Source organism: Nitrincola nitratireducens, from assembly GCF_000585235.1.
In the GTDB taxonomy this organism is placed as follows: Bacteria; Pseudomonadota; Gammaproteobacteria; order Pseudomonadales; family Balneatricaceae; genus Nitrincola; species Nitrincola alkalisediminis.
Map to the genome: position 1 here is coordinate 57,672 of NZ_AONB01000002.1, position 56,243 is coordinate 113,914.

Genomic DNA, 56,243 nt, shown 5'->3' on the forward strand with positions numbered 1-56,243 from the left:
TCAGGCATAAAAACGGTACCAAATGCAGCTGCCATCTTGTGTATCCTCACTATAGGGGTATTCAAAAAATTAAGTTGTCGGAGTGTGTGACAAGGTCATGATTGTAATCATCCCGGCAAGGAAAAGGAATTACCTCTTGAATCTCAAATTAAAAATAGATAATGATTGTCTTAATAAGGTGCGCATGATTGTTTTAAAAAGAAGGGGACGAAATCTGCGGGTCGAGCACTCGCCAGTGGAGTAACGTGCTAGTATGCGTCAATAAGGGGTTCAAAATGAGGATTTTAGTATGAAGGGGTTAGCGTGGCAGTAGTCCGTATTATTAATGATGGAAAGCCCGGACACGTTAACCAATCCATGGGCTTAGTGAAAGCCATGCAGCGGTTGAGACCCGATCTTCAGTACGAAGTGATATCACCTTTGTCATTTCGAGAGAGTCTGCAAGCTGGAGTATTCAAGTCATATCGGCACGCTGATATACATCAAGAGCGCCCCTGTTTACTGATTGGGGCCGGCCATAAAACACATTTAACATTGTTGGCGCTTAAAGCTATTTTAATGTTCCGGCACTTGTTTTAATGACCCCCTCATTGCCTTTGTCTTGGTTTGATCTTTGCCTTATTCCGGAACACGACTCCCCTCCGAACAAGCCCAATATCCTTGTTACGCAAGGAGCACTCAACCTGATGCAGCCCAATACCAAGTCCGCTGCCACCGGGATGCTGTTAATCGGTGGGCCTTCAAAGCAATATGCTTGGGATGAGCGCCAAGTGTTGACGCAAATTCAAACCATCGCCTCCAATGCACGTGTTGAATGGACCTTAACGAGCTCTAGACGAACCCCTCCTTCAACAGAGTTGGCGCTGAAAGCCTTGTTTGGGGATCGCTTCAAATCCTGTCACGAGGTTGCAACGGATTGGTTGCCGTCGTTACTCAGCACTACAGAGAGGTGTTGGGTAACAGAGGACAGTGTCTCCATGGTGTACGAGCCTTGACGGCGGGTTGTGCCGTTGGAACGCTAAGTGTCCCTAAAAAAAGAGAAAACCGCTTAACGCTGGGGCTGCAAAAGTTGGAGGAGAAGGGGATAATAACGTCTTTTGAACAATGGTCGGGGGGCGACTTACCCTTACCGAGTGTACAGTTTAATGAAGCCGAGCGTTGTGCGAACATGATTTTATCAAGAGGATGGATATGAGCCTAATGACACTTGATCAGGTAAAGCTTGGAATAATCGGCCTCGGCTATGTGGGTTTGCCCTTGGCCGTTGAATTTGGAAAATACCGTCAGGTGGTGGGCTTTGATATCAATCAGCATCGTATCAACGAACTGAATCAAGGCGAAGACAGTACCTTAGAAGTCAGTGCGCAAGAGTTAAAGGCGGCAACTCAGTTGACGTTTACAGCCACCGTCTCGGATTTAAAGGCCTGTAATACCTATATCGTGACGGTTCCGACCCCCATTAACGGTCAAAAACAGCCGGATCTAACGCCTTTGATCAGTGCCTCAAAAACACTGGGCCAGGTGGTTAAGCCGGGTGACATCGTGATTTATGAATCCACGGTCTATCCGGGCGCGACGGAAGAAGACTGCATACCTTATATCGAGCAGGTATCGGGATTGGTCTATAACCGTGACTTTTTTGCTGGATACAGTCCTGAGCGTATTAATCCGGGTGATAAAGTCCACCGTGTGACGACCATCAAAAAGGTTACATCAGGCTCTACGCCCGAAGTGGCTGACTTGGTGGATGCGCTCTACCGCGAAATTATTGTGGCTGGAACACATAAAGCCAGCAGCATTCGTATAGCTGAAGCCGCCAAAGTCATCGAAAACACTCAGCGTGATCTGAATATTGCCCTCGTTAATGAACTCGCCATCATCTTTAACAAACTGGGTATCGACACCCTCGAAGTGTTGGAAGCGGCGGGCACCAAGTGGAATTTCATGCCATTTCGTCCAGGATTGGTTGGTGGACATTGCATCGGCATAGACCCCTATTATCTGACCTATAAAGCGCAAGCGGCGGGGTATATTCCCGATGTGATTCTGGCTGGACGTCGGATTAACAGCAATATGGGCGCTTATGTTGCGGATGAGCTTGTCAAAGGAATGCTAAGGAAGCGCATTCATGTGGCGGGCAGTCGTATCTTGATTATGGGACTGACGTTTAAAGAAAACTGCCCTGACTTGCGCAACACTCGAATCACGGATATTGAAATGACCCTGCGGGGGTATGGAGCGAATATCGATATTTACGATCCTTGGGCAGCGGTTGAGGAGTCCGAGGCAGAATACGGTATTAGGCCCATTCAAGAGCCCGAAGCGGGTCAATATGATGCGATTTTAATTGCGGTGGGGCATCAGGTGTTTCGAGAGCTGGGTGCGAGCAAAATTCGTTCGTGGGGTAAACCAGAGCATCTACTCTATGACTTGAAATATATTCTGGCGGCAGATGAAGTCGATATGCGGTTGTAAAAATGAAAGTTGTCCAGATATTGCCAGATCTCCATGGCGGCGGTGTTGAGCGGGGAACGCTGGAAATTGCAGCAGGATTGGTGCAGGCAGGGCATGAGTCCATTGTTATCTCTGCGGGTGGCCGTATGGTCCCACAATTGGAGGCTGAAGGCAGCGTCATGTGATGTGGGAGCTTGGGCGTAAGTCTCTTCTGACGTTGCGCCACGTATTTGCATTGCGGAAATGGTTACTGGCTGAGCGCCCCGATATTCTGCATTTACGTTCCAGACTGCCTGCTTGGGTGGCATGGTTGGCGTGGAAGTCCTTACCTATCTCATCACGACCTAAACTCGTGACCACTGTGCATGGTCTTTATTCTGTGTCAGGCTACAGTGGCATCATGTGTAAAGGTGAGCGTGTGATAGCAGTCTCTAACACGGTTCGAGACTATATTCGTCAGAATTACCCAACAACGGACATGTCCAAAGTGCGACTGGTGTATCGAGGCATCGATCCTGCCGAGTTTCCGGCGGGCTATCAGGCATCTGAGCAGTGGCGAGAAGAATGGCAAAAGGCCTATCCACAACTCATTGGCAAAAAAGTACTGACCCTTCCAGGACGCTTAACGCGTTTAAAAGGGCATCATGACTTTATCCAACTCATTAAGCATCTTTCTGAATCAGGCGTTCCGGTCTGCGGCTTAATTGTCGGAGGGGAAGACCCTAAACGTCAGTCATACGCCACCGAGCTTTATCAGCGGGTCAAAGAGGAAGGGTTCTCGGACAAAATCTTGTTCACGGGGAATCGTTCCGATATCCGAGACATTTATGCGGTTTCGGATGCGGTTTTGTCCTTGTCCACTAAGCCTGAATCCTTTGGACGAACCGTTATCGAAGCGCTAAGTGTCGGCACCCCTGTTGTGGGATATGATCATGGTGGCGTGGGTGAAATGTTGTCTGTTTATTTCCCCGAGGGTTTGTGTCCTATGTCCGATCCTAATGCGCTGAACGAAAGGGTCGTTCAGGTGTTATCCTGTCAGCTGAACTTGGATAAACCCTTGCCATTAAAAGCAGACATGGTGGCGCAGACCTTGGCAGTCTATGACGAGCTATTAATGCTAAGTGATGCGAAGGCCAATGCTCATTAGAACAGGCGTTTACGGAGTGGGTGACAGTGGACTGTAAAGACCTAAGGATTGTTCATGCTCTTTGCTCAGATCGAAGAGGGGGACTGGAGCAGGCGTTTGTTAACTTGACTCACTGTCTGCTGGCACTGGACGCCAATGTCAGTATATGGCTGCCCGATAAGGCTTCGTATGCGGATGGCTTGTCCATATCAACGCAACGTGTCAGGTTTGAGCCTCGTGGCTATTATGATGCTCTGTCTATTCTCAAGGCCCGCTCATGGCTTAAAGCGCATCGCCCGGATCTTATTATTACCCATAACTCAAGGGCAACCACCGTGATGCGCTATGCACGGCTTGGCTTAGGGATTCCACAGCTCGCTTTTTCGCACAGTTATAAACATAAACGCATGAAAGGCGCGACTCAGACGGTTATGCTGACTGAGCATATGAAGACGCATTTTGGTGCTAAAGGTTATGACCCCTCTCGCTTGTTGTGATGCCGAATATGTTGATGTCAATTCCTGATCGACATTTTCAAACTGCTCCAGTCCAAAAAACTGATATTTGCTTGGGGTTTGTTGGGCGCTTTGATCCTGAGAAAGGCATTGCGGATTTGATCCAGGCGATGCATCAGTTGCAGCAGAAAAGCCCTGTATCTCTGACGCTGAAATTAGCTGGGGCAGGTGCCTTGGAGTCAGATCTTAACGCACAGACTCAGCGGCTAGGCTTGGAAAAACAGGTCGTTTTTAGTGGCTGGGTAAGTGACTTGGACGAATGGATGCGTGATGTTGACTTGCTGGTTGTCCCTTCCTTAAATGAAACTTTTGGTATCGCCATCTTAGAAGGTTTTTGCCATGGCAAACCCGTGGTTTCGACACAAGTGCCAGGCCCTCAGTCATTGATTGAGGCCGGTGTGAATGGCTGGCTCGCTGAACCCGGCAACCCCGATGACCTTGCGCGAGTCCTTGATCTGGCTATTCGTCAGCAAGACCAATGGCCACAAATCGCATCATGCGCCTACGATAAAGCAAAGGCGCATCATTATCAGCAGATGCTGCCTCGAATTGCAAAGATCGTTCGGGGAGTGATTGATCGTTAATCTGTGTTATCGCATGCTAATATGCATCAGCGTGCTACTATTGAGTAACTGATTTCCAATTTTCATGGCTTCATTTAGTGATGAGGTTAAGAGATAGGGGAATTCCAGAGGATTTTAAATTCTTGTGAAAATATGAATACATACAAAATATAACTATGAATAAAAAACGCAAGAAAATACAGATCGAGACAATCGATGGTGGCAATAATCGCTTGCTAAAGCCAGCGGGTAGGGTGCTGGCAAACATCCTTCGGGAAAAAGAAACCGCATTTCATGCGGCTTGGGCGCATTATCAAGCGTCAAAGGATGATCCCGAGGCATTGCACACGATGCGTGTCGATCTGCGTCGACTACGGGTGTGGATAAAGCTGACGCGCGGTGAAGTCAAAACCAATACCTCTACTTGTAAACAACTTCAAGCCTTGGCTAAGGCAAGCAATCCCGTGCGTGATCACGAAGTCATGCTGGATTGGTTGTCCTTGGCACAAAAACAGATAGGTGAGATGCCCGCCCTCTATAATCTGCTTGAGTATGGTAAGCAGGCGTACCAGTTGTCCTATGAGTTGAGTTTTTCAACAAAGCAAAGGCTAAAACCTCGGGCCAAACAAAAAGAGACTGTTAACTTAGGGCAATGGCTGGATAAAACGATTGAGCAGCGTATCGAGTCGATTGACCAACATTTGCATGCAGGGATGGAAGACGCGCACCTTGCGCGCATCGAGATTAAATATCTGCGTTATTTGCTTGAACCCTTTACGGGTATCATTAATAAATCGGAAGCACTCGTTGCTTGGTGCAAAGAGGTTCAAGAGTTGCTGGGGAATTTCCACGATATGCAGGTATTCCGCAGCCACCTGCCGGAATTTGCTCACTGGGTTATTGATCGTGAGCTGGCTGAGGTCACCTTATTAACGGGCAAACAATCCAAAGCCATCACTAAGGTCTTCGCCAATGCTCGTGAACCCGTGATCGCCCTGTCAGGCTGGCAAGACCAAAAGCTGCGTCGTCAATGGCATCATTGGTTGGCTGAGCGGGATCGCTATTTAAATAGGTTGCAGGCGCTTCGGAACATGAAAGTCTAGTCGCCAAATATTGGCCAGGTTTGGAACAGTCCTTAAAAAAAGATGCACTCAAGCAGAGCTAGACCTTCCACTTCTCATACCGTTGAAAGATGTTGATCGCTTTCAAAAACTCACCCCTTAGAACATTAGAGATGATCCAGCGCTTAATCCAGGTGAGGTGTTTTAACGAAATATGGGCTTGCTGCGTCCAGCAATCGCGAAAGTGAGCAAGGTCGTCTAGATTTTGTCGGCGCAGCAATACGGATAATGCGGGGTAAAACTGATAGCGAGCGGTATAATTTTTCAGCCTTAGGGTTGCTGATTGATGGGCTTGGGTCTTTTCAAGAGTTGTGAACAATTGATTGGATGCTTCAAAAATCGAGGCCACCTTGGCTTGCGTCAAACTCCCCGTTAATGAAGCGTCATGTTGGCGATAGAAATAGAGTTTGTCACGAATATAAATAATTTTTCCAGCCTTTAGAGCCAGAAGGCTGGTGCAGTAATAATCTTCAGCAAAGCTTAATTCAGGAAACTGAAAATCATCGAAAACGCTACGCCGATAGAGTTTTCCACAGCTGACAATACTAATCTTTTTTGAAAGAATGCCTTTCGCCCCTTCAATGGCCTTGGCTGGCGATGCTTTGACATCCGCATAAATCGACTGAATTGGGTGGTCCTTTGCAACGTAACTTAAACGATGACAAACCCAGTCAGCTTGATGGGCCACGGCTAACTCATAGAGTCTATTGAGCGTATCCGAGTGCAGAAAGTCGTCGCTGTCCATAAAATACACATATTCGCCCTGTGCAACGCCTAAGCCTGATTGCCGAGCGATGGCCGGTCCTGCGTTGGCTTGCGTCAGAATGCGCAGCCTTGGCTCTTTTGTCTTTATCGCATTTAACTGCGCAAGCGAGTCATCGGTTGATCCATCATCAACACAAACAATTTCAAAATCCTGCCAGGTTTGCTCCATTAAACTGAAGAGTGTTTCTTCAATATAGGGGGCAGCATTAAACACAGGGATGATGACGGAAATGGCAGTCAAGGGATCTCCAAAGGGGTATACGCCTTAGCGCATGGTTATTTAGGCAATGACGATTGTTTAGATGCGATTGAGTGGTGATGTTGCTCATAAAGCTTTATCTGGCGTAAAAAACGACTATAGGCGAAATTGACCGCATAGATATAGCCCATCAAGCCGCCACGCCAATAGCCTCGGAAGCAGTAGCCGACAATAAACGAGGCCCAAAAGTCGACAATAATACGGAATTTGGACGGTTTGCGGCCTTTAGTCATCATGTCCGCGGCTTGCGCTTCACTGTACTCGTTCATCTTTTCAATACGGTGATGAAATGAGCGCAGTGAGTCATGGGCAATCCGACCCTTCAGTGTTGCTGTCGTTGTTTGCGCGTTCATAATCACACGATCATGAACAGGGCTGGAGCTGTAGCGACCTTTTGATTGACGATAAAGTCTGACAGGTTTGTAGGGGGTATACTGACTGAGTTTGTCTGTGCAATACAGACGGTCGTGAATCGCCATAAAATAGCCGTCGGCCAAATCCTCAGGAGATTCGAAACACTTCAAAATCTCGTCTCGTAATTCAGGAAGGACGCGCTCGTCAGCATCTAAATTGAAAATCCAATCATTTTTAGATTGGTCTTCCGCAAAGCGTTTTTGTTGCCCATAGCCAGGCCAATCATTGTGTATACAGCGTGCGCCATGCTGTGTTGCCACGTCTGGTGTTCCATCTTGCTGCCCGAGTCGACCACAATCACTTCGTCAACCCAGTCGATCACGCTGTCTATGGTGGCGCCAATACGGTCAGCCTCATTGATGGCGATGATGGTAACACTGATGGGTAAACGCGTATTGTTCATGTGATATCCGGATTTTACTGGGATCTTAAGGGGGCTTTGCTATAATCGCGTTTATTTTCAGGTTATTGCCCTTAGATAGCAAGTCTGACGAACATAGGATCGGTTATGTCACCTATATCAAGCCTACAAATTATTGGCAGCAAGCAATTCGGAGGGGCGGAAAACTTTTTTATCCGTATGCACAACGCCATCCAGGATCGTTCGGATTTGACGTCGATTGCAGTGACGTCTCCTGACAGTGAGCTTGTGTCTGCTTTGCGACCGAGCGTGAGCACGGTTCCTATGCGCAGTGTCTTCGATCCTTTTTCATATTTTGGTTTAAAGCGTTTGATTCGCAATACTCAGCCTGACATCGTACAAACTTGGATGGGGCGCGCAACGCGCTTGGTGAAGCTGCCTCCGTCTAAAGGGCCTGTCCATGTTGCAAGGCTCGGTGGTTTTTATAACCCTAAACAGTATCAACATGCTCATGCATTGGTCGGCAATACGCTGAGTATTTGTGACTATCTTGTGCGCGAAGGTGTGCCCTCGGAGCGGGTGTCGTTCATCAGTAATTTTGTATCGATTCCTGCGCCTACACCAGAGGCTGAGTTGCAAGTGTTGCGGCAAAAACTGGGATTGAATCAAGATGATTTAGTTGTGTTTGCCCTCGGTCGACTGCATGAGAATAAAGGGTTTGATACCCTCATTAAGGCCTTTTCCGATTTGCCAGCGGAGGTCAACGGGCGTGCACTACACTTGCTGATCGCGGGGGATGGGCCTTTATCCGATGAGATTACCCAGCAAGTGGCTGACTCATCGGCGGTTTCAAGAATACAGCTTCTTGGCTGGCAGCGTGAGACCACTCCTTATTTTCACTTGGCCGATCTGTTTGTGTGCCCTTCGCGTCACGAGCCCTTAGGGAATGTGATATTAGAAGCCTGGGCGCATGGATTGCCTGTTGTTTCAACGCGAACACATGGAGCATTAGAGTTAGTTGAACCGGATGTATCTGGGTTTTTGGTCGAAATCGATGACGCGAATGCCATGGGTCAGGCCATTCAACAGGCACTGACTGCTTCTGACACAGACCTTAGCGCGGTGTCTGCAGCGGGTCTTCGAGTGTTAGCAGAGCGCTTCAGCGAGGACGTCATTCTGTCTGAGTATCGTCATTTATACGAGCAGCTTTTACAGAAGGGGCGATAAGCATGTGCGGGATTGTCGGGATTTATACGCCTAATCATTCGGTCGACTCGACCCGAGTGGCGCAGATGCTGACGCGTTTGCAGCATCGAGGGCCGGATGGACACGGCATCTTTGACGATCAAGATGTATGCTTAGGCCATGCTCGGCTTTCCATCATCGACTTAGAGCAAGGGCAGCAGCCGCTCAAAAGCCCTGATCAACGCTATGTGCTGGTTGCCAATGGCGAGATCTACAATCACATAGAGTTGCGAGCGGAGTTGAAGTCGCAAGGTGCTGAGTTCCTGACGGGGTCTGATTGCGAAGTGATTTTACCCTTGGCTGCACGTGCGCCTGGGGCGTTTATTGACCAACTGAACGGAATGTTCGCGTTTGCAGTATTTGATCGAGTTGAACGAAGCCTGCTGTTGGTCAGGGATCGCTTTGGTATTAAGCCCTTGTACTATCTTCAATTGAAGGATGGGATTGCTTTTGCGTCTGAAATCAAGGCGTTACTTCCCTTATTAGACACTGTCAAAATGCAGGCTGCAGGGGTGGAGCGTTTTCTGCAAATTAACTTTAATGCGGGTGTTGATACGGCTTTCGCGTCGATTAAGCGGCTATTGCCAGGTCAAGCACTGCGCGTGGATGCCGAAGGCCGTCAGACCCTGCGAAACTGGTGGTCTTTATCTGAAGCCTTGGCCACGCAAGTAGCCTTTCAAGGCTCTATGGGCGAAGCAGTTGAACAATTTGATCAGTGTTTGCAGCAGTCATTAACCGAGCATTTACGCTCAGATGTGCCAGTGGGGTTGTTCTTATCGGGTGGTGTTGATTCGGGTATTTTGGCAACGCAACTTGGGCGCACAGCCTTGTCATCGGGTCGGCCTAAAGCTTGGAGCTTGGGTTTTCCCTCTACCTCTGTTCATGATGAAGTGCATGCCGCTCAAGCGACGGCGGATGCCTCTGGAATCGAGCTTGCGTTAATTCGCATGGACCCTTCCGACCTGTTTAAACACTGGGTGTATAGCATTTGGGCCATGGATGAGCTGATGGGTGATTTTGCCTCTCTCCCCACCCTAATGCTCGCGGATGCAGCGGCGCATTCGCACAAGGTCGTGTTGATGGGCGAAGGCGGTGATGAGGTGTTTGCAGGCTACGGCCGATATCGCATGCCCTGGCTTCAGAGCGCTTGGCATGCGTTAAAAACGCCAGGTACGGGTGGTTTTAGAACGCGGGGACGTTTTGATAAAGCGTCTTTGAGTGCGTTGTTGTCTCCTTCGGTCCGTGCGGGGATGAAACAGAACTGGCGTGAGCCTTTATCGATGCTTGGCAAGCCGGTAAGGGCTTAGATCCCTTAACTCGACGCCAATATGTTGATATGCAAACCTGGTTGGCCGACGATTTGCTGCTGAAAGCGGATCGTATGCTCATGGTTAAAGGCGTTGAGGGTCGAGTGCCCTTCTTAGATCATCGACTCGTCCTAATGGGCCTATCTTTACCTGCACAGTTAAAAATTCAGCAACGATTAGGCAAACAGGTGCCAAGAGCCTGGTTACAGCAGCACCAAAAAGCCTTCAATGCATCGGGTAAAAAGAAGGGGTTTAGCGTACCCGTGACCGACTGGATTCAAGGCCTTTCTCGTCAGAAGCTGGCATCAGCCTTGTTAAGCAGCGCGATTATCCAAGACGTCTGCCAAGTTCAGGAACTGACATTACGGCTTCAGAGTAGTGCGCCTATTGATAAGTCTTTAGCTGAGGCGCTTGCAGTGCTTTTGCAGTTGGCCGTCTGGTCGAAGTTGTTCTTGGAAGGGGATGGGCTGGCCCCTCCGTATTCCATCGATCCTCTCGATTGGTTGCTAGCAACTTAAGACTTTTTGTACAGGTAGTTTTTGCCCTTTGGATGGCTCTTAAAGCGTCGATGTACCCACATATATTGAGTGGGGTCTTTGCGTATAGCCTTTTCAATTTCAGCATTGATCAGGGTTGCATCCTGGACATCATCGCCAGTTGGGAAAGGGCGAAGGATCGGAAAAATCTCTAACTCATAGCGGTTATCCGGCGTGCGGTGCTGAGCAAGCATCAAAATGGGTGAGCCGTTGAGTTTAACCATGCGCGAGGTTGCCGTGATGGTGGCAGCAGGAACACCAAAAAAAGGAGCAAAAACCGATTGATGCAGTCCAAAGTCTTGATCTGGAGCATACCAGATGATGTGGTTCTTACGGAGGTTGCGAATAACTGTCCGAATGTCGGAGCGTTCGATAGCTGACTTAAAGAAGCGTAAGCGTCCCTGAGTGATCACGTCTTCTAAGAGTGGGTTATTGTTTTTGCGATACATGGCATCGACGGGATAGTAGTAGGAAAAGAGCAGCCCGCCGATGTCGAGTGTCGAAAAGTGCGCGCCTAACAGAATTACCCCTTTCCCTTCCGCCAATGCTTCTTCAAGATGCTCGGTGCCTGTTAGGGTTACTCGGTCTTTAAACCAGGCATCGGGTGCCCACCATGACATAGCGGCTTCGAAAATTCCAATGCCGTTATTAATGAAAATGTCTCGAACGTATTGTTTTTGCTGCTCAGAATTGAGCTCAGGAAAGCAGAGTCTGACATTCACCTCAGTGACATTACGTCGATCACGTGCTAAAAAGTACAATCCTAGACCTACCCATTTTCCCAATATCAGCTGAGTCGAGTAAGGTAAACGGACAAGAAGACGGAGTAGCCCGACCCATAAACGGGTGGGTAAAAGGGCTAAAGAGGAACTCAATGAAGGTTTTTTTTCAGTCACGACGGCCACTTTTCCACTGATTTATCGCAATTTAATCGTATTCTACCCTGATATCCGCCGAAGGTGCAGTTATACTAGGCCGTTTGTGTGATTAACTAACAGAGAAGTCTATGCAAAAAGAGTTAATAAAAGATTCTTCCAATGGTTGGGTAGTCTATCGTCGCTTAATGCAGTACGTGAAAGGGGACTGGCCAATGTTCTCTCTTGCGTTGTTTGGGTTTGTTCTTTATGCCGCCACTCAAACAGCAGCGGCAAAGTGGTTAGAAAATTTTATTAATGCCGTCGAAGCCAATAATTTTTCTGAAAGAGGATGGCTGGCGCTCAGTATTATCCTTATTTTTGCGGTTCGTGGTGCGGGAACGTTATTGGGAAATTATGGCTTTTCCTACGTTGCTCGCTCGTTGGTCAATCGTCTGCGTTGTCAGATGTTTGATCATTTGTTGGTATTACCATGTTCATTTTATCAGCAACACTCGTCAGCCGAACTCTTGTCTCGGTTAACCTATAATGTTGAGCAAGTGACGGGGGCTGCCACCGATGCATTAAAAACCATTGTCAGAGAGGGCTTAACCGTCGTCGGCCTTTTTGGTTACATGCTCTATCTTAACTGGAAGCTCACCTTACTGTTTGTTTTGGTTGCGCCCTTGGTGGGGGCGGTTGTTGCATTGGCATCTAAGCGATTAAGGCGCTTGAGTCATGGAATACAAAGCTCGGTGGGCGATATTTCAACGGCTGCCTCCGAAGCCATCAAAGGCTATCAGGTGGTGCGCATCTTTGGGGGGGCAGACGCAGAGCGTGAACGCTTCGTCAAAGTCTCTGAACGCAATCGTCGTCAGTTTATGAAAATGGTGGTCACACAATCCATTTCCACCCCCATAGTGCAAATGCTGGTGGCTTCGGTTGTGGCGCTGTTAACCTACATCGCCATGTCACCTTCGCTGCTTGAGTCCATGCAAACGGGAGCGTTTATTGCGTTCATTTCTGCGGCGTCTTTTATGGCAAAGCCGATCCGCCAACTCACTGAGGTGAACAGCACGATTCAAAAAGGCCTCGCCGCGGCCGAAAGCTTTTTTTCATTGTTTGATGAAAAGCCAGAGGTTGATCGTGGCACCGTTAAGCTTGCACATGCGAAGGGAAAGGTTGAATTTCGTGATGTTTCTTTCATTTACCCACGCAGTGAAGAGCCTGCCTTAAAGCATATTAGTTTTGTGATTCAGCCAGGTGAGACGGTTGCTCTAGTGGGACGTTCTGGCAGCGGAAAGTCGACCATGGCGAGTTTATTGCCTAGGTTTTTTGATGTTGAACAGGGACAAATCTTGCTCGATGATCGGCCCTTATCAGACTACTGGTTGAGCAGCTTACGCAGCCAGATTGGTTTAGTGAACCAGCATGTGGTGCTCTTTGAAGGCACCATTGCTGAAAATATTGCCTATGGTGCGCTTGCCAATGCTTCAGAAGCCGACATACGTGCGGCAGCCGATGCGGCGATGGTGTCTGAGTTTGCGGATCGTTTACCTGCAGGGCTCAATACGATTATCGGTGAAAATGGATTCCTGTTATCAGGTGGTCAGCGTCAGCGTATCGCCATCGCGAGAGCCATTTTGAAAGATGCACCTTTATTGATTTTAGATGAGGCGACCTCCGCCTTGGATACAGAGTCTGAGCGCTTCATTCAAACGGCGCTAGAGCGCGTGATTCAAGATCGTACCACGTTGATTATTGCACATCGTTTATCCACGATTGAGCGTGCAGACCGTATTCTAGTGATGGAGCATGGACAGGTGGTCGAGCAAGGCTCTCATGCAGAGCTTCTTGCAAAAGGCGGCAGTTATGCTGCGCTCTATAATATGCAGTTTTCAGATATGTGATGCGGGAAAATGAATCAACAGGATAAGTTGCAAGCGTCCACCTCTCTGGGTTTTGCCGTTGCGGGTCTTTGGTTTTTGCATGCGTGTTTATGGACGCTCTTGCCTTGGATGGCATCCTACAGTTTGCCCTTAGACGTGGTCGAGGGCTTATTTTGGGGAAAAGAGTGGCAGTGGGGATACTATAAACATCCTCCTTTACCCGCTTGGTTGGTTCATATTTCTTGGCAGCTATTCGCGGATTTAGGGCCTTTTCTACTTAGTCAGCTCAATATTCTGCTAACGGTCTTTTTTGCTTGGCGCTTGGGGCGGCGCCTCTTAAGTACTCAGCAAGCTTTGCTGGGTACACTCCTGTTAATGGGAGTGTACTATTTCACTTGGCCTACGCTTGAATACAATCACAATGTTGCCCAAATGCCGATTTGGGCGGCGGCTATCTTCTTTTTTCATCGCGGCATTACGCATTGGCGTTATCTAGATTGGTGTGCCCTAGGCCTATGTGTGGGTTTAGGACTGCTAACGAAATATGTCATTGTTGTACTGGTGGCGACCTTGTTTCTTTACATGCTTGTGCAGGCTCCCTTAAGAAAACGGATTGTTTCTGGACAGGTGATTGCAGCGATCTTTGTTCTATTACTGGTGTTCTCGCCTCATCTGTATTGGTTGGTGCAGCATGACTTCCTGCCTTTGACCTATATGCAAGACAGAGCGAACACCACCAGTGCCTTGCAAGCACATGTGATAGGGCCTTTGAAGTTTATTGCGGTTCAACTCCTTGATCATGTCTTTATCCTGTTGTTATTGGCCGTGGCGGGGCTGTTTGGACGTCGTTATTGGTCAGTTAAGCCAGAGCAAGAGACCTTGTGCTTTCTGCTGTGGGTCGGTCTAGGTCCTGCGCTGTTAACCACTCTTGTCGCCATGATGACAGGGACAGGGCTGCGCGACATGTGGGGCACGCCTATGTGGAGTGTGTCAGGTTTATTGGTGGCATTTTTCTTACCCAAAGGCTTCACGTCTGCGCAGACGTCAAGGATTTTAAAAACATTTACAGTGTTTATTTTAGTGTTGCCGCTGCTGAGGCTTTTAGATTTGGCAATTCTTCCGTATTTGAAAAATAAACCCACTCGAATTCTTTGGCCGGATAAAGCGATTGCTGTTGAACTTGAGCGGGCATGGCAGCAAGAAACGTCCTGTCCTTTAACCTTAGTGGTTGGTGACTATTGGTTAGCCGGTTTGGTGTCGTTACGGGTACCAACGCGTCCGTCGGTATTAATTGAAGGCCAGTTCCACTATTCCCCTTGGGTAACCCTTGATGATGTGCGGGAGCGCGGTGCTGTCTTCGTATGGCGCGGGGATGCGACGCAGGCGCCTAGCTATGAGTGGATGTCTGCGTTAGGGGATGTAAAGCGCTCGACAGGGCAGGCTGCTTTGGAGTGGCCCGGTATTCAAGCGCAGCCTTTGTCGCTCAGTTGGATGATGATACTGCCTGAAAAAGGCTGCTATGCGTTGGATGACAAATAAGCGTACGCAAGGGTTTTGAGTTTGTCTAACGCGCCTTGATGTTGCTCGACGTACGCTCGTGCCTGCTGTCCTGCATGCAGTTGCTGATGTTTGTTATCGAGCCAATGCTCGAGCGCCTTGCCCAGTGCGGATTGATCGGGCACCTGTACCAATCCACCTTGATTGGCGAGTTCTTTCGTGATCAGCGCGAAGTTGAAGGTGTGTGGGCCGATAATGACGGGTTTGCCGAGCATGGCTGGCTCAAGTGGGTTGTGTCCGCCTCTTTCCACGAGAGAGCCACCAACAAAAACGATATCGGCTGCACTGCAAAAAGGCATAAGCTCACCTAAGCGATCAATCAGAAACACTTGGGTGCTAGCATCAATAAGTGAGTGTTCACTGAGCCTTCGCCATTTAAGAGCCGTGTGTTCGCAAAGTTCCGCGCAGGCATTAAAGCGCTCAGGATGGCGCGGCGCGATCAATAATAGAAGATCGGGATAGCGCGGGCGAAGCGACTCGAAGGTGCCAAGAAGCTGAGCTTCTTCGTCATCGTGGGTACTGGCCGCCAGTATGACTGGGCGTTCTGTGCCCCAGGCCTGTTTATACTGCGTGGCTTTGTGTGACCACTCTGGGTCAATGTCGACATCAAATTTGATGCTGCCGATAATGCTCATGCGGTCTGGGTGAGCTCCGAGCTTGGCAAAACGCTCGGCATCGTCGTGGTTTTGTACGGCAATATGGGTGATGCGGTCCAGCATAGACTGAGTTAACCCTTTGAATTTGGCATAGCCTTTTGCCGAGCGTTCGGACAAACGAGCATTTGCCAAGATCACAGGGATCATTGATACTTGGCAAGCGTGAAGCAGATTAGGCCATAACTCGGTCTCAACAATCAGGCAAAGCTGTGGTTTAAGTGCTTGAACAAAATGCCGCATGGCCCATGGGAAGTCGTAAGGGCAGTAACGATGGGTCACTTGGTCGCCGAATAATGCTTGGACACGTTCGGCACCTGTTGGTGTCATGGTGGTAATGACAATCGGGGTGGACGGGTGCTCACGTAAACAGTCTTTCACAAAGGTTGCAATGGCTTGAACCTCGCCCACGGACACGGCATGAATCCAAATCGGTGACTGATCGTAAGCCGGAAAGTGAACTTTCCCTAAGCGTTCAGTCCAACGATGGGCATAGGCGGGTGCTTTTCGAGCTCTTAGCCAGAGCTTGAATAGAATGGCAGGTAGCAGCAGATGTAAAATCAAATTGTAAAAAAAGCGTGCCATATGACTTACTGAGTTGCCTGTGATGCGTTATAAAAGAATAGTTTATCATTAACCGCTTACGCTGAATGCAAATTGGGTCTTTTACATGTCAGAGAATACGTCAAACCAGTCAATGCTTACGCCAAGAAGCGGCCAACCAGCACCGTTGATTACCTGTATCCTGCCAGCTTATAACGAAGCCGACAACCTTAAAGAAATGGTTCCGCTGTTATGTGCCACTTTACCTAAGCTATCTGATCGTTTTGAGGTGCTGGTCGTTGATGATGGCAGCCGAGATGCAACCGAAGCAACAGTGTTAAAACTCAGTGAACAGTACCCTGTTTCACTGCTGAGTTTATCCAGAAACTTTGGTAAAGAAGCCGCGATGAGCGCAGGGTTAGACTATGCCGAGGGTGATGTGGTCATCATCATGGACTCAGACATGCAACACCCCGTCGAAATGCTGGAAGTTTTTTATCAACGCTGGCTAGAAGGCTATGACATGATTTACGGCGTACGTGCCGATCGCTCGGATGAAGGAATGGTCAAGCGTAAGTTAACACGTGCGTTTTACCACATGCTGAGTAAAAGTGCCGATGTGGAAATCCAGCCCGATGCAGGGGATTTTCGCATGATGGATGCAAAAGTAGTGAGGGCTCTGCGTTCCTTATCTGAACGTAAACGCATGATGAAGGGCTTATTTGCTTGGGTGGGTTTTCGCAGCATAGGTGTGCCTTTTAAGGTCAATCCGCGCTTTAGCGGTGAAACCAGTTTTGGCATACGCCGTTTATCCTCATTGGCGCTCACGGGGATCACGGCTTTTAGCAGTGCGCCCCTTCGTATTTGGATGTTTATTGGTGCCAGCGTTTCATTGTTGGCAATGAGTTATGCGGTCATTGTGGTGCTTAGCACATTGATTTTGGGTACGGATGTGCCGGGCTGGCCAACATTGGTTGCTGGAATTGGATTTTTGGGTGGTGTACAGCTTTTGTCTGTCGGTGTGTTAGGCGAATACGTTGCACGCATTTTTTCAGAGGTAAAAGGACGGCCCGTGTACTTGATTTCGGATTATCGTCGCCCCGTACATGTTGAATCTCAAGATAAAGCCTCCACAAAGGATGCAAGCTCGGTATGATCATGCAGATATTCCGTTTTGCGGGTGTCGGCGTGAGTGCCTTGATTGTGCACTGGTGCGTTGTCCTCATCCTGGTTCCGCTTGGGTTAGCGCCCTTGTGGGCAAATGTCGTGGGCTTTCTGGTTGCGTTTAATGTGAGCTACTTTGGCCACCGTCATTTTACATTTCAAGCTGCAGGGGTTTCGCATCGCCAAACCTTTGTGCGCTTTGCGGGAGTTGCGTTGGCAAGCTTTTTAGTCAATGAAGCCATGTATGCAGCGTTATTAACGTTCACATCTTTATCCTATGATATTGCTTTACTCATTGTGTTGGGGGTTGTAGCGGTCATGACGTTTGTATTGAGTCGTTTGTGGGCGTTTGCATCATGAAATCAATTGTCCTGTGCGCCGATGACTTTGGTATGTCCGCTGAGGTCAGTGATGGCATTCTTGACCTAGTGGAAAATGCCCGTTTGTCTGCGGTCAGTTGCATGACCTCTTTACCACGTTGGCAATCCGATGCAAAACGCTTAAAGCCCTTTGCATCCTCAGTGGCCGTCGGGTTGCATTTTAATTTAACGGAGTTTGAGCATCGCATCCCCTTGGTGAAGTTGATGAAGCAGTCGATGTTGAATCAGCTGGATTTAGCTTGGGTTAGAGAGCAGTTTGCTGATCAATGTGATCAGTTTGAAAAGGCTTGGGGCGCTCCTCCGGATTTTATCGATGGCCATCAACATGTGCATGTCTTTAGAGGTATTCGCGATGTGGTGTTAGATGAAATTCAGAAACGCTACCCTCAATCCACCCCTTGGGTTCGCCAAGTGAATCCATCCATTTACGGTCATGATGCACGCTTGAAAGCCATTATTTTAGGGGTGATGTCAAAAGGGTTTTCGGCGGCTGCATCTGAGCGAGCTATTCCGCTATCAAAGAATTTTGCGGGCCTTTATTCGCTCTCACCTGATGCGGATTTTCCGTCTTTAATTGAGCAGTGGTTTCAGAATGTTGCGGATGGGTGTGTGATTATGTGTCATCCAGGACGTGCGAAGGCTAATGCGCTAGGGTTGGCACTGACTCGGCAAAAAGAGCTTTCTTATCTTTCTGGATCTGAGTTTGACACGCTAATGTCAAATTTATCAATCCTGCTCGCGACAAAGCCCAGTCTTACACCTGCGACAGATCAAGAGTAAGGATAATCAAAAGCTCTGGTCACGTTTTAGTATTCGTATAGATGCTAATGTAGGTTGTCGTAACGACTTGCTAGGGTCGAGGGATGAGTTTATTAACGGGTGCCGTGATGTATGAAACTTTAAAAGTTCTAAGTCAAGTTTCGGAGTTCAGTTTAGCCTAAAATCAGCACTTTTCACCAACAGATTCTGCTTTATGCCCATGACCTTGAACGAGTTCATTCATTGCAGAAATCGTTGTTTCATTTGGTTGAGGCACACGTAAGTCAAATGGAATACCACCATGATTAATCACGGCTTTTGCAAAAATTTTAATAGCTTGTGATGTACTAAGACCCATTTCGTCACAGATGCTAGTAAAAGCAACTTTGGTATCATGGTCTATGCGAGTACTTAGCATTTCTGTTCTCATAACAGTACCTTTTGTTGCACAATGTATTACATAGTTAAACATTAGTATGATAGCGCATGACAAACGCTTCAAGAGGTGCATTACCTGATCTCTTAAAAACTCGACCTATCGGCTTTTCACAAGCCCTATAAAAATGATGCCGAAGGTCGCCCAGCATACGACCCTGCGAGACTGCTCAAAATTATATTATTTGCTTATTCCAAGGGCATTAGCTCCAGACGTGAGATCCAGTGGTGCTGCGAAACCAATATCATCTTCAAAGCCTTATCTTGCGACACCGTGCCGCATTAAAAGATACCTGTGAAAGTGAAGAATCACTGGAGCGTCATAATCGCAAGACTAAAACCATTCAAACACTGGATGTGGCTGCCAATAAGATCGATGCTTTTTTAAAGCAGAACCAGCCGAGGATGGGCAAAGGCAAGCGCAGCAAAGAAGTGAAGAGCAATATCACTGATCCAGAGTCAGCTAAGATGACGATTGCACTTAACGACCAGCGTGCGCCGACCTGTACTGACTGGATGAACATAGTAGTCTAAGACGGTAAAGCCGATCACATGGCGAAGGGACTGTGTGGGGGGGCAGTAATGGGTCGTTCTACCACGATTGGCTCTACAAGCTTGACAGTCTACAGTAATGTACATGCATTATATTTATGATTTAATTCGCATGGGATCCAAAAAAGGCTGACTCGAACCTCAAAAAACATGGGGTTTCCTTTTATGAAGCGAAATCGGTTTTTTACGATGAGTTCGCGATTCAGTTCTTTGATGATGAAAATTCACTCCCATCAGAAGATCGTTTCCTTATGTTGGGAATGAGTAATGAATCTAGGGTCTTGGTCGTGTGCCACTGTGAGCGTGATCAAGGAAGTACTATACGAATCATTTCTGCGCGCAAAGCAACCAGCAAGGAACGCAAGTTCTATGAAGGGTGACTGTCATGAAAGATGAATATGATTTTTCAAAAATGAAATCGCGTAAAAATCCATATGTTTCAAAGTTAAAAAAAACTGTCACTATTAGGCTTGGTGAGGATGTCATTGATTATTTTAAAGAAATGGCAGAGGAAACAGGTGTGCCCTATCAAAGTCTCATCAATCTGTATCTTAGAGATTGTGCGGCACATCATAAAAAGATAGATATTTCCTGGCATACCAAGCCATAACAAAGCCATGAAACTCGCTCCCTACAGTCGCAGGACGCTCGTTCCTCGCGCCTATGGCGGAGTGGGTGGAATTCCCACGAACAAAACAGGTGAAGCGTAGACAGAGAAACATGTTCACCGAAAGCAGAAGCTATGCCCATTCTCTTCGTTTATAGCGCCGAGAGGATGTCAAGGGCAGAGCATCAGGTTATAATCACTCGTTTATAGAACCCAACCCTGAGGATTGCCAAACATGAAACGATTATGGCCGGTATTGTTTACAGGGTTCCTGTTGTTGAGTGCTTGCGGACAAAAGGGGCCTTTATATATGCCTGAAAGTACCCCTGAGACTCAACAGCCACAGTGAGATTTGTAATGGACAGTTTTGAATATTTTGATGGCCGCTTGCATTGCGAAGAGGTCGCGTTATCGGATTTGGCGCGTGACTATGGTACGCCCTTGTATGTGTACTCACGTGATGCCATTGAGCGAGCATACTTAAGTTATGCACAGGCGTTAGAGCACACAAATGCCTTAGTGTGCTATGCCGTAAAAGCGAACTCCAATCTTGCTGTTTTGAATATCCTGGCGCGTTTGGGCGCTGGGTTTGATATTGTGTCATTGGGCGAACTGGAGCGCGTATTACAGGCAGGTGGCAAGCCTGAGAAAATCGTTTTTTCAGGGGTTGGTAAGCAAGCGCATGAGATTCAACGGGCTTTAGAGGTTGGAATCTTCTGTTTCAATATTGAGTCCGATGCCGAGCTGGATCGTGTGAACCAAGTGGCCAAAGACATGGGCAAAGTGGCTCGTATTTCATTCCGGGTGAATCCCGATGTTGATGCGGGCACCCATCCTTATATCTCCACGGGTCTGAAAGAAAACAAGTTTGGTATTGATATCGATCATGCACGTCAGGTCTATCGTCGTGCGGCAGCACTGGATGCTGTTGAAGTCGTGGGGATGGATTGCCATATTGGCAGCCAGCTCACTGATATGGATCCATTTTTAGATGCAATGGATCGTTTATTGGCGTTGATCGATGAGCTAAATGAAGATGGTATTCGCATTCATCATTTGGATTTAGGCGGTGGCCTAGGAGTTTGTTACACCGATGAGACTCCACCGACACCATCAGAGTATATCTCTAAAGTGTTAGAGCGCTTGGGTGACCGTCCCATTCAGTTGATTTTTGAGCCGGGCCGCTCAATTGTAGCTAATGCTGGGGTGTTGTTGACTCGCGTTGAGTTCCTCAAGCAAAACGGTGAGAAAAACTTCGCCATTATTGATGCGGCGATGAACGATCTGATTCGACCCGCGCTCTACAGTGCGTATCAAGAAATTATTCCGGTCACCATGTCTGAAGCATCATCTGATACAGCGAAGTCGTGGGATTTGGTGGGTCCTGTGTGTGAAACCAGTGACTTTTTGGGCAAAAATCGATCATTGAACCTCGAAGCGGGGGATGTACTGGCGGTGTGTTCAGCGGGTGCTTATGGCTTTGTTATGGCATCTAACTACAACACACGCGGGCGTCCGGCCGAAGTGATGGTGGATGACGACCAAGTGTTTTTGGTACGCGAGCGTGAGCAGGTAGCAGATCTCTTTAAAGGGGAGTCTATTCTCCCTGTTGATCGTTAAGTGGAGGCCGCTAATGCTCGTTCGTTTTAGCAAAATGCATGGCCTCGGTAATGATTTTATGGTCATTGATGCCGTCTCACAACGTGTTCGTTTAAGTGAACAAACGGTTCGACGCTTGGCCGATCGTCATACGGGTATTGGCTTCGATCAACTATTGCTGGTTGAGCCCCCAACACGGCCTGATTTGGACTTTCGCTATCGGATCTACAACGCGGATGGTTCTGAAGTGGAACACTGTGGTAACGGTGCCCGCTGTTTTGCTCGCTTCGTCAGAGATAAGCGTTTGACGGTGAAAGATGAAATAGCCGTGGAAACCGCAAGAGGTAAGGCGATTCTAAAAATGCTTCCGGATCGTTTAGTGGAAGTCGACATGGGAGCGCCTTGCTTAAATCCGGTGGAAATTCCCTTTGCAGCGGAGCTTCAGGCACCAGTCTATAGTCTAGACGTCAAAGGCAATCTATACGAGGTGTCGGCTGTTTCGATGGGAAATCCGCATGCGGTGCTGGTGGTGGATGATATAGACACGGCCCCAGTCAAAACACTTGGCCCATTGATTGAGCGTCATCCTCGTTTTCCTCAGCGTGTGAACGTGGGGTTTATGCAGGTGCTTTCTCCCTCTCATATTGCTTTGCGGGTCTTTGAACGCGGAGCCGGTGAAACGCTGGCGTGTGGCACGGGTGCCTGTGCAGCGGTTGTTGCGGGTCGTTTGCGAGGTCTTCTAGATGCTCAGGTCAAAGTATCTTTACCGGGTGGTGAGTTGTATATTGGCTGGCGTGGTGATGGGGCATCTGTGATGATGACAGGGCCCGCGACGACTGTTTTTGAAGGGCAGGTGTATCTATGAGCAAAGAAGTGTTAGCGGGGTCTAAAAGTAAACCTGTTGCACAGAGTCAATCGCTGAGTGCAACACAGGTCGCTGAGTATCTATCCAGCCATCCGGATTTCTTTTCCGAACATGCGTGGTTGTTAGAAAAACTCTATGTACCCCATCAACGCGGTACAGCGGTTTCGTTGGTGGAGCGGCAGACATCCCTGTTGCGCGAACGTAATCAAAAGCTGCATGGGCATTTGTCTGAGTTAATTGATATCGCGCGTCACAATGATATCCAGTTTGATAAGACGAAGCGTATGGTGCTGGCGCTGTTGGAAGCTCAGACGTTGGATGATGTCGCGATTGCGATTGAAGAAAGCCTATGCCAAGATTTTTATGGCGATGATGCTCGTTTATTGTTGTTTAGTGAAAAACCACTGAATGTGAACAGTCTACGGATGTTGTCGAAGGCCGATTGCAGCATTGTTCAACCATTAATTGAAACGAGTTTGCCTAGCTGTGGACGTCTCAGTGAGGCGATGAACCGTTTCTTGTTCCAAGAAAATGCTCCGCGTGTCTTGTCCGCAGCGGTTGTTCCGTTAGTTAAGGGCGATACGTTGGGCTTGCTAGCGATAGGCAGCTTTGATGCGGAGTACTTCCAAAGCAGTCAAGGTACACTTTTCTTGAGTTATGTGGGTGAGGTGTTAAGTCGAGTGGTTGCCCATATTCTTCAGCAACCTCAGGCGTAGTTCTGTGTCAGATTCGTCAACGGATGCGCTGTGGCAATTAGCGTTCAAACGTTATCTTGAGACTGAGAAGCACTATTCTGCTCATACCGTGAAGCATTACCTTAGAGATCTCTCTAGGGTGTATGAGCAGCTAGAGTTAGAACAGTTGTCAGGCTGGGCGTCTTTAACCGAGAAGCAACTGCGCCATATCATCAGCGTATTGCATGGACAGGGTGTGTCGGGACGGAGTTTACACCGACTTCTGTCCTCCTTGCGCAGTTTTTATCGTTTTTTAGTCAGAGAAAATTGGGTTTCTCACAACCCTGCTCTGGCTATTCAAGCACCTAAATCCTCTAAGCGTCTACCCAAAACCTTCGATCCAGATCAGCTAAATGAATTGCTCAAGCGCCCAGATGATGAGCCTCTTACGCTAAGAGACTTTGCGATGATGGAGCTGCTTTACTCTTCAGGCTTGCGTGTATCTGAGTTGGTTCAGCTAAATCAGCAGGATATTGATTTGGCGGATGCCAGTGTCCGCGTGTTGGGTAAGGGGCAAAAAACACGGGTTTTGCCGATTGGACGCTTAGCGGTGCAAGCCATAGAAGACTGGTTGAAAATTAAGCCTCTGTGGGCTAAATCGCAAGAAGACGCCGTCTTTGTGAGTCAAAGTGGCCGTCGTTTATCCACGCGATCAGTCGAGCTGCGTCTTGCCCATTGGGGGCGCATAAAAGGGACTCAGGGGCAGGTGTATCCACATCGCTTGCGTCATAGCTTTGCGAGTCATATCCTTGAGTCTAGTCATGACCTTAGAGCGGTGCAGGAGCTGTTAGGCCATTCAGATATATCGACAACCCAAATCTATACCCATCTTGATTTTCAGCATCTGATGAGTGTCTATGAACAAGCTCACCCACGAGCAAGGAGAAAGGCAGATGATTAAGGCCGTGACTTTTGATTTAGATGATACACTCTGGGCCGTTGACCCCGTGATCGAACATGCCAATCGGACGCTTTGGCAGTGGTTAGATGCTAATGCGCCCGCTTTCACGTCGGTTTATTCGCTTCATGATTTAAGTGAGCGATCACCTTTGCGAGCCGATTTATTGTCTAGATACCCAGGTATCGAACACAGCGTTACGCAAATACGTTTAAAATTGCTTGAGGAATGTTTAAAGAGCAGTGGTTATTCTGAGCAGCAAGCAATAGATTACGCTCGGAATGCATTCGAGGCTTTTCTTCACGCGCGCCATGAAGTCGAACTCTTTGCGCACGCTCGGACAATGTTAGAAGCCTTGCGCGACCTGGGAATGATGATTGGTGCATTGAGCAATGGCAATGCTGAGGTGAAGCGAACGGGCTTGGCCGATGTGTTTGACTTTCAATACAATGCGGATCAGGTGGGGCAAGCAAAGCCGCATCCACTTATGTTCGAAAAAGCCCTGCATCATATGCAGCTGAGTGCTGATCAGGTGATTCATGTCGGAGATCATCCTGTTAATGATGTTCAAGCGGCACAAAACATTGGCATGCGGACAATCTGGGTCAACATCAATCAAGTGCCTTGGCCAGGTGGAACGCGAGCTGACTTTGAGGTTGTAAGCCTAGATCAGATCGTGACGGCTGTGGCGTCTCTCGCGCAGAAGGCGGGTAAGCGGCATATTTTATAAACAGCGTGCTTTGTAAAACGACCTATTCGAGATTATAAGAACATCTCTAATAGGTCGTTTAAAAAGAGCCGACCCTGTTGAGTTGGCTTAAGTTGAGTGTCATACGGGTGGAGTAGGCCTTTTGCCTGAGCCATTTTTAAACGGGATTCAATAGCGTCAAGGCTGAGTCCTGTGCGCTCCAACAAGAGTTGAGTCGGAACGCCTTCATGCAACCTCAGCGTATTGAGCATAAACTCAAAGGCAAGATCACTGGCTTCGACCTGAGTGCGCTCAGCAATGCGCGTCATAGGGTTTAGATAGGCTTTAGGTTGACGTGATTTGTGATGGCGTGAGATGCTCAAGCCGTGCGGTGACGTCTGTGTCACTTTGCCATGTGCACCCGCGCCAATCCCTAAATAGTCCCCAAACTGCCAATAATTAACATTATGTTGGCTCCGTTTGTTTGCACGCGCATAAGCCGATATCTCATACTGCTGATAGCCTGATTCAGCCAATAAAGCCTGTCCAAATTCTTGTATTTCCCAGAGTGCCTCATCCAGCGGCAAGGTGGGAGGACGCGCGTGAAATTCGGTATTGGGTTCTAGAGTGAGCTGATACCATGACAGATGATCAGGTTCCAAAGCGATGGCTTGTTGTAAGTCGGCCAGTGCTTGATCGGTGGTCTGCTCTGGTAATCCGTGCATTAAATCAAGATTGATATTGTCAAAAATAGTGCGGGCATAGGTGGCAGCATTGATCGCATTCTCTGAGGAATGTATTCTGCCTAGGCGTTGCAAGTGTGCATCATTGAAGCTTTGAATCCCTATTGATAAGCGATTAACGCCCGCTTTTTTAAACCCTTTAAAACGTTCCTGCTCAAATGTTCCTGGGTTGGCTTCTAATGTGACTTCGGTTGTTGAGGCAATGCCCATTTGACGATCAACATCCTCTAAAATCGCGGCAATAGACTCTGCACTGAAGAGGCTCGGAGTCCCGCCACCAATAAATATAGAATGCAGATTGGGTGCCTGATCAAGCAAACGTAATTCATCGGCGAGATCATCTCGCAAGGCGTTTACATACTCCTGTTCTGGGAGTGGTTGTTTTGCGGCATGTGAATTGAAGTCACAATAGGGACACTTACGAACGCACCATGGAATATGAATGTATAAGGATAGAGGGGGACGTTTCACGCAGGAGCACCCAGCCAGCGATTCAGTTGACTGACAAGCACATTCATCGCTAATCCTCGGTGGCTCACGCTGTGTTTCGTTTCAGCGCTCATTTCGGCTGCGGTTAAACCCAGCTTTGGGCAGTAAAAAATGGGGTCGTAACCAAATCCTCCTTGGCCTTTTGGTTCGAAGAGGAGTTTACCCTCCCAGCTGCCTTGGCAAATTAAAGGGGTAGGGTCTAGGGCGTGGCGCATAAACACCAGTACACATTGATAACGGCCCGTTCGAAGAGGTTCAGGTATCGCTTGTAGGTCCATTAGAAGTTTGTCGACATTGCTCAGATCTGAGCTATTCGGGCCGCTGTAGCGAGCAGAATAGATCCCTGGAGCTCCGTTTAGGGCATCCACTTCTAAGCCTGAGTCATCTGCGAGAGCGGGCAGTCCCGTTTGCTGGCAGGCATGTCGTGCTTTAATAATGGCATTTTCGACGAAGCTAAGCCCCGTTTCTTCGGCATCTATGACATTAAACTGCGACTGCGGCACAACCTCGATTTGAAAGTCGGCGAGCATGTCACAGAACTCTTTCAGCTTGCCAGCATTACTGCTTGCAAGCACAATTTTTGATGGTTTCACGATCAGTCCTGATAAAAGGTTTGTTGAAACTGAATTTGGTAAGCCGGTTGATTTGGATCGGGCTGCACGCTGAGTGTGAAGTTCAATAATTCTTCGTTGGTGAAGCGAAACTCACCTAAGTAATAAATGGCATCGCTTTCTGTTACTTGGCGGTAACTGATATCCTGACCCTGTTGAAGCAAATTGTTGGATTTGGCCGTGACCAGTGCCGTAGTGGGGCGCGTGGAGCCATCGTCCAGCTTTTCGAGTATGGCGACATTCATCAGACCACGATTGCCGCTTCGTGTTAATCCGTGACGAGCCGCCACGTCGGGCGTCACAAAGGTCGAATTAAACGCATTATAGTGAATTTCATAACGGTCATCGCTGAACATCTGCTCAGCATGTAGCTCATGGAGAGAGCGCCACCGAGCAATACCATCATCAGTTTTTTTGAGAAAGCGTTGTTGTCGAACATGAGATTTGTCCCCAAGGATTTAACGAGTAATGCGATAAATCGCAATTTCACCGAGCATATTGGGCCATAAATGAATCCACCAACGGTGGCGATGCTCATGATCCACTACGGTTCGGTCCAGTATATGGATGTTGCGTTCGACGCAGAGTTCCTCAAAATCTTTAAAGGTGAAAAAGTGGATGTTAGGTGTGTTGTACCAAGTATAGGAAAGAAATTTAGATACAGGCATTTTACCACGAGCAGAGAGATAGCTTCTGACACGCCAATGCGCAAAGTTTGGGAAGGTAACGATGCATTCTTTTCCGATGCGTAACATTTCTTCAACAATTAAATCTGGCCGATGCATGGTTTGCAAGGCATGGCTCATGACAACCGTATCGAAACTGCCATCGCGGATGCTGACCAAGCCCTTATCGATGTCCTTTTCAATCACATTTACCCCTTTTTCTATGCAAGAGGTGATATTGTCTGGATTGATCTCGATGCCATAGCCTTTCACTTGCTTTTCTTTGATCAAGTATTCCAGTAATTCGCCTTCGCCGCAGCCAAGGTCTAGCAAGCGTGAATTAGGTTGAATCCATTCTCGAATAATTTCTAAGTCGGCTCTCATGATCACTGCCCTCCACCTGTGTGCACGCGTTTCATATAGGCACTGAAGACTTCCATGTAACGAGGAATTGGGATTAAAAACGCATCGTGCCCGTGAGCGGCTTCAATCTCGGTATAGCAGACGTCCTTTCCAGCATCGATTAACGCATCGACGATTTCGCGTGAACGCTCAGGCGAAAAGCGCCAGTCAGTGGTAAACGACGCAATAAAAAACTGACATTGTGCCTGAGAAAGGGCCAGCGTAAGGTTGTTATCGAAATCGGCCGCGGGATCAAAGTAATCCAGTGCTTTGGTCATTAGCAAGTAAGTATTGGCATCAAAGGCGGTCGAAAACTGCTCGCCTTGGTATTGAAGATAAGACTCAATCTGAAATTGTGGGTTAAAGTCAAAGTTGATTTTACCCGACCGTAATTCTCGTCCAAATTTTTCTCTCATACCATCTTCAGAAAGATAGGTAATATGACCGACCATTCGCGCAAGCATAAGCCCCGTTTTGGGGACTTGGTTGTGCTCGTAATAATGTCCGTTATGGAACTGAGGGTCCTTGCTGATCGCTTGTCTTGCCACTTCATTGAACGCAATGTTTTGCGTACTGAGTTTGGGAGCTGCAGCAATGACGATGCAGTGTCGAATGCGATCTGGGTAGGTTATTGACCATTGCAAGGCTTGCATGCCGCCAAGACTGCCGCCAACCACCGCTGCCCATTGGTAAATTCCCAGTTTATCGGCCAGGCGAGCTTGACTGTGCACCCAGTCAACCACGGTCACGATTGGAAAGTCAGGGCCATAGGGCTTACCGGTTGCAGGATTCAGACTGTTGGGGCCAGAAGATCCATGACAACCTCCGAGGTTATTAAGAGCAACGACAAAGAAACGATTGGTGTCGATTGCTTTTCCTGGGCCAACGGCTGAATCCCACCACCCGGGCTTACGGTCTTCCATTGAGTGGTATCCAGCGACATGGTGGTGGCCTGACAATGCGTGGCAGATCAAAACCGCATTGGATGCATCTGCGTTGAGTGTGCCATAGGTTTCAATGACCAGTTCATAGTGGTCAAGGCTGCGCCCGCACGCCAATGTCAGCGGAGTGTCAAAACGAAGGGTCTGGGGACTCACCAGACCCACGGAGTCATGTGGAATTTCAGTGGGCATAATCAATCTCTGTATTGTGATGATGAGGTGAACACAAAAAAGTTTGTGAGCTTCACATCACACGAGGCAATTGCGACTGAATAATTTGTATGACTAAGAAAATAACAATGGGTGATAAGTCTAATCCACCAATTGAGGGGAGGACACGTCTTACCAAGGCAAACAAAGGCTCTGTAATCTGCAGTAAAATCTGTGGGGCCGGGTGCGGAGAGCCGGGGGCAACCCAACTAATAATCACTGACCCTATGGTCGCCCAAAAAATCATGCTCAGGAGTGAATCAATGACGCCGACCAGAGCCAGCATGGCAAGTGCCAGGACATCAAGGCCAATGTTGCTGGACAGTGTGACCAGAATCACTAAGGTGATCAGCTTAATCAGAAATGCCAAAACTAAAGGCGAAAAATCAAAACGTCCGATCTTGGGCACAACTTTTTGAATTGGGGCTACGGGCGCTTGAGTGAACTTCACTACAGCCTGCGAAATCGGGTTGTAAAAATCTGCCTGAGCGGCTTGAAGCAAAAAGCGTAAAATCGCAATAAATGCAAAAATTTCACCGATGGTGCGTATGATCAGAAATATCGGATCCATGCTTTACCCTTGTCTGAGACGGCGATCGCTAACGAATAGCGGTTAAAATTAACCCACTTAGCCAGTGGGTTTCCCAATAATAGATCGAAGTATAGAGTCTTTCTAAGACTGAATGAACCGTTCTTAGGTATTTCCAAGCTCAATGGCAAGCTCTTTTGCACGACGATGGCAGGCTTGCATTGCCTGTTCAACGATCTGTTCAAATTGACAGTCCTGGAAGCGAAGAATGGCTTGCTCTGTCGTGCCTTTTGGCGATGTCACACGACGACGTAGTTCGGCAGGTGAAACGTCGCTGGATGTGGCCATTTCTGCTGCACCCAACGCAGTGTGCAGGGTTAAGGCTTTTGCATTCTCTTCGGATAAGCCTAAGGCTTCACCGGCTTTGATCATGGCTTCCATCATCAAAAAATAATAGGCAGGCCCTGAACCAGACACGGCGGTCACGGCATCCAGCGCATCTTCGGTATTTACCCAGAGTGCTAGGCCTGTCGCTGTCATGACCTGCTCGACCAGCTGCTTTTGTTCAGCTTGTACGTGTGAGTTCGCAAATAAGCCACTGGCACCTTTTCCAATCAGTGAGGGCGTGTTTGGCATGCAGCGCACCATGGCTAAGTTTGGACCTAACCAGCGTTCAAAGCTGTCAAGCGTTAAGCCTGCTGCAACCGACATGATAATGGGTTGGCGAGCTTGAACGGCAGCATGCAAGGGTGTGCACACAGACTTCATAATTTGTGGCTTAACCGCCAAGATCAGAAGATCGGCTTTGGCTGCACTTTCAACATTATCGGTTGAAACCTCTAAGCCAAGTTCCGCAAGGTCGTGTAGCTTTTCTAAAGAAGGTTCGCATGCGGTGATGTTTTGAGCAGGAATGCCTTGCTTTAATAATCCCGAGATGATGGCGCGGGCCATGTTGCCTGCACCAATAAAAACGATGCGAGAGGGTGATGATAAGGACATATGCACTCCAGTTGAGTTCAAAAATTAGAAAAAAGAGACTTAGACAATTAAGTTCGCTGTCCAAATAGAGCTGTGCCTACGCGGACGATGGTGCTTCCTTCGTAAATGGCGGCTGCTAAGTCTCCTGACATTCCCATAGAAAGTGTATCTAAATCAAGCCCTTCAGTCTGTAGTTGAGTCATTAAGGCTTTAACCTTGGCAAAGGTGGTGCGTTGCCGTTCTGAATCTGGCTCGGCTTCAGGAATGGCCATTAACCCCCGCAAACGAACACCGGGTAGTTGAGCAATCGCCCGTGCTAATTCGGGTAACTCCTCAGGATGGCAACCCGATTTTGTGTCTTCTCCACTAATATTAACTTGAATGCAAATATTGAGAGGAGGGAGGTGAGGAGGGCGTTGTGCTGAAAAACGCTCTGCAATTTTAAGACGATCAACGCTGTGAACCCAGTCAAAATGCTCAGAAATTGCCCGTGTTTTGTTGGATTGTATGGGGCCGATAAAGTGCCATTCTATCTCGAGATCACTGAGAAGTGTTTGTTTTTCCAATGCTTCTTGAAGATAGTTCTCGCCAAATGCATGCAAGCCTGATGTGTACGCCTCCCGTATCTCAGCATCCGTCCGAGTTTTGCTGACGGCAAGCAGTAATACAGATTTAGGATCCCGGTGACAGGCTAGGCAAACATTATCAATATCACTACGTACCTTCTGGATTTTCTCTGCTATTATAGTCATGATTAAAATCTGCTTGTTGTACCCGGATTAATCGGGTTATTCTGGATTCATCCAAATACATTAATGGAAGTCGCTGCGAGCTCGATACTTATGGATATTACAGAACTTTTATCATTTGCTGTACAGCAAGGTGCATCGGATTTGCACTTAAGCGCTGGTATGCCTCCCGTGATACGTGTTGATGGCGATGTGCGCCGTATTAAGTTACCCGCACTGGATCACAAACAACTTCACACACTTGTCTATGACATCATGAATGATAGGCAAAGGAAAGAGTACGAGGAAAACCTGGAAGTCGATTTTTCCTTCGAGGTTCCTAAACTTTCTCGTTTTCGTGTGAATGCTTACAATCAGCATCGAGGTGCGGCAGCGGTTTTCCGAACGATACCCAGTCGCGTTCTGACCATGGATGACTTAGGCTTGGGCAAAGTGTTCCAAGACTTGTCGAGTAAACCCCGTGGTCTTGTCTTGGTGACCGGTCCGACGGGGTCTGGTAAGAGTACAACGCTGGCGGCGATGATTGATTTCATCAACAATACCCGCTCAGATCATATTCTGACCATCGAAGACCCCATCGAATTTGTACACGAAAGTAAAAAATGTTTAATTAACCAACGTGAAGTGCACAGAGATACGCACAGTTTCTCAAATGCGCTACGATCGGCTTTGCGTGAAGACCCAGACGTTATTCTCGTGGGTGAGATGCGTGACTTGGAAACCATACGCTTAGCGCTCACCGCTGCCGAAACAGGTCACCTTGTGTTTGGAACCCTTCACACCACCTCAGCTGCGAAAACGATGGATCGTATTGTGGACGTTTTCCCTGCTGCCGAGAAGTCGATGGTTCGCTCCATGTTATCCGAGTCGTTACAAGGGGTGATATCCCAAACCCTGTTGAAGCGGCTGTCGGGTGGACGAGTGGCCGCCCATGAAATCATGGTCGGGACGCCTGCGGTTCGTAACCTGATTCGTGAAGAAAAAGTAGCGCAGATGTATTCTGCAATTCAGACTGGGGCGGCCTTTGGAATGAAAACATTGGATCAATCCTTGTCTGAGTTGGTGAGTAAAGGAATTATTTCGCGTGATGCCGCGCGTGAAAAAGCAAATAGCCCGGCATCCTTCTGAGTTCAGAGAGTAAAGGTATCTGATAATGGATTTTACACAGTTACTCAAAGTCATGTCGGATCGTGGAGCGTCGGATCTGTTTGTGACGGCTGGCGCAGCGCCAGCAATCAAAGTCGACGGCACCATTAAGCCATTGACCAAAGAGGCGTTAAAGCCTGACCAAGCCCGTAAGCTGGTCTACAGCACCATGAATGATCGACAGTTGGCTGAGTTTGAAGGGACGCATGAGTGTAATTTTGCCATTAGCGCTCCGGGTATAGGTCGTTTTCGTGTGAGTGCTTTTGTACAGCGCAATACGCCTGGAATGGTGATGCGTCGCATCAATACCTATATTCCGACACTTGAAGAGCTGGGGTTGCCTCCAGTGCTTAAAGATTTGTCGATGATTAAGCGTGGACTCATTTTGTTTGTGGGTGGCACTTCAACGGGTAAATCAACGTCATTGGCGTCAATGATTGATTACCGTAACACGCATCACGCTGGACACATCATTACTATCGAAGATCCTATCGAGTATATCCATAACCACAAGAAGAGCATTGTGACTCAGCGTGAGGTCGGGCTGGATACCGACTCCTATGAAGTCGCGTTGAAAAACACCTTGCGCCAAGCGCCAGACGTGATTTTGATGGGGGAGATACGTGATTCGGACACGATGAAGTATGGTCTAAATTTCTCCGAAACAGGGCATCTTTGCATGGCAACCCTGCATGCGAATAATGCAAACCAGGCGTTAGATCGCATCATTTCGTTCTTCCCGTCAGCACAGCATGATCAGGTTTGGATGGATTTATCGCTCAACCTGAAGGCGGTGGTTGCGCAACAATTGCTCCCGACGGTTGATGGTAAGGGCCGAAGAGCGGCCATCGAAGTGATGATTAACACACCTTTGATTCAGGACTTGGTTCGTAAAGGATCTGTTCACGAAATTAAAGATGTGATTAAAAAATCAACGAACCTTGGTATGCAAACCTTTGATCAGTCCTTGTACCATCTCTACAAGGAAGGTGTCATCTCTTACGATGTCGCCTTGACGCATGCAGACTCTGCGAATGATCTTAGACTTAGCATTAAGCTGGGTTCCGATACGATTACCCAGGCAAAAGGGGGCGTGGAAGATGAGCTCATTCCAACACTCTTTACACTGCAAGAAGAAGACGATGACATGAATTTAACAGGGCAGGCCACCGTTCGTAAGATGTAAGGCGGCTTGTTTGATAAAAAGGCGGCTCCATTTAGGGCCGCCTTTTTAATGTGTCGTTATTCCATTTGGATTTACGTCAGTCGTGATCGTTTTAACGCTTAAAGACGATGCGTCCACCTAAGAGTGTGCAATCAACACGACCCTTTAAGGTGTGCCCGTAGTAAGGCGTGTTTTTACCCATGGACAATAAACTCTGATCATTCACAGTCCAAGTTGCCTCTGGATCAAAAATGCACACATCGGCTTGGACGCCTGACTGCAAGGTTCCACTATCCAGTCCTAAGATTTTAGCAGGCCCAAGCGTCAGCTTCTCAATCAGTTGCGGTAGCTCAATGAGCTTTTGTTCCACAAGCTTTAAACTCAAAGGTAACAGTGTTTCGAGACCGCTGATGCCAGGCTCAGTCTCCGAGAAAGGGGCTTGTTTCGCAATGACATCCAGAGGTTGGTGATCTGAGCAAATCGCCGACAGGGTGTCCGTGACCAAGCCCTGTCTTAATCCGGCACGGTCCAGCGGGCTGCGTAATGGCGGTTGAACATGTAAGGATGAATCAAAGCCGTTGACATCTTCGTCGCATAAAAGAAGATGATGAATGGCGACATCCGCCGTGACCTGTAATCCACGCTTGCGCGCTGCATCAATCAGTTGAATCGAGCGTTCACAAGACAGTTGTCCAAAGTGAGCTCTTACTCCAGTTTGCTCAATTAACAGTAAGCACCGTGAGACTTCAATGGTTTCTGCGGCTTCTGGTATTCCTTCAAGCCCCATGCGCGCAGATGAAGCACCATCATGCATGCAACCTTTACGGCTTAAACCGGCATCTTGCGCTTGGAAAATCACAAGCAAATCAAAGGTGGCGGCGTACTCAAGGCAGCGCAATAACGCTAAGCTATCCACCATGGGTAATCGCGCATTGGTAAACGCAACGCATCCCGAGCGGGTTAAGGCATGAAGCGGCGCCAGTTGTTCACCCTGTAGCCCACGTGTAAGCGCCCCGATGGGAAGAACGCGTACAAAGCCTGCATCCGCCGCGCGGTCTTGTATCAGCTCAGCTACCGCGGGTGTATCAACAATCGGTGACGTGGCGGGCGAGGTTAAGAGTGTGGTGATGCCGCCTGCTGCTGCGGCAGCGGTTTCGCTGGCAATGCTGCCCTTTTGCGTAGCCCCTGGCTCGCGTAAGTGCGTGAACAGATCAATCAGACCCGGGCAGACAATTTTGTTGCGTGCATCCAGCGTGTCATCGGCGAAATAGCCTTCGGGTGCTCATGTCCAATCGCCAGAATGGTACCTTGATGAATGTAGAGATTTGCAACCGTATCGATCTTTTGAGCAGGATCTATGATACGTCCACCTTCAATAACAATATTCATAGGGATTCAGTCCTTGCTGAAGACTCAGTGAACGAAGAGGATTGGGTGTTGAGTTGTTGGCCACTCATAGCCATCGACATTACAGCCATGCGCACAGCAATTCCATTCGTGACTTGATTGAGAATGACAGAGCGGGGGCCGTCGGCCACGCGCGACTCAATTTCAACTCCTCGGTTGATCGGCCCTGGGTGCATAACAATGGCATCAGGCTTGGCATAGGCCAATTTGTTTTCGGTGAGGCCGTACAAGCTGTAAAACTCGGATTCACTGGGAAGAAGAGCGGTTTGCATACGCTCTCGTTGCAGTCTGAGCATGATGACAACATCCACATCTCTCAGTCCGCGTGACATTTCGGTAAAGACTTTGACGCCTAAGCTTTCAATGTGTTTAGGCAAGAGTGTGGCAGGGGCGATAACGCGAATTTCGTTTGCTCCCAGGATGCGCAGGGCATGGATTTCGGAGCGCGCGACACGCGAGTGCAGAATGTCGCCCACAATCGCGACTTTTAAGTTTTTAAAGTCACCTTTATGTTGGCGTATCGTCAGCATGTCGAGCATGGCTTGTGTTGGATGGGCATGACGGCCATCGCCTGCATTAATAACAGCGACATCGGGTGTAACATGCTGAGCAATGAAGTGAGCAGCACCGCTGGCAGAGTGGCGAACAACAAACATATCACAATGCATGGCTTGTAGCGTCATGAGTGTGTCTTTCAGGGTTTCCCCTTTTGACGTCGAAGATGTGCTGATATTCAGGTTCAAAACATCGGCTGAGAGCCGCTTGGCGGCAAGCTCAAAGGTCGATAAGGTCCGGGTGCTGGCCTCGAAAAACAGGTTGGCTACTGTTTTGCCCCGTAACAACGGAACTTTTTTGACCTGTTGGGCGTTCATATCAACAAATGAATCGGCCGTGTCCAGAATTTCAGTCAGGAGTAGAGGAGACAAGCCCTCGATGGTCAAGAAGTGTTTAAGTTGACCCTCAGGCGTTAGCTGAATAGCGTCGTAGTATTCTTTAGGTAACATAGTCGGGACTCAATAAAATTAAGTTAGCTGCGGTTACGTATTTCAAGCGCTAAGGGAAAGGGCCCAGAAAGCTTTATTTGTTGATCTTCACCTAGGGTCAAGCGCTCACCCACGACATCAGGTTGAATCGGTAAATGCCTATGCTGGAGATCAATCAGAGTCACCAGGAGTATTGAGGCGGGTCGACCATAATCAAACAGTTCGTTCATGGCGGCCCGAATCGTTCTTCCTGACATGATAACGTCATCGACTAAAATCAAATCGCGCCCTTCTGTTGGGCAAGGCAGTTGTGTGGGTTGAACCTTGGGGTTCAAGCCGGACTGCGAAAAATCGTCTCGGTAAAACGAAATGTCCAGTACACCCAAAGGGCTGTTAAGATTAAGTGCTGTGTGAAGCCGCTCTGCTAACCATACACCTCCTGTCCGAATACCGATCATGATGGGGTCAGTTAGATCACGATGCATCATTTGCACGCGAAGCTCTTGCGTAACGGATTCTAGTAAGTTTTCAGCGTTCAGGTGTCCCGATACCATAAACAGTCTCCAATGGGGTGTGGCTTGGGATGAGGTGGTTCGAAGCAAACCAGTCTTCTAATAATAAACGAGCAGCGATGCTATCGACGGGGTCTTTTTTGTAGTGTGTGCTTCCGCCTTGGGCACGATGAATCTGCTTGGCCTCATGTGTCGTGAGGCGCTCATCGATAAGGTAGCAAGGGAGTTTATAGCGCTCATGGAGGCGATTGGCAAACTTGCGTGCCCTGCGCGCCATTTCGCTGATACTGCCATCCATGTTCAGAGGAAGGCCCACAACAAGGCATTCAGGTTGCCAAGTCGTTATAAGCCCTACAAGGGCATTCCAATCAGGAATCCCATCTTTGGCCGAGATAGGGGGTAAAGGATGGGCTGTGCCTGTCAGGCGTTGTCCAATGGCCACACCAATACGGCCTGTGCCAAAATCAAAGCCCAACGCGGTTTGATTGTCTTGATTCATCTACTTTCGATCAGGCGTGCCCAGCATGCGATGTCATCAAATGTAGATTAACACCCAGTGTGTTGGCTGCTGCCTGAAGTCGCTCCTCAGCTGGTAACCGAAACAGTATATCTGAATTTGCTTGGCAGCTTAACCATACGTTGTCACGTATTTCTTGTTCCAGTTGACCGGCCCCAACCGGCGTAGCGAGTGCGACTAAAAACTCTTTTGGACCCTCACCCAATGCAAGCGCTTCAAGAATGTCCATAGAGGTTGTTAGGCTGATATCCGAAGTGATCGGGTGGCAAGATATCCAAGGACGCAGAGTGGAGCGATGCAAGACAAAGCCCCGATCTTCGTGGACCGGGCCGCCGTTATAGACCGGCGTTGGAGCAATGGCGACTTGGCTGTAGTCGATATCAATATGTGTGAAAAGATCATGGACCAATAGGCCCGCTGGACGGTTGATGATAATGCCCATTGCGCCGTATTCGCTATGATCACAGATATACGTAAGTGTCTGAGAGAAATGGGGATCGCTCAGATGAGGCATGGAAATTAAAAAATGGTCTCTCAGTGACAGTAGTTCTGACATGTTTATCACCCTGGCAAATGAACGCAATTAAAGCGCAGGTATGTATTAGGCTTAGTACACCTGCGCCCGATTCTCAAATTTCCAGGTACGAATTATTTCCAAGAGGTCGGTATTTTTCCTCATTTCAGTCGTAAAAGGCTGAAATGGAGCCGCCAGTTGAACGATACGAGTGGCGGCATCATCCAGTATTTGGTGTCCTGACGATTGTAGTATCTCTATGTAAGCGACGCTGCCATCGGGTTTTACGGCCACCAGTAAGCGTAGGCTGCCATAGGTGTTGCTACGGCGTGCTTCATCCGGGTAGTTGAGGTTGCCGATTGCTTCTATTCGTCGCCTCCAGTTGTCTAAATAGACGGCGTCCGTATGTGCCATGGTTGAAGGCGCGGATGTTAAGCGGCGAATTCTGGGGCGCTTCGCCAGCTTTTGTTGTTCGTACTCCAACTGCGCCTGCAGGCTCGCGATCTCCATGCTTCGGGAAAGGAGTGACGCTGAGTGACCGGATAAGGGTTGAGGTTGGCTGGAGGTCGTGCGCTCTTGCTGAACGGTCACTCTTTCGGTTTGGGGTTGCGTGGTTGCGATGACCGGTGTGCTACCCGTCTGGTCCGTGGGGTTCGGCTCAGCAGAGGGCGGCTCAGGTGTCGGCGGTGTGGGTTCAACGGCTTCCATGTCCGTAGACGGTGTGGGTTGAGGTTGCATGGACTGAGTGTTGATTTCCTCGCTCTCAAGCGGTGCCTCCTCTGTTACGGAGGGAAGCAATCGTTCCTCACTGTCTCCACTGCCTTGTTGGTTGCTTTGCGCGAAAAAGTCGACATCATCAGGTGCTTGTTCACTGATATAACGAGCCAAGGTGATGTCGAGAGTGCGTTCAGGCTTGTGCGTTTCCGGTAGCTTAAAGCTAATTGCGAGAATCAGAATTCCATGCAAAGCGAGTGCAATAAAAAGATATGCCCTGAAGCGATCTGCTTCAGGGGCGTTCCATAAAATGAGTTGTCCTGCTTTGTATCTCATTATGCCCTAAGTTTTTTTTCGATTAGATTCATTAAGTCCATGCCGATATCTAATTGAAACTGCTTGTCCAGTTCACGAATACAGGTTGGGCTGGTCACATTTATTTCGGTGAGATAATCGCCAATCACGTCAAGTCCGACAAAGTGCAACCCTTTTGCTTTAAGGGTTGGAGCGACTTGCTCACAGATCCAGCGATCGCGGTCAGTTAAAGGGCGGCCTTCGCCACGTCCACCTGCCGCCAAGTTGCCACGGGTTTCACCTGCCGATGGAATGCGCGCAAGTGCGTAAGGAACGGGCTCACCGTCAATCATCAGAATGCGCTTGTCGCCGTCTTTAATGGCTGGGAGATAGGCTTGCGCCATGCACATTTGTTGGCCATGCTGCGTCAGTGTCTCAATGACAACACCGAGGTTCATGCCGTCCTCTTGAATTCGAAAAATCGACGAACCGCCCATGCCGTCTAAGGGCTTGAAAATGACGTCTTTGTGGGTGGCATGAAAGGCCTTTAAAAGATCGGCGCGGCGACTGACCAGCAAAGGTGGGGTGCATTGAGGAAAGTGCGTGGCAAATAGCTTTTCGTTGCAGTCTCGCAGGCTTTGAGGATCATTGACGATCAGAGTACCTTCGGCCTGCGCCATACTTAACAAGTGTGTTGAGTAAATAAACTCATTGTCAAAGGGCGGATCTTTCCGCATAAGGATCACATCTAAATCATGCAGAGGCATGTGTTCAAAGGACCCTCTCTCGAACCAGCAGTCAGCATCCATGGCAATTTTTAGTGGTGCCATGCGTGCTTTTGCACATCCGGCCTCTAAGAAAAGATCGCTTTGCTCCATGTACCAGAGATCCCAACCTTTTCGCTGCGCGGCCCAGAGCATGGCTAAGGAACTGTCTTTTTTGAAGTTAATGGACTCAATAGGGTCCATGATTATGCCTATTTTGATCGTCATTTTGATGAGTCCTGTTGGGTCGGCCCGAGGTCGCCCCATAAATAGTGAAGTAGAGCAGTGGCGGCAACGGGAGCGGTTTCAGTACGCATGACACGCGGGCCAAGCGCAACGGGATAAAAGCCCTGAGCGATGGCGAGCTCAACTTCCGCTTCTGTAAGTCCGCCTTCGGGGCCAATTAAAAGCGCAACGGAGGATGGAGGCTGAAAGTCAGCCAAAGGTTGTGCGCTGTGGTGATGAAGCACCAATTTAAGGTCTGCTTGGACATCCTGCAACCATTCGGCTAAGGGGCGAGGCGAGTGAACCTCGGGAACAACACATCGTAGAGATTGCTCACACGCGCTCACCGCGATTTGTTGCCAGTGGCGTTGACGTTTGTCTTGCCGTTCATGGCTGAGTTTGACTTCGCAGCGCTCGGTGAACAAAGGTGAAATACGAGTGCAGCCCATTTCGGTTGATTTTTGAATCGCATAATCCATACGCTCACCTCGGGATAGGGCTTGGCCTATCTCGATTTTCAATGGGCTTTCACGCTCAGGGGACTGAGTGTGAAGGATCTTGACCTGCATCCGGGTTTTGCTCGTGGCAACAACCTCTGCTCGATATTCATGACCGTCATTGTTGAATAGGGAAAGCGCATCCCCTTCACGCAGCCGCAGTGCCTTTAAGGCGTGCTGTGTTGCGGTTTCACCTAAGTCGATATGCATTCCCTCAGCCATAGGCTGAGGGTCATAAAAGCGAGGGATTCTCATAACGGGCCCTGATTACAGTCCGGCTGCAGCTCTAAGTGCGTCGGCTCGATCTGTCTTTTCCCAAGGGAAGGCCGTAAATGTTTCACTTTGTTCTTTGCCATCAACATCAGTCCATGAATAGGTGGTTTCAAAAGGCTCACGACCAAAATGGCCGTAGGCGGCTGTTAATTGATACATAGGATGCAACAGATCCAGCATGCGTGTAATCGCATAGGGGCGTAGGTCGAAGGTCTGTTTGACCAGTTCGATAATTCGCGCATCACTCACTTTGCCTGTTCCGAAGGTGTTGATCGACACAGACGTCGGCTCGGCGACACCAATTGCATAAGACACTTGGATTTCACAGCGGTCAGCTAAACCAGAGGCAACGATGTTTTTGGCAACATAACGACCCGCATAAGCCGCTGAACGGTCGACTTTAGAAGGGTCTTTACCCGAGAACGCACCGCCGCCATGGCGTGCCATGCCGCCGTAAGTATCGACGATTATTTTGCGCCCAGTCAAGCCACAATCACCGACAGGGCCGCCGATTACAAACTTGCCCGTTGGTTGATATGGTAGCGTGTAGAGTCAGACAACCATTCAGCCGGGATGACGGCTTCAATAATTTCACGGCGTACCATGCGACGCAGATCTTCTTGATTGATATCCGGTGCATGCTGGGTAGAGAGTACAACTGCATCAACGGCACAAGGCTTGCCTTGGTCATCATAACGGAACGTGATTTGGCTTTTTGCATCGGGACGTAACCAAGGCAGCATGCCATTTTTACGCAACTCGGCTTGGCGCTCGACCAAACGGTGCGCGTAATGAATGGGGGCTGGCATATAGGACTCGGTTTCGTTGGTGGCATAGCCAAACATTAAACCTTGATCGCCTGCGCCTTGGTCTTCGGGCTTGCTCCGATCAACGCCTTGAGCGATATCGAGTGACTGTTTGCCAATCAGGTTAATGACGCCGCAGGTGGCACCGTCGTATCCAACATCCGATGATGTGTAGCCTATGTCGCTGATCACTTTACGCACGAGGTCTTCTAGATCAACCCACGCGCTGGTGCTGATTTCGCCTGCTACAATGGCGACACCTGTTTTGACCAGTGTTTCACACGCAACACGTGCGTGCTTATCGCGTGCGATAATGGCATCCAAAACAGCATCGGAAATCTGATCAGCTATTTTGTCTGGGTGTCCTTCAGACACCGATTCTGACGTAAACAGTGTGTATTCGCTCATATCCGGACTATATCCTCAAAAGGGTAAGGGTTTTTATTTAGGCCTTTGCCGACATTTTAACGGCTCTGGCTAGGTTTTTCATAATTGAATTGCCCATTTAGGGTGAAATATTCTGTGTTTTCGTATGAAATTCTCTCTTTTAGGTGAATTGCATTTGAAGCTAAGCCCTATCTGGGCGAAAATTAGCAACTAAATTATCCGAACCAAAATCTAATTGGGTTTAGACCCAGGAGTTGAGTCAATGTCCTCTCGCCGTGAACTTGCCAATGCTATTCGTGCATTGAGCATGGACGCTGTCCAGAAAGCAAAATCCGGTCACCCCGGAGCCCCCATGGGAATGGCTGATATAGCTGAAGTCCTATGGAACGACTTCCTGAAACATAATCCGGCTAATCCTTTGTGGTTTGATCGTGACCGTTTTGTACTCTCAAACGGGCATGGCTCAATGCTGATATACTCTTTGCTACATTTGTCCGGTTACGATGTCTCCATCGAAGATTTAAAAAACTTCCGTCAGCTGCACAGCAAAACAGCTGGGCATCCAGAGTATGGCTATTGTCCTGGCGTTGAAACCACTACGGGACCTTTGGGCCAAGGGATCACCAATGCCGTGGGTTTTGCTCTCGCTGAAAAAGTGCTCGCTGCTCAGTTCAATAGAGAAGGTCATGACATTATCAACCATTACACCTACACATTCTTAGGTGATGGCTGCCTAATGGAAGGTATTTCTCATGAAGCTTGCTCTTTGGCAGGAACGCTTGGCTTAGGTAAACTCATTGCATTTTGGGATAATAACGGCATTTCAATTGATGGCGAGGTTGAAGGTTGGTTCACCGATAATACCCCAGCACGCTTTGAAGCCTACGGCTGGCATGTGATTGCTGATGTTGACGGTCACGATGCAGATCAGATCCGTGCAGCAATTGAAGAGGCGCAAGCCAATACAGAGCAACCCACGTTAATCTGCTGCAAAACCATTATTGGCTTTGGATCGCCCAATAAACAGGGTAAAGAAGATTGTCACGGCGCGCCTCTTGGTGACGATGAAGTGTTACTGGCACGTGAGCAATTGCAGTGGCCACATCTACCCTTTGATGTTCCAGGGGAAATTTACGATGACTGGGATGCGCGTGAAGCCGGCCAGCATGCTGAAAATGACTGGAATGAGCGCTTAGCTGCCTATAATGCAGCCTATCCTGAGTTGGCCACGGAGCTGTTGCGTCGTTTAAGTGGCGACTTGCCTGCGGATTTCGAAACACAGGTTGATGCTTGGATCGCAGACATTGCGGCTAAAGGCGAAACCATTGCGACGCGTAAAGCCTCGCAAAATGCACTCAATGCGTTAGGACCGATTTTGCCTGAGTTTTTGGGTGGGTCGGCTGACTTGGCGGGTTCTAACTTGACGCTGTGGGCTGGCGCGAAAGGCGTCAGCAAAGACGATGCGGCGGGTAACTACGTCTATTACGGTGTTCGTGAGTTTGGCATGAGCGCAATCATGAATGGCATTGCCCTTCATGGCGGCTTCATCCCTTATGGCGCCACCTTCCTTGTTTTCATGGAGTATGCACGCAATGCAGTTCGCATGGCGGCATTAATGAAACAGCGTGTTATTTTCGTGTATACCCATGACTCCATCGGCTTAGGGGAAGATGGACCAACACATCAGCCGATTGAGCAAATCTCTAACCTGCGTCATACACCGAACATGGAAACTTGGCGTCCTTGCGATGCGGTGGAATCGGCTGTGGCTTGGAAATCTGCTGTTATGCGCGTAGACGGTCCCAGCGCTTTGATTTTCTCTCGTCAGAACTTAGCACATCAACCACGCTCTACGGAGCAGGTGGCTGACATCGCGCGCGGTGGCTATATTTTGCTAGACAGTGCTGGCGTGCCCGATGTTATTTTGATTGCGACAGGCTCTGAGGTGGAGTTGGCGGTTAACGCAGCGCATGCACTCAGCGCTGAAGGTAAAGCGGTACGTGTTGTCTCTATGCCCTGTACTGAGCGTTTTGATAAACAAGATACCGCCTACCGTGAACAAGTCCTTCCGGCTGCAGTCACTGCACGAGTGGCGGTTGAAGCGGCTCAGGCTGACTTCTGGTACAAATATGTCGGTTTGCAAGGTGCGATCGTGGGAATGACGTCATTCGGTGAGTCTGCCCCAGCAAATGAGCTGTTTGCTCACTTTGGATTTACCCTTGATAACCTAGTAAAAACGGCAAACTCCGTTATCAACGTTTAACAATACCACCACCTGAGCAGGCGTGTTGATGAGAGCAGTAGAATGACGTTTCGAGTTGCGATCAATGGTTACGGTCGTATAGGCCAAAGTCTGCTTAGAGCGGTGTATCAAAGAGGGCTGCAATCAGATCTTAAGATTGTAGCGCTCAATGAGTTAGCCGATATTGAAACCTTGGCGTATCTAACACGTTACGATACGACGCATGGGCGCTTTCCCTTGTCGGTCTCTCATCAGCACGATCAGTTGTTGATCGGCCAGGATTCAATACAGGTGTTGGGAATCTCGTGCGCGAACGAATTGCCTTGGCAGTCACTGGACATTGATTTGGTGATGGAGTGCTCGGGCAGTTTTTCGAGCCGTGAGGCTGCCGAGCAGCATTTACGCAGCGGTGCTAAGCGCTTGTTGTTTTCGCATCCAGCTGAACCTGATATTGATGCAACGGTGGTGTATGGCTTTAATCATCACTTGATTAAACCTGAGCATCGTTTGTTATCCGCCGCATCTTGTACCACGAACTGCTTAATCCCGGTGTTGGATGTGCTGGATAAAGCCTATGGTATCCTGAATGGTGTCACAACGACGATCCATTCTGCGATGAACGATCAGCCCGTGATTGATAGTTACCATCATACCGATCTACGTTTGACGCGAAGTGCTTTGCATTCGATCATTCCAGTGGATACGGGATTAAGTAAAGGCATTGATCGATTATTGCCCCACCTTGCAGGTCGTTTCGAATGTTTGCATGTTCGGGTGCCGACCATTAACGTGTCTTTAATGGATCTTTCAGTCAATGTTGAGCGGTCGACAACGCCTGCAGAGGTGAACCGCTTGCTGAAAGACTATGCGGAGTCAACTGCACACTTCGGTTTGGTTGGCTACACAGAAGAGCCGCATGCCTCCGTTGATTTTAACGGTGATCATCGCTCGACCATTGTCGATGGGACGCAGACCCGGGTGTCAGGTGGACGCTTACTTAAGCTGATGTGTTGGTTTGATAATGAATGGGCTTATGCTAATCGTATGCTGGATGTAGCGCAGTATTGGTTAAATCAACGTTAACTTTTTAATTAAACTACTCAGACAAAACAGGACTACTCAGTATGAGCGTGCTTAAGATGACAGATTTGGATCTATCCGGTAAACGGGTGTTGATCCGCGAAGATCTTAATGTTCCAGTTAAGGATGGCAAGGTTACCTCTGATGCCAGAATCCGCGCCTCTTTACCCACCATTGAGTTGGCATTGAAAGCTGGTGCTAAAGTCATGGTTATGTCTCACCTGGGACGTCCAACCGAAGGTGAGTTTGACGAAAAATATTCTTTAGCGCCCGTTGCTGAATACTTGTCTGGGGTGTTAAAGCGTCCAGTTCCCCTGATTCGTAATTGGATTAACACGCCATTTGAAGTGGCGGAAGGGGACTTGGTATTACTGGAAAACGTTCGCTTCAATGCGGGTGAAAAAAAGGATAATGACGCACTTGCTAAAGCCATGGCGGACTTATGTGACGTCTTTGTTATGGATGCCTTTGGTACGGCCCATCGTGCTCAGGCATCAACGCACGGTGTTGCTAAGTTTGCGCCGATTGCCTGTGCTGGACCTCTCTTAGCCAATGAGCTGGATGCGCTTGAAAAGGCGTTGGCGAATCCTGTGCGTCCGATGATGGCGATCGTCGGTGGGTCGAAGGTGTCCACAAAGCTTGAAGTACTGAACTCCTTATCCGATCAGTGCGATCAGTTAATTGTAGGCGGTGGGATAGCGAATACCTTCTTAGCCGCAGCAGGTAAGCCTGTTGGAAAATCACTGTGCGAGCATGATTTGATTCCAGCCGCTCAAGCCTTGATGGCCAAAGTGAACATTCCGTTGCCTGTCGACGTGGTTGTGGCCAAAGAGTTTTCTGAGACGGCAGACGCTGTTATTAAGCTAGTGGACGAGGTCGCAGAAGATGAGATGATTTTGGATATAGGTCCTCAATCAGCTCAGAATCTCGCTGCGTTACTGAAATCGGCTGGGACGATTATTTGGAACGGCCCCGTTGGTGTGTTTGAGTTTGACCAGTTTGGTGAAGGCACAAAGACGGTTTCCTTAGCCATAGCGGAAAGCGATGCCTTCTCGATTGCGGGTGGGGGTGACACCTTGGCCGCCGTCGATAAATATGAAATTGCAGCACAAGTGTCTTATATTTCAACAGGCGGTGGTGCATTTCTTGAATTTGTAGAGGGTAAGGTATTGCCCGCTGTCGCCATGCTTGAGCAGCGTGCAGCAGAATAAAATTATTTTAAATTTAGTCAGTTGAGGATTTCTGATGGCTCTTATTTCTATGCGACAGCTGCTGGATCATGCAGCAGAATACGGTTATGGCATACCTGCGTTTAACGTAAATAACCTAGAACAAATGCGTGCAATTATGGAAGCGGCCGCAAAAACCAACTCACCTGTTATCGTGCAAGCATCTGCTGGGGCACGTAAGTATGCAGGTTCAAACTTCCTGCGTCATATGATTCTGGCTGCCATTGAAGAGTTTCCGCAAATTCCTGTGTGCATGCACCAAGATCATGGCACCAGTCCAGCGGTTTGCCAGCGTTCAATCGCGATGGGTTTTTCCTCTGTGATGATGGACGGCTCGTTAGGCCCAGATGGCAAAACACCGACAACCTATGAGTACAACGTTGACGTGACGCGTCGCACCGTTGAAATGGCGCACGCTTGCGGTGTTTCTGTTGAGGGGGAACTGGGCTGTTTAGGATCCCTTGAAACAGGGCAGGCTGGCGAAGAAGATGGCATTGGAGCCGAAGGCATCCTGTCTCACGATCAAATGCTGACAGACCCAGAAGAGGCTGCGGACTTTGTTAAGAAAACCGGTGTTGACGCGTTGGCAATTGCTATTGGCACCAGCATGGTGCGTACAAGTTTAGCCGTCCACCCACAGGCGATACCCTGGCCATTGAGCGAATCAAAGCGATTCATGCGCGTATTCCAGACACCCATCTCGTGATGCACGGTTCGTCCTCTGTACCACAAGACTGGCTGGCGATCATCAACGAATTCGGTGGTGAAATTCCAGAAACCTATGGTGTGCCTGTAGAGGAAATCGTACAAGGGATTAAGCACGGTGTGCGCAAAGTGAATATTGATACCGACTTGCGTTTGGCTTCAACGGGCGCTGTACGCCGCTTCCTAGCGCAGCATCCATCAGAGTTTGATCCGCGTAAGTACCTAAAAGAAACAATGACGGCGATGAGAGATGTATGTATCGCACGTTATGAAGCCTTTGGTACGGCGGGTCATGCGAGCAAAATTACGCCGATTTCACTTGAAAATATGGCGGATCGTTATGAGGCTGGCTTGCTAGACGTGACGGTTCGTTAAGCATCTTACCGCTGAAGAGGGCTGTACTAGCCCTCTTTTTTTGTTTTAAAATTTTTTACTTACACCCCTTCCCCTATAACTAATTTCTTAATTAACAAAGGTTAATTTATGCCTTGGTTATAAGAGATCTGCATTTTATGTTTGAAGTCTATTTTTAGTTTCAATCCTTAGATAGCGAACTAGGTTTTTAGACCATTATTAAAAAATAATGCACCAAACTGCGCTTTTTACTAAAATTCTGCTGTTCATCTTCCATTTTTTGCGCTATTTTCTATCAAGCTAAAGCCTTTTAATAAATAGAAGCGGCATGAACGCTCGAAGATTCCTCCTTCTGAAGTAGTTACACTTCTTTGGCATGCGGATTGCATTATCTCTCGGGCGTTTATGCGTGACATCTTAATGTTGCGTAAAACAATAAATAATGTTCATGGGAGATTTTACATGAAGAAGATTGCAACACTTGTAGGCGCTACAGTCGCGATTATGGCAACTGCTGGAGCTCATGCGAACACATTGGAAACGGTTAAAAACAGAGGCGCAGTGCAGTGTGGTGTCAGTGATGGTCTTCCTGGCTTCTCGGCAACCGACAGTTCTGGTCGTTGGCAAGGCATCGATGCTGATGTATGCCGTGCAGTTGCGGCAGCTGTTTTTGGTGATGCCGAAAAAGTTAACTTTGTATCACTCACAGCAACCGAGCGCTTTACCGCACTGCAATCAGGCGAGATCGATATTTTATCCCGTAACACAACTTGGACACTGACACGCGATACGTCACTGGGTCTGAATTTTACCGGTGTGAATTACTACGATGGTCAAGGCTTCCTGGTTAGCAAAGATTTAGGCGTAGACACCGCCAAAGAATTGGATGGAGCGTCTGTTTGTATCCAATCCGGTACGACAACCGAGCTTAACCTAGCGGATTACTTCCGTGTTAACGGCATGAGCTACGAGCCTGTTCTTTACGATACATCTGATCAAACCGTTGGTGGTTTTGAAGCGGGTCGTTGTGACGTATTAACCTCTGACCAATCTCAGCTTTACGCGTTAAGAATCCAACTTTCTGATCCAGATTCAGCCGTTGTTCTGCCAGAAGTTATTTCTAAAGAACCTTTAGGGCCTGTTGTTCGTCAAGGCGATGATGCTTGGTTCAACGTTGTGAAATGGTCTCTTTACGCCATGATCAATGCTGAAGAAATGGGTATTACAACAGCCAATGCAGAGGAAATGAAGTCCTCTAATGACCCTGGAATCCAGCGTTTCTTGGGTGTAAATGGCAATATGGGTGAATTGTTGGGTGTCAGCAACGACTGGGCATTCAACATTACTAAACAAGTGGGTAACTACGGTGAAGTGTTTGAGCGTACCGTTGGTACGGGTTCACCGCTGAACATTTCTCGTGGTTTGAACGCGCTGTGGTCCGATGGTGGTCTGCAATACGCGCCTCCTGTCCGTTAATCGGTTATTAGCCTAATGATCAGCCGAGCAAGGAGATCCCTTGCTTGTGCTGGTCGCTTCGATTTTGCTGGGCTTTCCTAGCCGTTTATGGGGCTGATTACATCATGAATCCAAATAACCGTAATGGGCTTTCTCGTCTGTTTTACAATCCAACGGCGAGAAGTCTTTTCTTTCAAGCGTTAATTCTGGGCCTATTGCTTTATTTTGTGATGACGATCGTAGGTAACGTCATGACAAACTTAAATCAACGAGGCATATCCACAGGGTTTGGTTTTTTAAGTCAACCCGCTGGGTTTGGTATTTCACAAACACTTATTGAATATAACGAAACCTTTACGTTTGGTCGTACTTTCTTTGTCGGCTTATTAAACACCTTGCTTGTCTCTTTCTTGGGGGTTATTGCTGCAACCTTTTTGGGAGTGGTGGTTGGTATCAGCCGGATATCACCGAACTGGCTGCTGCGAAAAATCTCCATGGTCTACGTGGAAATTCTACGAAATATACCGCTGTTGTTACAGATCTTCTTTTGGTATTACGTGGTGTTACAAACTCTACCAAGGCCACGAGATAGTTTATCGTTTGGGGAAAGTATCTTTATCAACATACGGGGTGTGTTTGTACCCAAACCGGTTCCTGATGCTGGGTTTTCCTTTTATATCGCACTGTTAGTGGCCGCTGTGGTGGCGGTAGTCGCCCTCGCTATTTGGGCAAAACGTAGAATGCGCGATACGGGTCAGCAGTTCCCTGTGTTTTGGACATCCATTGCCATCTTGTTAGGTACGGCTGTGATTGGCTTTTTTATCACTGGACGTCCAATTATGTTGGATTACCCTGAGTTAAGAGGGCTTAACTTCCGAGGTGGGATCACAATCCTTCCTGAGCTGATTGCTTTGTGGTTTGCGTTAACCATCTATACCAGTACCTATATCGGTGAGATCGTTCGTTCAGGCATTGAGTCCGTCTCTCATGGACAAACAGAAGCCTGTCGAGCGCTAGGTCTTAACGAAGGGCATAGAATGAAATTAGTCATTCTGCCGCAAGCTATGCGCGTCATGATTCCTCCAATGACGAGCCAATACTTGAACCTAACAAAGAACTCATCTTTGGCAACCGCGATAGGGTATCCCGATTTGGTGTCTGTATTTGCAGGAACAACACTCAATCAGACAGGGCAAGCCATCGAAATCATCAGTATGACAATGTTGGTGTATTTAACCATCAGTCTGCTGGTATCAGCCTTTATGAACTGGTTTAACCGTCGTGTGGCGTTGGTGGAGCGATAGATATGTCTGAATTTGTACCCAAACCTGCCCGTCCTGCACCCATAACCGAAATTGGTGCGATTGGCTGGGCAAGAAAAAATCTATTCTCAAGTATCCCAAATACTGTGATCACCTTGCTGACTGCTTATGTGCTCTGGTCTGTTTTGGTGCCATTTTTGAGTTGGGCGTTTGTGAATGCTGACTGGGTTGGCTCGTCCAGAGCCGATTGTACCAGTGGTGGAGCCTGCTGGGTTTTCATCAGTGTACGTTTTAACCTGTTTATGTACGGCTTCTATCCGGAGGATAGCTATTGGCGGCCCAATTTGGCGTTCATTCTGTTGATTGGATTCTTGATTTGGCTTTCAATCCCGCGCATTCCGTTCAAGAAGCTAGGGGCCATTTTGGCATTGACCGTGTATCCGGTACTGGCTTACGTGCTTCTATATGGCGGCTTCGGTCTTGAGGTCATCCCGACGCATCGTTGGGGCGGGTTGATGTTGACGCTTGTGCTGGCCTTGATTGGTATAGTGGTCGCTATTCCTATTGGTGTGGTGCTGGCGTTAGGGCGCCGAAGCGAAATGCCTGTGATACGCATGGTCTGTGTCATCTTTATTGAGTTCTGGCGCGGTGTTCCGCTGATCACGATTCTTTTCATGGCCTCCGTTATGTTGCCCTTGTTTTTTGTCGGTGGAACAGATGCTGATAAATTGATGAGAGCCTTGATCGGTATTGTCATGTTCCAGTCGGCTTATATGGCCGAAGTGGTGAGGGGTGGCTTACAGGCGCTTAGCAAAGGGCAATTTGAAGGTGCCGATGCGTTGGGGCTGAGTTACTGGCAAAAAATGTTTTTGGTTGTACTGCCTCAGGCAATGAAGATCATGATTCCAGGAATCGTGAACACCTTGATTTCCTTGTTTAAAGATACCAGCTTGATCGTGATTATTGGTCTGTTGGATATCTTGGGGATGGTGCGTCAAGCCTTGGCAGACCCTGCTTGGCTGGGCTATCCCGCCGAGGGGTATTTATTTGTGGCCTTTATGTTCTGGATCTTCTGTTTCAGTATGTCGCGCTACAGTATTTATTTAGAAAACAAACTTAATACCGGCCATAAGCGCTAACAGGGGTTTTGGTTTATGACACAAGAAACTGGCAACATCATTACTCTGAAAAACGTCAACAAGTGGTACGGTGAGTTCCATGTGCTTAAAGACATCAATTTGGATGTCAAAATGGGCGAAAAAATCGTTATCTGCGGTCCGTCGGGATCGGGAAAGTCGACGATGATTCGTTGCATTAACCATCTTGAAGAACACCAAGAAGGGGACATCATTGTTGATGGCGTTATTTTAAACAATGACTTGAAGAACATCGGACAAATTCGTAAAGAAGTGGGGATGGTGTTTCAGCACTTTAATTTATTCCCACATCTGACCGTGTTGCAAAACTGTACGTTGGCTCCAATCTGGGTGAAAAAAATGCCACAGAAAGAAGCCGAAAAAATTGCAATGAAATTTCTTGAGCGTGTGAAGATTCCGGATCAGGCCAATAAGTTTCCAGGGCAGTTATCGGGTGGACAGCAGCAACGTGTGGCCATCGCTCGTAGTTTGTGTATGAACCCACGTGTCATGCTCTTTGATGAGCCAACCTCGGCGTTGGATCCTGAAATGATCAAAGAAGTACTGGACGTTATGGTTGAGTTGGCGGGTGAAGGGATGACAATGCTTTGCGTGACGCATGAAATGGGCTTTGCCAAGAAAGTGGCAGATCGCGTCATCTTTATGGATGCTGGTCAAATTATTGAAGAGAACGACCCTGAGTCTTTCTTTAATAATCCACAGTCTGAGCGTACTAAACTCTTCTTAAGTCAGGTATTAGGGCACTAATTCACCGAGACTGACAACAAGGCCGCATCCTGATTGACAGGGATGCGGCCTTTTTTATTTTTGTAAAAGAGCATTGAATAGACGTAATAGTGACGCACTTCTATGGTATTTTGATGTCATTAATCAGAGTGACAAAGATAAGGCTGTGAAACGTGGCTGAGAGCGGTGGCGAATCCAGAGCTCGAACTCTATGATCGCGTTCATGTTTATTTTCGTAAGTATTTGTGTGTTTTTAATGGTATGAATAGGTATTCAATGCATTCTCCTTGGCGCTATCGATGGTGCATGCTAACACTGCTCTTAATGTTTGCTCTAATTGGGTGTGAGGCCCAAACGGCAGCAACCCCTGCCTCTGTGCCAACGCCACGTCCTCATCTAGTTGAGTTGTTTGAAGTGACACCTGTAATGGTGGGCGCGGATCGTGTACGTACAGGAAATTTAAGAGCACAGCAGACGTTCGATTTATTCACGCGTGAGGAAGGGCAGCTTCTGCATTTGCCCTATCATCCGGGTGATCGCGTTGAGGCCGGAGCGGTGCTAGCCGAGCTTGATGATACGCAGCTGAGTGCCCAGCGTCGTCGAGTGATGGCTGAACTCAGTCGTGCCGACAGTGATTTGCAACGCGCTCGCTCCTTGGCAGGACGAAATTTGATCTCGGCAGAAGAGTTGCAACGACGTGAAACAGATTTAGCGGTTTTGCGAGCTGAACGTGAATTGTTGGATGTTCGTATGGCTTTTGCAAAAATGACAGCGCCGTTTGCTGGCGTTGTGACGCAGCGTTTGGTGGAGCCTGGTGCATTTGTTGCCAAAAATACACACCTGATGAGCCTGTCAGATCCCTCAGTATTACGAGTGGATCTGAGAGTGTCGGAGCAGGAATTGGTGTTGTTATCGGTCGGTGATGCAGTTGAGTTACAGTTGGATACGGCAGGCTCATCGCGCTTTCCAGCGTACATTAGCCGCATCTATCCCGATATTGATCCGATAACACGTCGTGGCCAGTTAGAGATTACGGCATCCGGTTTACCGTCATCGGCTCGATCCGGCCAGTTGGTTCGAGTACGCTTGACCAGTGCCATCGCTGAGCGTTTGATGGTTCCATTTTCAGCGATTCGAGTGGAGGGTGAGAACTATGTCTATGTGGTGAACCCAAATAATGAGGTCGAAAAACGGTCCATTCAACTAGGACAGCGTATTGCTGATCAAGTGGAAGTCATTGCGGGCCTGTCCAATGGCGAGTCCATTGTCATTCGTGGTTTTATGGGGCTCACTGATGGTCGTCGGGTTACACCTGTAACCCCTTTAGCCTTGCGAAATGGAGCGGGCTGATGTCAAAAGCTAACCTACGTCATGGTGCGGGTCTTGCGGGCTGGTCAATTGAGCACCCTGTCGGGGTGACTATGCTGGCGTTGGCGGTGGTAATACTCGGTCTTTTTTCATTAGGTCGACTCTCTATCGATTTACTCCCACGTTTGATTTACCCTGAAATACGGGTGACAGTGACTGATCCGGGCGTGCCAGCACTGGTGATGGAAGATCAGGTGACGCGCTTCTTAGAAGAGCAGCTTGCCGTTACAGAGGATATGGTGAGTATTCAATCGTCAACCGAGCTTGGGCGCTCAAGTGTTGACCTGATTTTTCCCTATGGCAAGGATATTGATATCGCGCTGCGAGATGCCAGTACTCGCTTAGACCGAGCCCGCCGCTTTTTACCCAGCAGTGTCGAACAACCCACCATCTTTAAGCGCGACCCGTCGCAGATACCGGTGATGCAATTTGCCATCAGTTCGGCACTGAAGGACTCGATTGAGTTGCGTAGTTGGACGGACGATGTGTTTTCAAAGTGGTTTATTAACCTACCAGGAGTGGCATCGGCGGAGGTCGGTGGTGGGCTTGAGCGAGAAATTCGGATTTTGCCAGATCCCAAACGTCTTGCCAGTTTGGGCTTAGATGTTGAGGATGTCATTGATGCGCTGAACCGTAACCATCGTCAAGATGCCGCAGGACGCTTACGGGGGGGCAGTCAAGACATTGCGGGTCGCATTAGTGGGCGCTTTGAGTCAGTGGCTGAGCTGGCACAACTGACGATCCGTCTCGCTGACGGCAGCGTGGTGTATCTGGATGAAATAGCTCAAATCCTAGATACACATAAAGATGAAGGTATACGCGTTCGAGCCGATGGTATTCCCAGTGTTCAGTTATCAATTCAGAGTCAGCCTGATGCCAACACCATCACTGTCGCTGATAATGTCAACGCGCGAATGCAGTGGTTAAAGGATCAGGATTTAATACCGGCCGATATCTTTATCCAACCCCTGTCTGATCAATCGTATTTTGTTAAACAAGCGCTCAATAACTCTGTGATTGCGGTGGTCAGCGGTGCACTTTTAGCGATGTCTGTGGTGTATTTCTTTTTGGGCAATATTCGCCGGACACTAATCATTGGTAGCGCCATTCCTATTGCTGTAATGGTGACCTTTGTATTGATGGGTGCAAGTGGCCTGACCTTGAATATCATGACGTTAGGTGGATTGGCCCTCGGCGTAGGAATGTTGGTGGATAACACCATTGTAATGCTGGAAAATATTTATCGGCATCAACGTGAAGGTGAGGGTAGTCATGAGGATGCGGCGAATGCAGCGGCAGAGGTTAATTCTGCAATTTTAGCGTCAACTTCGACAAATTTAGCCGCTATTTTACCTTTCTTATTTGTCGGTGGCTTAGTGGGGCTTTTGTTCCGTGAGCTGATCATCACCATTTCGGCGGCAGTTGTGGCGTCGATGGTGATTGCGTTGACGCTTGTTCCAGCCTTATCTGCACGTGTGATTACCCATAAAACCTCGAGGTTTAGAAAAATTGTGGATGCTGGCATCTACCGTTTGCAAGTGGCGTATTCGGCGTTTATTGCTAAGGTGCTCAAGGTGCGCTGGATGGTCCCCATTGTTTTCGTGGCAGGTTTAGCATACGCAGCGCCCGTTTTTTTGAAGGGTGCCGAAATTTTTCTTCCCGCAATGGATGATGGTCAGATACAAGCGCGATTGATTGCCGACCCGGATATTACGTTGGAAGAGATGGATCAGCGCGTTTTGCTGATTGAGCATCTTATCCAGCAAGACCCATTAGTCGAGCGTTTGTTTGTTGTATCGGGTGGCGGAGTATGGGGCCGCTCCACTCGTGAAGCGGCCAATCAAGCTCAATGACCATTCAGCTCGTGCCCTTATCGGATCGGGAACTCAGTTCACAAGAGTGGATTAATCGAACCAACCGCGCGATTGCTGAACTGCAGTTAGCGGGTATTCAGGCCAGACTGAGGCCTCAGGGGGTGCGAGGTATTCGTACCAGCAGTGGCGATGATGACATCAGTATTCGCATTCAGGGCGATGATCTTGAACAGCTTAATCGCTTAGCCCGTGAAACGCTGCAGCGGTTAACAGGGGTTCCGGGTCTACAAAACTTGGCGTTTTCGGCGGAAGAAGAAACCCAAGAGCTGGATTTTAGAGTGGATAGAGAACGAGCAGCGGCACTTGGAATTGATGTAGTGGACATCAATAGCGCACTGCTGATGGCATTGGAAGGACGTGTGGTAAATGACTATGTTGAGCAAGGGCGTAGTTACGATATCCGTATTCGTTTTTCAGCAGATTTGACTCGAGACATACAAGATATTGAATCTGTCATGCTGTTCGTCAATGGTCGCAATGCTGATCCTGTCTATCTATCGGACTTGGTGAGTGTCTCGGTTGTGCAAGCGCCCGGTAATATTCGTCGTGACAGTCAAATGCGAGTGGTGGACGTCAGCGCCTCCTTAATGAACGGTTACTCCTTAGCGAATGTGATGCAGGAGATCGATCAGCGTTTAGCGGATATGCAGATGCCCGAAGGCTACTCTCGATTTGATGGAGGAGCCGGTCAAGCCTTACAAGAGGGACAAGCCTTAACGGGCATTTTATTAGGCCTGGCGTTGTTTTTAGTGTTTGTGGTGATGGCTGTGCAGTACGAGTCGTTGCGTAACCCCGTGATTATTATTCTGAGTGTGCCTTTTTCAGCCATAGGTGTTGCGGGTGGTTTGGTCTTGCTCGACATGCCGCTGTCGATGCCCGTTTGGCTAGGTATGATTATGTTGGCGGGGATTGTGGTTAATAATGCAATCGTCCTGGTTGAGTATATTGAATTGCAACGTGACCGAGGCATGTTGCGAGATGAGGCGATTATTGCAGCCGCAAAACTTCGGTTAAGGCCTATTTTGATGACGACCTTAACCACTGTTGCGGGGATGCTGCCGTTGGCAATTGGTATAGGTGAAGGCTCAGAAATGTTGAGGCCACTGGCGGTGGCCATCGTATTTGGTTTAAGTTTTTCAACCCTGGTGGGACTGTTGCTGGTACCCGTTATCTACTCTTTGCTGCATCCAATGCAACGCAAAGAGCAGAGTGCCTTAAAAATAGAAGATGTAAGCCACGCTCGCTAGGGCTAAAAAAACAGCAATGACAAAGCGTATCCACGGAAAGGATACCAACGTGGGTTCTAGTTTTGCTAAATCCTGAGCACCTTCTGATGGCTTATTGCCCGTAAACATGGCTTTTACCAGCCCCTCTCCCATCAGTTTGTGTATCAGAATGGCCAGCAGGTGAAGACCCACTAAGATCAG

The 56,243-nt window shown here is 48.4% G+C and carries 58 protein-coding genes and 6 pseudogenes (2 of these 64 cut by a window edge); 39 read left to right on the top strand and 25 right to left on the bottom strand.

The features are described 5' to 3' along the window. A protein-coding gene (locus tag D791_RS02735) for a branched-chain amino acid aminotransferase (RefSeq protein ID WP_036507551.1) crosses the window boundary here: on the bottom strand, positions 1-35 show its start. The gene continues 964 nt to the left of window position 1, outside the view; 35 of the gene's 999 nt are visible here — the first part of the coding sequence; the start codon lies at positions 33-35; its stop codon lies beyond the left edge, outside the window. A gap of 268 nt (positions 36-303) precedes the next feature. On the opposite strand from D791_RS02735, the gene D791_RS21320 reads away from it, so the two are divergent. The 8 genes and pseudogenes from D791_RS21320 (at position 304) to D791_RS02765 (ending at position 5,761) form a co-directional block, all read left to right on the top strand. Beyond that, positions 304-579: an ELM1/GtrOC1 family putative glycosyltransferase gene (locus tag D791_RS21320; RefSeq protein ID WP_051514041.1), complete on the top strand. Its 276-nt coding sequence runs from the start codon at positions 304-306 to the stop codon at positions 577-579. After that, a pseudogene (locus tag D791_RS19490) lies at positions 579-1,195 on the top strand (ELM1/GtrOC1 family putative glycosyltransferase). The gene D791_RS21320 and the pseudogene D791_RS19490 overlap by 1 nt, the downstream one beginning before the upstream one ends. 5 nt (positions 1,196-1,200) lie before the next feature. Continuing rightward, a complete protein-coding gene (gene tviB, locus D791_RS02745; RefSeq protein ID WP_036508062.1) occupies positions 1,201-2,475 on the top strand; it encodes a Vi polysaccharide biosynthesis UDP-N-acetylglucosamine C-6 dehydrogenase TviB in 1,275 nt (424 codons plus the stop codon). A gap of 2 nt (positions 2,476-2,477) precedes the next feature. Then, on the top strand, positions 2,478-2,639 hold the full coding sequence (locus D791_RS20255; RefSeq protein ID WP_202806797.1) for a hypothetical protein: 162 nt from the start codon (positions 2,478-2,480) through the stop codon (positions 2,637-2,639). Further along, complete coding sequence (locus D791_RS02750; protein ID WP_237748510.1) at positions 2,639-3,601, top strand: glycosyltransferase; 963 nt, start codon at positions 2,639-2,641, stop codon at positions 3,599-3,601. The genes D791_RS20255 and D791_RS02750 overlap by 1 nt, the downstream gene beginning before the upstream one ends. Before the next feature lie 26 nt (positions 3,602-3,627). Then, positions 3,628-4,077 carry a glycosyltransferase gene (locus tag D791_RS02755; protein ID WP_036507563.1) on the top strand — a complete coding sequence of 150 codons (450 nt, stop codon included), beginning with the start codon at positions 3,628-3,630 and terminating at the stop codon, positions 4,075-4,077. 8 nt (positions 4,078-4,085) lie between these two features. After that, positions 4,086-4,679 (top strand): glycosyltransferase family 4 protein, encoded by a 594-nt coding sequence (locus D791_RS02760; RefSeq protein WP_157682215.1) that lies wholly within the window; start codon positions 4,086-4,088, stop codon positions 4,677-4,679. 155 nt (positions 4,680-4,834) lie between these two features. After that, complete coding sequence (locus D791_RS02765) at positions 4,835-5,761, top strand: CHAD domain-containing protein (protein ID WP_036507570.1); 927 nt, start codon at positions 4,835-4,837, stop codon at positions 5,759-5,761. Positions 5,762-5,819: 58 nt separating this feature from the next. Here the strand turns inward: D791_RS02765 and D791_RS02770 are convergent, their stop codons facing one another. Together D791_RS02770 and D791_RS02775 are read right to left on the bottom strand one after the other, a co-directional pair. Further along, the gene (locus D791_RS02770; protein ID WP_036507572.1) at positions 5,820-6,785 is read right to left on the bottom strand and encodes a glycosyltransferase family 2 protein; all 966 of its coding nucleotides are present in this window, start codon (positions 6,783-6,785) and stop codon (positions 5,820-5,822) included. A gap of 35 nt (positions 6,786-6,820) precedes the next feature. Continuing rightward, positions 6,821-7,620, bottom strand: a pseudogene (locus D791_RS02775) (glycosyltransferase family 2 protein). Between the two features lie 105 nt (positions 7,621-7,725). Between D791_RS02775 and D791_RS02780 the strand changes: the two are divergent. The 3 genes from D791_RS02780 to D791_RS21325 are packed head-to-tail and all read left to right on the top strand — an operon-like array spanning position 7,726 to position 10,648. After that, positions 7,726-8,805, top strand: coding sequence for a glycosyltransferase (locus tag D791_RS02780; protein ID WP_036507574.1), 1,080 nt, complete (start codon positions 7,726-7,728; stop codon positions 8,803-8,805). Positions 8,806-8,807: 2 nt separating this feature from the next. Continuing rightward, positions 8,808-10,130 (top strand): asparagine synthase (glutamine-hydrolyzing), encoded by a 1,323-nt coding sequence (asnB, locus tag D791_RS02785; RefSeq protein ID WP_202806799.1) that lies wholly within the window; start codon positions 8,808-8,810, stop codon positions 10,128-10,130. A gap of 29 nt (positions 10,131-10,159) precedes the next feature. Next, positions 10,160-10,648, top strand: a complete 489-nt coding sequence (locus D791_RS21325) for an asparagine synthase-related protein (RefSeq protein WP_202806809.1) — start codon at positions 10,160-10,162, stop codon at positions 10,646-10,648. On the opposite strand, the gene lpxL is transcribed toward D791_RS21325, so the two are convergent. Beyond that, positions 10,645-11,562 carry an LpxL/LpxP family Kdo(2)-lipid IV(A) lauroyl/palmitoleoyl acyltransferase gene (gene lpxL, locus D791_RS02790; protein WP_237748488.1) on the bottom strand — a complete coding sequence of 306 codons (918 nt, stop codon included), beginning with the start codon at positions 11,560-11,562 and terminating at the stop codon, positions 10,645-10,647. The genes D791_RS21325 and lpxL overlap by 4 nt on opposite strands. 110 nt (positions 11,563-11,672) lie before the next feature. On the opposite strand from lpxL, the gene msbA reads away from it, so the two are divergent. Beyond that, positions 11,673-13,430, top strand: a complete 1,758-nt coding sequence (msbA, locus tag D791_RS02795; protein ID WP_036507576.1) for a lipid A export permease/ATP-binding protein MsbA — start codon at positions 11,673-11,675, stop codon at positions 13,428-13,430. Between the two features lie 9 nt (positions 13,431-13,439). Continuing rightward, complete coding sequence (locus D791_RS02800; RefSeq protein WP_036507578.1) at positions 13,440-14,948, top strand: glycosyltransferase family 39 protein; 1,509 nt, start codon at positions 13,440-13,442, stop codon at positions 14,946-14,948. Here the strand turns inward: D791_RS02800 and waaA are convergent. Next, on the bottom strand, positions 14,927-16,204 hold the full coding sequence (waaA, locus tag D791_RS02805; protein WP_036507580.1) for a lipid IV(A) 3-deoxy-D-manno-octulosonic acid transferase: 1,278 nt from the start codon (positions 16,202-16,204) through the stop codon (positions 14,927-14,929). The two genes, D791_RS02800 and waaA, sit on opposite strands and share 22 nt — an antisense overlap. 85 nt (positions 16,205-16,289) lie before the next feature. Here waaA and D791_RS02810 point away from each other — a divergent pair, with 85 nt between their 5' ends. The 3 genes from D791_RS02810 to D791_RS02820 are packed head-to-tail and all read left to right on the top strand — an operon-like array spanning position 16,290 to position 18,486. Continuing rightward, positions 16,290-17,318, top strand: coding sequence for a glycosyltransferase family 2 protein (locus D791_RS02810; RefSeq protein ID WP_051514051.1), 1,029 nt, complete (start codon positions 16,290-16,292; stop codon positions 17,316-17,318). Beyond that, positions 17,315-17,686: a GtrA family protein gene (locus tag D791_RS02815; protein WP_036507583.1), complete on the top strand. Its 372-nt coding sequence runs from the start codon at positions 17,315-17,317 to the stop codon at positions 17,684-17,686. The genes D791_RS02810 and D791_RS02815 overlap by 4 nt, the downstream gene beginning before the upstream one ends. Continuing rightward, positions 17,683-18,486 (top strand): ChbG/HpnK family deacetylase, encoded by an 804-nt coding sequence (locus D791_RS02820; protein WP_051514053.1) that lies wholly within the window; start codon positions 17,683-17,685, stop codon positions 18,484-18,486. Before D791_RS02815 ends, D791_RS02820 begins: the two co-directional genes overlap by 4 nt. Positions 18,487-18,649: 163 nt before the next feature. On the opposite strand, the gene D791_RS02825 is transcribed toward D791_RS02820, so the two are convergent. Further along, the gene (locus D791_RS02825; RefSeq protein WP_036508070.1) at positions 18,650-18,895 is read right to left on the bottom strand and encodes a type II toxin-antitoxin system RelB/DinJ family antitoxin; all 246 of its coding nucleotides are present in this window, start codon (positions 18,893-18,895) and stop codon (positions 18,650-18,652) included. Positions 18,896-18,970: 75 nt separating this feature from the next. Here D791_RS02825 and D791_RS21955 point away from each other — a divergent pair. The 10 genes and pseudogenes from D791_RS21955 to D791_RS02860 form a co-directional block, all read left to right on the top strand. After that, positions 18,971-19,183: pseudogene (locus D791_RS21955) on the top strand (transposase); the annotation flags it as partial. Then, the gene (locus tag D791_RS20270; protein WP_202806812.1) at positions 19,129-19,434 is read left to right on the top strand and encodes a hypothetical protein; all 306 of its coding nucleotides are present in this window, start codon (positions 19,129-19,131) and stop codon (positions 19,432-19,434) included. The pseudogene D791_RS21955 and the gene D791_RS20270, both read left to right, overlap by 55 nt. 143 nt (positions 19,435-19,577) lie before the next feature. Beyond that, positions 19,578-19,832, top strand: a pseudogene (locus D791_RS19500) (BrnT family toxin); the annotation flags it as partial. 5 nt (positions 19,833-19,837) lie between these two features. Then, positions 19,838-20,062, top strand: coding sequence for a CopG family antitoxin (locus tag D791_RS02835; RefSeq protein WP_036507596.1), 225 nt, complete (start codon positions 19,838-19,840; stop codon positions 20,060-20,062). A 232-nt stretch (positions 20,063-20,294) separates the two neighbouring features. Further along, on the top strand, positions 20,295-20,408 hold the full coding sequence (lptM, locus tag D791_RS19505; protein ID WP_081763694.1) for an LPS translocon maturation chaperone LptM: 114 nt from the start codon (positions 20,295-20,297) through the stop codon (positions 20,406-20,408). Positions 20,409-20,416: 8 nt separating this feature from the next. Further along, entirely contained in the window at positions 20,417-21,679 is a 1,263-nt protein-coding gene (gene lysA, locus D791_RS02840) for a diaminopimelate decarboxylase (RefSeq protein ID WP_036507599.1), read from the top strand. A gap of 13 nt (positions 21,680-21,692) precedes the next feature. After that, positions 21,693-22,523: a diaminopimelate epimerase gene (gene dapF / locus D791_RS02845; protein ID WP_036507602.1), complete on the top strand. Its 831-nt coding sequence runs from the start codon at positions 21,693-21,695 to the stop codon at positions 22,521-22,523. Further along, positions 22,520-23,239, top strand: a complete 720-nt coding sequence (locus D791_RS02850; protein ID WP_051514056.1) for a DUF484 family protein — start codon at positions 22,520-22,522, stop codon at positions 23,237-23,239. The genes dapF and D791_RS02850 overlap by 4 nt, the downstream gene beginning before the upstream one ends. A 4-nt stretch (positions 23,240-23,243) precedes the next feature. Continuing rightward, the gene (gene xerC, locus D791_RS02855; protein ID WP_051514059.1) at positions 23,244-24,158 is read left to right on the top strand and encodes a tyrosine recombinase XerC; all 915 of its coding nucleotides are present in this window, start codon (positions 23,244-23,246) and stop codon (positions 24,156-24,158) included. After that, positions 24,151-24,885, top strand: coding sequence for an HAD family hydrolase (locus tag D791_RS02860; protein WP_036507613.1), 735 nt, complete (start codon positions 24,151-24,153; stop codon positions 24,883-24,885). Before xerC ends, D791_RS02860 begins: the two co-directional genes overlap by 8 nt. 32 nt (positions 24,886-24,917) lie before the next feature. On the opposite strand, the gene hemW is transcribed toward D791_RS02860, so the two are convergent. The 8 genes from hemW to D791_RS02900 all read right to left on the bottom strand — a co-directional run bounded on the left by hemW (position 24,918) and on the right by D791_RS02900 (position 31,163). After that, on the bottom strand, positions 24,918-26,057 hold the full coding sequence (hemW, locus tag D791_RS02865; protein ID WP_051514062.1) for a radical SAM family heme chaperone HemW: 1,140 nt from the start codon (positions 26,055-26,057) through the stop codon (positions 24,918-24,920). After that, positions 26,054-26,671 carry an RdgB/HAM1 family non-canonical purine NTP pyrophosphatase gene (gene rdgB / locus D791_RS02870; RefSeq protein ID WP_202806810.1) on the bottom strand — a complete coding sequence of 206 codons (618 nt, stop codon included), beginning with the start codon at positions 26,669-26,671 and terminating at the stop codon, positions 26,054-26,056. Before rdgB ends, hemW begins: the two co-directional genes overlap by 4 nt. Continuing rightward, the gene (locus D791_RS02875) at positions 26,671-27,042 is read right to left on the bottom strand and encodes a DUF4426 domain-containing protein (protein WP_051514068.1); all 372 of its coding nucleotides are present in this window, start codon (positions 27,040-27,042) and stop codon (positions 26,671-26,673) included. Before D791_RS02875 ends, rdgB begins: the two co-directional genes overlap by 1 nt. A 102-nt stretch (positions 27,043-27,144) precedes the next feature. After that, positions 27,145-27,735 carry a methionine biosynthesis protein MetW gene (gene metW / locus D791_RS02880; RefSeq protein WP_036507617.1) on the bottom strand — a complete coding sequence of 197 codons (591 nt, stop codon included), beginning with the start codon at positions 27,733-27,735 and terminating at the stop codon, positions 27,145-27,147. 2 nt (positions 27,736-27,737) lie between these two features. After that, positions 27,738-28,886 (bottom strand): homoserine O-succinyltransferase MetX, encoded by a 1,149-nt coding sequence (gene metX / locus D791_RS02885; RefSeq protein ID WP_036507619.1) that lies wholly within the window; start codon positions 28,884-28,886, stop codon positions 27,738-27,740. Between the two features lie 52 nt (positions 28,887-28,938). Then, on the bottom strand, positions 28,939-29,475 hold the full coding sequence (locus D791_RS02890) for a YggT family protein (RefSeq protein ID WP_051514071.1): 537 nt from the start codon (positions 29,473-29,475) through the stop codon (positions 28,939-28,941). A gap of 123 nt (positions 29,476-29,598) precedes the next feature. Beyond that, positions 29,599-30,432, bottom strand: a complete 834-nt coding sequence (proC, locus tag D791_RS02895) for a pyrroline-5-carboxylate reductase (protein ID WP_036507621.1) — start codon at positions 30,430-30,432, stop codon at positions 29,599-29,601. 47 nt (positions 30,433-30,479) lie between these two features. Further along, on the bottom strand, positions 30,480-31,163 hold the full coding sequence (locus D791_RS02900) for a YggS family pyridoxal phosphate-dependent enzyme (protein ID WP_036507622.1): 684 nt from the start codon (positions 31,161-31,163) through the stop codon (positions 30,480-30,482). 90 nt (positions 31,164-31,253) lie between these two features. Here D791_RS02900 and D791_RS02905 point away from each other — a divergent pair, with 90 nt between their 5' ends. Both D791_RS02905 and D791_RS02910 read left to right on the top strand, forming a co-directional pair. Continuing rightward, complete coding sequence (locus D791_RS02905) at positions 31,254-32,288, top strand: type IV pilus twitching motility protein PilT (RefSeq protein ID WP_036508078.1); 1,035 nt, start codon at positions 31,254-31,256, stop codon at positions 32,286-32,288. A 25-nt stretch (positions 32,289-32,313) separates the two neighbouring features. After that, the gene (locus D791_RS02910) at positions 32,314-33,492 is read left to right on the top strand and encodes a PilT/PilU family type 4a pilus ATPase (RefSeq protein ID WP_036507623.1); all 1,179 of its coding nucleotides are present in this window, start codon (positions 32,314-32,316) and stop codon (positions 33,490-33,492) included. A 91-nt stretch (positions 33,493-33,583) separates the two neighbouring features. On the opposite strand, the gene D791_RS02915 is transcribed toward D791_RS02910, so the two are convergent. The 10 genes and pseudogenes from D791_RS02915 to metK form a co-directional block, all read right to left on the bottom strand. After that, complete coding sequence (locus D791_RS02915) at positions 33,584-34,723, bottom strand: dihydroorotase (RefSeq protein WP_337588597.1); 1,140 nt, start codon at positions 34,721-34,723, stop codon at positions 33,584-33,586. Next, positions 34,687-34,860 (bottom strand): hypothetical protein, encoded by a 174-nt coding sequence (locus D791_RS21655; RefSeq protein WP_337588588.1) that lies wholly within the window; start codon positions 34,858-34,860, stop codon positions 34,687-34,689. The genes D791_RS02915 and D791_RS21655 overlap by 37 nt, the downstream gene beginning before the upstream one ends. Continuing rightward, positions 34,857-35,882 (bottom strand): aspartate carbamoyltransferase catalytic subunit, encoded by a 1,026-nt coding sequence (locus D791_RS02920; protein ID WP_051514074.1) that lies wholly within the window; start codon positions 35,880-35,882, stop codon positions 34,857-34,859. The genes D791_RS21655 and D791_RS02920 overlap by 4 nt, the downstream gene beginning before the upstream one ends. Before the next feature lie 23 nt (positions 35,883-35,905). Continuing rightward, positions 35,906-36,415: a bifunctional pyr operon transcriptional regulator/uracil phosphoribosyltransferase PyrR gene (gene pyrR, locus D791_RS02925; protein ID WP_036507625.1), complete on the bottom strand. Its 510-nt coding sequence runs from the start codon at positions 36,413-36,415 to the stop codon at positions 35,906-35,908. After that, the gene (gene ruvX / locus D791_RS02930; RefSeq protein ID WP_036507628.1) at positions 36,390-36,872 is read right to left on the bottom strand and encodes a Holliday junction resolvase RuvX; all 483 of its coding nucleotides are present in this window, start codon (positions 36,870-36,872) and stop codon (positions 36,390-36,392) included. Before ruvX ends, pyrR begins: the two co-directional genes overlap by 26 nt. Before the next feature lie 10 nt (positions 36,873-36,882). Further along, the gene (locus D791_RS02935; protein WP_036507630.1) at positions 36,883-37,446 is read right to left on the bottom strand and encodes a YqgE/AlgH family protein; all 564 of its coding nucleotides are present in this window, start codon (positions 37,444-37,446) and stop codon (positions 36,883-36,885) included. 51 nt (positions 37,447-37,497) lie between these two features. Next, entirely contained in the window at positions 37,498-38,454 is a 957-nt protein-coding gene (locus tag D791_RS02940) for an energy transducer TonB (protein WP_051514077.1), read from the bottom strand. After that, positions 38,454-39,404, bottom strand: a complete 951-nt coding sequence (gene gshB / locus D791_RS02945; RefSeq protein ID WP_036507632.1) for a glutathione synthase — start codon at positions 39,402-39,404, stop codon at positions 38,454-38,456. The genes D791_RS02940 and gshB overlap by 1 nt, the downstream gene beginning before the upstream one ends. Continuing rightward, positions 39,401-40,153, bottom strand: coding sequence for a 16S rRNA (uracil(1498)-N(3))-methyltransferase (locus D791_RS02950; RefSeq protein ID WP_036507633.1), 753 nt, complete (start codon positions 40,151-40,153; stop codon positions 39,401-39,403). The genes gshB and D791_RS02950 overlap by 4 nt, the downstream gene beginning before the upstream one ends. A 12-nt stretch (positions 40,154-40,165) precedes the next feature. Further along, positions 40,166-41,385 (bottom strand): annotated as a pseudogene (gene metK / locus D791_RS02955) (methionine adenosyltransferase). Between the two features lie 241 nt (positions 41,386-41,626). On the opposite strand from metK, the gene tkt reads away from it, so the two are divergent. The 11 genes and pseudogenes from tkt to D791_RS21335 all read left to right on the top strand — a co-directional run bounded on the left by tkt (position 41,627) and on the right by D791_RS21335 (position 56,063). Next, positions 41,627-43,627 (top strand): transketolase, encoded by a 2,001-nt coding sequence (gene tkt / locus D791_RS02960; RefSeq protein WP_036507635.1) that lies wholly within the window; start codon positions 41,627-41,629, stop codon positions 43,625-43,627. Between the two features lie 42 nt (positions 43,628-43,669). Next, positions 43,670-44,689 carry a type I glyceraldehyde-3-phosphate dehydrogenase gene (locus D791_RS02965; protein WP_036507638.1) on the top strand — a complete coding sequence of 340 codons (1,020 nt, stop codon included), beginning with the start codon at positions 43,670-43,672 and terminating at the stop codon, positions 44,687-44,689. 41 nt (positions 44,690-44,730) lie between these two features. Beyond that, entirely contained in the window at positions 44,731-45,897 is a 1,167-nt protein-coding gene (locus D791_RS02970; RefSeq protein WP_036507640.1) for a phosphoglycerate kinase, read from the top strand. A 34-nt stretch (positions 45,898-45,931) separates the two neighbouring features. After that, a pseudogene (gene fba / locus D791_RS02975) lies at positions 45,932-46,995 on the top strand (class II fructose-bisphosphate aldolase). A 441-nt stretch (positions 46,996-47,436) separates the two neighbouring features. Then, positions 47,437-48,450, top strand: a complete 1,014-nt coding sequence (locus tag D791_RS02980) for an amino acid ABC transporter substrate-binding protein (RefSeq protein WP_036507641.1) — start codon at positions 47,437-47,439, stop codon at positions 48,448-48,450. Positions 48,451-48,554: 104 nt separating this feature from the next. Beyond that, a complete protein-coding gene (locus tag D791_RS02985) occupies positions 48,555-49,733 on the top strand; it encodes an amino acid ABC transporter permease (RefSeq protein ID WP_036508084.1) in 1,179 nt (392 codons plus the stop codon). A 2-nt stretch (positions 49,734-49,735) separates the two neighbouring features. After that, positions 49,736-50,830, top strand: coding sequence for an amino acid ABC transporter permease (locus D791_RS02990; protein ID WP_036507642.1), 1,095 nt, complete (start codon positions 49,736-49,738; stop codon positions 50,828-50,830). Between the two features lie 15 nt (positions 50,831-50,845). After that, on the top strand, positions 50,846-51,595 hold the full coding sequence (locus tag D791_RS02995; protein ID WP_036507643.1) for an amino acid ABC transporter ATP-binding protein: 750 nt from the start codon (positions 50,846-50,848) through the stop codon (positions 51,593-51,595). Positions 51,596-51,850: 255 nt separating this feature from the next. Then, positions 51,851-52,924 (top strand): efflux RND transporter periplasmic adaptor subunit, encoded by a 1,074-nt coding sequence (locus tag D791_RS03000; RefSeq protein ID WP_157682219.1) that lies wholly within the window; start codon positions 51,851-51,853, stop codon positions 52,922-52,924. Then, positions 52,924-54,795: an efflux RND transporter permease subunit gene (locus D791_RS21330; protein WP_202806800.1), complete on the top strand. Its 1,872-nt coding sequence runs from the start codon at positions 52,924-52,926 to the stop codon at positions 54,793-54,795. The genes D791_RS03000 and D791_RS21330 overlap by 1 nt, the downstream gene beginning before the upstream one ends. After that, positions 54,792-56,063 (top strand): efflux RND transporter permease subunit, encoded by a 1,272-nt coding sequence (locus D791_RS21335; RefSeq protein ID WP_202806801.1) that lies wholly within the window; start codon positions 54,792-54,794, stop codon positions 56,061-56,063. The genes D791_RS21330 and D791_RS21335 overlap by 4 nt, the downstream gene beginning before the upstream one ends. On the opposite strand, the gene D791_RS03010 is transcribed toward D791_RS21335, so the two are convergent. After that, positions 56,031-56,243 carry the 3' end of a cytochrome b/b6 domain-containing protein gene (locus tag D791_RS03010; protein WP_036507645.1) on the bottom strand. 465 nt of this gene lie beyond the right edge of the window, so the window shows 213 of its 678 coding nt (coding positions 466-678); its start codon lies off the right edge, out of view — the gene reads right to left on this strand; the stop codon is at positions 56,031-56,033. The two genes, D791_RS21335 and D791_RS03010, sit on opposite strands and share 33 nt — an antisense overlap.

What these genes read in the sequence shown, in the direction of transcription:
- tviB (WP_036508062.1), top strand. Translation starts at nt 1,201, where the DNA reads ATGACACTTGATCAGGTAAAGCTTGGAATAATCGGCCTCGGCTATGTG.
- D791_RS20255 (WP_202806797.1), top strand. Translation starts at nt 2,478, where the DNA reads ATGAAAGTTGTCCAGATATTGCCAGATCTCCATGGCGGCGGTGTTGAG.
- D791_RS02750 (WP_237748510.1), top strand. Translation starts at nt 2,639, where the DNA reads ATGTGGGAGCTTGGGCGTAAGTCTCTTCTGACGTTGCGCCACGTATTT.
- D791_RS02760 (WP_157682215.1), top strand. Translation starts at nt 4,086, where the DNA reads ATGTTGATGTCAATTCCTGATCGACATTTTCAAACTGCTCCAGTCCAA.
- D791_RS02765 (WP_036507570.1), top strand. Translation starts at nt 4,835, where the DNA reads ATGAATAAAAAACGCAAGAAAATACAGATCGAGACAATCGATGGTGGC.
- D791_RS02780 (WP_036507574.1), top strand. Translation starts at nt 7,726, where the DNA reads ATGTCACCTATATCAAGCCTACAAATTATTGGCAGCAAGCAATTCGGA.
- asnB (WP_202806799.1), top strand. Translation starts at nt 8,808, where the DNA reads ATGTGCGGGATTGTCGGGATTTATACGCCTAATCATTCGGTCGACTCG.
- D791_RS21325 (WP_202806809.1), top strand. Translation starts at nt 10,160, where the DNA reads ATGCAAACCTGGTTGGCCGACGATTTGCTGCTGAAAGCGGATCGTATG.
- msbA (WP_036507576.1), top strand. Translation starts at nt 11,673, where the DNA reads ATGCAAAAAGAGTTAATAAAAGATTCTTCCAATGGTTGGGTAGTCTAT.
- D791_RS02800 (WP_036507578.1), top strand. Translation starts at nt 13,440, where the DNA reads ATGAATCAACAGGATAAGTTGCAAGCGTCCACCTCTCTGGGTTTTGCC.
- waaA (WP_036507580.1), bottom strand. Translation starts at nt 16,204, where the DNA reads ATGGCACGCTTTTTTTACAATTTGATTTTACATCTGCTGCTACCTGCC.
- D791_RS02810 (WP_051514051.1), top strand. Translation starts at nt 16,290, where the DNA reads ATGTCAGAGAATACGTCAAACCAGTCAATGCTTACGCCAAGAAGCGGC.
- D791_RS02815 (WP_036507583.1), top strand. Translation starts at nt 17,315, where the DNA reads ATGATCATGCAGATATTCCGTTTTGCGGGTGTCGGCGTGAGTGCCTTG.
- D791_RS02820 (WP_051514053.1), top strand. Translation starts at nt 17,683, where the DNA reads ATGAAATCAATTGTCCTGTGCGCCGATGACTTTGGTATGTCCGCTGAG.
- D791_RS02825 (WP_036508070.1), bottom strand. Translation starts at nt 18,895, where the DNA reads ATGAGAACAGAAATGCTAAGTACTCGCATAGACCATGATACCAAAGTT.
- D791_RS02835 (WP_036507596.1), top strand. Translation starts at nt 19,838, where the DNA reads ATGAAAGATGAATATGATTTTTCAAAAATGAAATCGCGTAAAAATCCA.
- lptM (WP_081763694.1), top strand. Translation starts at nt 20,295, where the DNA reads ATGAAACGATTATGGCCGGTATTGTTTACAGGGTTCCTGTTGTTGAGT.
- lysA (WP_036507599.1), top strand. Translation starts at nt 20,417, where the DNA reads ATGGACAGTTTTGAATATTTTGATGGCCGCTTGCATTGCGAAGAGGTC.
- dapF (WP_036507602.1), top strand. Translation starts at nt 21,693, where the DNA reads ATGCTCGTTCGTTTTAGCAAAATGCATGGCCTCGGTAATGATTTTATG.
- D791_RS02850 (WP_051514056.1), top strand. Translation starts at nt 22,520, where the DNA reads ATGAGCAAAGAAGTGTTAGCGGGGTCTAAAAGTAAACCTGTTGCACAG.
- D791_RS02860 (WP_036507613.1), top strand. Translation starts at nt 24,151, where the DNA reads ATGATTAAGGCCGTGACTTTTGATTTAGATGATACACTCTGGGCCGTT.
- D791_RS02875 (WP_051514068.1), bottom strand. Translation starts at nt 27,042, where the DNA reads ATGTTCAGCGATGACCGTTATGAAATTCACTATAATGCGTTTAATTCG.
- metW (WP_036507617.1), bottom strand. Translation starts at nt 27,735, where the DNA reads ATGAGAGCCGACTTAGAAATTATTCGAGAATGGATTCAACCTAATTCA.
- metX (WP_036507619.1), bottom strand. Translation starts at nt 28,886, where the DNA reads ATGCCCACTGAAATTCCACATGACTCCGTGGGTCTGGTGAGTCCCCAG.
- D791_RS02890 (WP_051514071.1), bottom strand. Translation starts at nt 29,475, where the DNA reads ATGGATCCGATATTTCTGATCATACGCACCATCGGTGAAATTTTTGCA.
- proC (WP_036507621.1), bottom strand. Translation starts at nt 30,432, where the DNA reads ATGTCCTTATCATCACCCTCTCGCATCGTTTTTATTGGTGCAGGCAAC.
- D791_RS02900 (WP_036507622.1), bottom strand. Translation starts at nt 31,163, where the DNA reads ATGACTATAATAGCAGAGAAAATCCAGAAGGTACGTAGTGATATTGAT.
- D791_RS02905 (WP_036508078.1), top strand. Translation starts at nt 31,254, where the DNA reads ATGGATATTACAGAACTTTTATCATTTGCTGTACAGCAAGGTGCATCG.
- D791_RS02910 (WP_036507623.1), top strand. Translation starts at nt 32,314, where the DNA reads ATGGATTTTACACAGTTACTCAAAGTCATGTCGGATCGTGGAGCGTCG.
- D791_RS21655 (WP_337588588.1), bottom strand. Translation starts at nt 34,860, where the DNA reads ATGAATATTGTTATTGAAGGTGGACGTATCATAGATCCTGCTCAAAAG.
- D791_RS02920 (WP_051514074.1), bottom strand. Translation starts at nt 35,882, where the DNA reads ATGTTACCTAAAGAATACTACGACGCTATTCAGCTAACGCCTGAGGGT.
- pyrR (WP_036507625.1), bottom strand. Translation starts at nt 36,415, where the DNA reads ATGGTATCGGGACACCTGAACGCTGAAAACTTACTAGAATCCGTTACG.
- ruvX (WP_036507628.1), bottom strand. Translation starts at nt 36,872, where the DNA reads ATGAATCAAGACAATCAAACCGCGTTGGGCTTTGATTTTGGCACAGGC.
- D791_RS02935 (WP_036507630.1), bottom strand. Translation starts at nt 37,446, where the DNA reads ATGTCAGAACTACTGTCACTGAGAGACCATTTTTTAATTTCCATGCCT.
- D791_RS02940 (WP_051514077.1), bottom strand. Translation starts at nt 38,454, where the DNA reads ATGAGATACAAAGCAGGACAACTCATTTTATGGAACGCCCCTGAAGCA.
- gshB (WP_036507632.1), bottom strand. Translation starts at nt 39,404, where the DNA reads ATGACGATCAAAATAGGCATAATCATGGACCCTATTGAGTCCATTAAC.
- D791_RS02950 (WP_036507633.1), bottom strand. Translation starts at nt 40,153, where the DNA reads ATGAGAATCCCTCGCTTTTATGACCCTCAGCCTATGGCTGAGGGAATG.
- tkt (WP_036507635.1), top strand. Translation starts at nt 41,627, where the DNA reads ATGTCCTCTCGCCGTGAACTTGCCAATGCTATTCGTGCATTGAGCATG.
- D791_RS02965 (WP_036507638.1), top strand. Translation starts at nt 43,670, where the DNA reads ATGACGTTTCGAGTTGCGATCAATGGTTACGGTCGTATAGGCCAAAGT.
- D791_RS02970 (WP_036507640.1), top strand. Translation starts at nt 44,731, where the DNA reads ATGAGCGTGCTTAAGATGACAGATTTGGATCTATCCGGTAAACGGGTG.
- D791_RS02980 (WP_036507641.1), top strand. Translation starts at nt 47,437, where the DNA reads ATGAAGAAGATTGCAACACTTGTAGGCGCTACAGTCGCGATTATGGCA.
- D791_RS02985 (WP_036508084.1), top strand. Translation starts at nt 48,555, where the DNA reads ATGAATCCAAATAACCGTAATGGGCTTTCTCGTCTGTTTTACAATCCA.
- D791_RS02990 (WP_036507642.1), top strand. Translation starts at nt 49,736, where the DNA reads ATGTCTGAATTTGTACCCAAACCTGCCCGTCCTGCACCCATAACCGAA.
- D791_RS02995 (WP_036507643.1), top strand. Translation starts at nt 50,846, where the DNA reads ATGACACAAGAAACTGGCAACATCATTACTCTGAAAAACGTCAACAAG.
- D791_RS03000 (WP_157682219.1), top strand. Translation starts at nt 51,851, where the DNA reads ATGCATTCTCCTTGGCGCTATCGATGGTGCATGCTAACACTGCTCTTA.
- D791_RS21330 (WP_202806800.1), top strand. Translation starts at nt 52,924, where the DNA reads ATGTCAAAAGCTAACCTACGTCATGGTGCGGGTCTTGCGGGCTGGTCA.
- D791_RS21335 (WP_202806801.1), top strand. Translation starts at nt 54,792, where the DNA reads ATGACCATTCAGCTCGTGCCCTTATCGGATCGGGAACTCAGTTCACAA.